The sequence below is a fragment of the Flavobacterium sp. AC105 genome (assembly GCF_979258495.1).
The window spans coordinates 4,959,119-5,016,789 of the sequence record NZ_OZ409860.1; the positions used below are offsets into that span (position 1 = coordinate 4,959,119).

Below are 57,671 nucleotides of genomic sequence, written 5' to 3' on the forward strand. Positions count from 1 at the left end.
AATGCAGTTCATAATGAGGTTGATGCTCGTTTTGATGGCAAAATTACTTCGAATGAATTCGGAGTCTGGCTGAACTACTGGTTTCAGACTTTAGAAGAACATTTTGAAGGCGAAAATGTAGAAACACTAAAAAGGCGCGCCAGAAAAATGGGAACTTTTTTGTTTGTGAGTATGTTTGAGCATCGTAAGAAGATGAGTGAAAGCTCAAAGTAAAACATTAACGTACTGTCTGTCATTTCGACCGAAGAGAGAAATCACACTCGTAACTCGACAAAGATTGACGATTTTCTTTGCGGAATTTCTAGTGTGATTTCTCCCTTCGGTCGAAATGACAAGATTGTGGAATTTGGAATTTACTGTATTGGAATTTTATAAAACTTTATTTCTCAAAAGCATAAACCAAAGTAAAATTGCCATCAAAATTATCTGATTTCATTTCTTTATAATGCACATCAAAATCTTTTATTAGATTATCAAAATGAAGACTTGCTGAGGTTTTACAATCATTTAAAGAAAAATCTTGTACTTTAATATGATCCTTAAAACTGATTCCTTTTTCGTTTCTGATTTTAAAGATCGCTTCTTTTGCTCCCCAAATTACAGTCAGTTTTTTAACGTATTTTTCTAAAATGCTCGGGTTTAAATAATCAAATTCGGTATCAACAAATTTATCGGCAATGCGGGTTATTTTTTCGCGTTGCAATTCCATGTCGATTCCAACAGTTTGATGGCTGATTATTATGGCTGCAAAATGATACGAATGTGTAATGGAGATATAATTATGACAATCGAAATAAGGTTTTCCAAATTCGTCATAATGCAAATCGTGATCTGTAAAACCCATTTCCTGAATCAACATACGAACACTCAAAAAAGCGCGCTGGTGCATTTGGGATTTCATTCCGTCGAGCCTCAACTGCGTTTTTTCCTTTAAAACTACTTTGCTTAATAACTCCTCGAATGATTCGGTTATTTCCCAAATCAAAAGTTTGGTCGTTTCGTTGTATTGGATGGTTTGAAATAAAGGCATTCTTTTTTAATTATGAATTGTGAGTTTTAAGTTATGAATTATTTTCTGATTAAAAAACTGAATTTCTAATTTAATGTCTCGTCTTTTTAGCCCTGATGGTCCCGAACTATCGGGAGGCATCCTTTTGTGGTGGGGTTCACCACAAAAGATATAGTGAACAGCAGGATTAGCTCCTGAAAATTACTATCGAACTAATACTCTATAAATTAAGAAATTAAACATTTCATAAATCTGACAGAAAGTAGTCCAAATTAAAAACCTATTCCGTAAATTTGCAAAAATTTTACAATATACAAATATACTATAAATGAGTACTACAACTACGCCTTTTGTGGCTTTCAAAGTAAAAGACATCTCTCTAGCGGCTTGGGGAAGAAAAGAAATTGAATTAGCTGAAGCTGAAATGCCAGGTTTAATGGCGCTTCGTGCTGAATATAAAGACGAACAGCCTCTTGCAGGTGCTCGTATCGCTGGATGTTTGCACATGACGATCCAGACTGCAGTTTTGATCGAAACTTTAATCGCTCTTGGTGCTGAGGTTACTTGGTCTTCTTGTAACATTTTCTCTACTCAGGATCAGGCTGCTGCTGCTATTGCTGCTGCAGGAATCCAGGTTTATGCCTGGAAAGGTCTTGATGAGCAATCATTTGACTGGTGTATTGAGCAAACTTTATTCTTTGGTGAAGACAGAAAACCATTGAACATGATTCTTGATGATGGTGGAGATTTAACAAACATGGTTATTGACCGTTTCCCGGAGTTGGTTCCTGGAATCAAAGGATTGTCTGAAGAAACTACAACTGGAGTTCACAGACTTTACGAAAGAGTAAAAGCCGGAACTTTACCAATGCCTGCAATCAATATTAACGACTCTGTTACTAAATCTAAATTTGATAACAAATACGGTTGTAAAGAATCTGCTGTAGATGCAGTTCGTCGTGCAACTGACTTAATGTTAGCCGGAAAAAGAGTTATCGTTTGTGGATACGGTGATGTTGGAAAAGGAACTGCTGCTTCTTTCAGAGGTGCAGGATCTATTGTAACTGTTACTGAAATTGATCCAATTTGTGCTTTACAAGCTGCAATGGACGGTTACGAAGTTAAAAAACTAAATACTGTAATTGCAAATGCTGATATCATCATTACAACTACAGGAAATAAAGATATCGTTCTTGGATCTCATTTCGAACAAATGAAAGACAAAACTGTTGTTTGTAACATCGGACACTTTGATAACGAAATTGATATGGCCTGGTTGAACAAAAACCACGGTGCATCAAAAATCGAAATCAAACCTCAGGTTGACAAATATACTATTGCTGGAAAAGATATCATCATTCTTGCTGAAGGTCGTTTAGTAAACCTTGGTTGTGCTACAGGTCACCCAAGTTTTGTAATGAGTAACTCATTTACAAACCAAACTTTGGCACAAATCGAATTATGGAAAAACAGCGCTGCTTACAACAATGACGTTTATATGTTACCAAAACATTTAGATGAAAAAGTTGCTGCTTTGCACTTAGCTAAATTAGGCGTTGAATTGGAAACTTTACGTGACGATCAGGCTGCTTATATTGGTGTTCCTGTTGAAGGTCCATTCAAACCAGAATACTACAGATACTAATAATTTTAGATTTCTGTCCCGAGACTTCGGGATAGATCTTAGATTTTAATACATATTCAAACCCGACAGATTTTAAAAACCTGTCGGGTTTTTCTATTTTTAGTGTTTTTGTTTCAAGTGTCAAGTTCGTCTGTAACCTGGAAACCTGAAACTTGAAACAAAATAAATATCTGGGCGTGCCACCATCCCTCACGCAACTGAACACCAATAAACCCGACAGGTTTTAAAACCTGTCGGGTTTGCTATTTAGTAACCTAAAAATTAATCCCAGATTTTACATCCTTTCTAAAATATAACTCTATTTTTGAAGACCAAAACCAAATTATGAGAAACCTACTTTTTGCATTGATAATAACAATTATACCACTCTTTGTAAACGCCCAGGTCGATTATAGTATGCAGTCACCGTTGCGAGATCCAATTACTGGTGGGCTAATAAGTCCAGCTACTGGCCGACCAACGCAACGTCCAAATACACCAAAATTAGAAACCGTGAAACCTATTGCTACTCTAAGCAGCGTAGAAAAAGCGCAAGCAAAATTAAAGAGAGAAGAACAAAAATTAATAAAACTCGCTAACAAGGCTTGGGACAAAGAAGCGGACTTAAAAACCAAACAAAAAGAATTACAAAATCTTGAAAATACTCCGGAAGATAAAAGAAATCCTGATCATCAAAAAAATATTGAAAACCTTAAAAAAGAAATAGCTAAATCTCAAGAAGAAGTAAATAAAGCAAAAGCCGAAGTAGAATTAAATTCAAAAAAAGTAGAAGACCTTGAAAAAGCTCTTGAAGAAGCTCAATACACAAGACACGGGGATTAAATAATTAAAATATAATGGAAATTAATTTCAGAAAAGCTACAATTTCAGATTTACAGGAAATGCAGGAATTATATACTCAAACAGTTAAATCAGTTTGCAAGAACAATTATAATCCGCATCAGATTAACGCTTGGATTTCTGGAGTTTCAAATACAGATCGTTGGGTTGAGGTTATTAATACGCAATTTGTTTTACTGGCAATTATTGAGAATAAAATGGTAGGTTTCGGAACTTTAAAAGATGGAAATTATATTGACTTTTTCTACATTCACAAAGATTTTCAACGACAAGGAATTGCTGATAAAATCTTATCCCAATTAGAAACAGAAGCTAAAAATCATAATTCAAAAACCATAACTTCAAATATTAGTATTACCGCAAAACTATTTTTTGAAAAGAAAGGTTTTATTGTAAAAACCGAACAAAAAAACATACGATTAGGAGTTGAATTGATCAATTACAAAATGGAAAAGAAAATATAGTTGAACTTTATAATCTTACAGGGGTTCTTAATTTTAAAGTTTATATCAATCTTTGTCGAATTACTTTGTGTCCTTCGACTTCGCTCAGGATGACAATATTGCGAGAAACTTTGCGACTCTGCGACTTTGCGAGCAAAAAAAAAACTGCGTTCTTTGCGTAAAACCTTAGCGTACTTTGCGGTTAAAAAAACACCGCAAGTTTCGGATTTTATGACTGCCAAACCCTGTCGATATTTGCATTATAAAATTGAAGAAAATGAACACACAGGAAAACATCAATTATAACCGAATTGCAGATGCAATCGATTATATCAAAGTTAACTTTAAAGACCAGCCAAATTTAGATGAGGTTGCCGAAAAAGTGCATTTAAGTCCGTTTCACTTTCAGCGCTTGTTTACAGAATGGGCAGGAACAAGTCCGAAGAAGTTTTTGCAATATATCAGTGTTGAACACGCCAAGAAAATCCTCAAAGAAAATGATAAAACTACATTGTTTGATGCAGCTTTTGACACGGGATTGTCCGGAACAAGCCGACTTCATGATTTGTTTGTAAACATCGAAGGAATGACACCGGCAGAATATAAAAACGGAGGTAAAAACTTAGAAATCAATTTCAGTTTTGCCGAAAGTCCGTTTGGGAATATCATTGTTGCTTCTACCCAAAAAGGCGTTTGTTTTATGGCTTTCGCCGAAGATGAAGAAACTGGATTTCAGGATTTAAAACATAAATTCCCAAACGCAGCATTTACCCGAAAACTGGATTTGGTACAACAAAATGCTTTATTCATTTTCCAGAATGACTGGAGTAAATTATCTGAAATAAAACTGCATTTAAAAGGTACCGATTTCCAATTGAAAGTATGGGAAACTCTGCTTAAAATTCCGATGGGACAGCTTTCCACTTACGGCTCTATTGCACAAAAAATCGAGAAACCAAATGCCTCAAGAGCAGTCGGGACAGCAATTGGCAGTAATCCCGTAGCCTTTTTAATTCCGTGTCATCGTGTGATTCAATCTACTGGAACCTTTGGTGGTTATATGTGGGGAAATACGCGTAAAACTGCTATTATTGGCTGGGAAGGCGCACAAATAAATCCATAAATAAATTACCGTATTATTTTTTCCGTCACGACCCGAGCGATAGCGAACAGACGAAGTAATTCACGAATTAAACTAATTCTGTAATGCAGATTATTTTAAAATATAAAAAATAATAATTCGTGAATTCGTAGCGAAAAAACACTCAATCTAAAATTATTATGCAAAATATACAATCAAAAATTGCTTCTCTTAATTGGGAAAGCATAACCGAATCTATGCACGAAAATGGGTTCGCAATTATTCAAAACGTTCTTAATAATGAACAATGCGAAGATTTAAAATTCGATTATGATAATCCAGGTTTATACCGAAAAACAGTTGTAATGGAGCGTTATAGATTTGGTTTGGGCGAGTATAAATATTTCAATTATCCCTTACCGGATTTAATTCAGAACATTCGGTCTTCTATTTATCCTAAACTGGCGCCAATTGCAAATACCTGGATGAAAGCGCTGAATATTAATACTATTTTTCCCGAAACACACGAAAAATTACTTGAACAATGTCATGCTAATAATCAATTAAAAGCAACTGTTTTGATTTTAAAATATGGTAAAAGCGGCTTTAATACTCTGCATCAGGATTTGTATGGAGATATTTATTTTCCTATTCAGATAGTTCTTTTCCTGAACGAACCTGATGAAGATTTTACGGGTGGTGAATTTGTTTTAACGCAACAAACTCCGAGAGCACAATCGAAAGCCATTGTCTTGAAACCTAAAAAGGGAGATATTTTAATTTTTACAACCAATTTCAGACCTGTAAAAGGAACAAAAGGATATTATCGCGTGAATATGAAACATGGCGTGAGTGAAATTCATTCCGGTGAACGACATACGTTAGGGATTATTTTTCATGATGCACTATCGTAATTATTTACCACAAACTATTTTTTCTCGCCACGAATTCACGAATTAAACTAATTCTATCCGCACAGATTTTCAATTTAAAAATATTCGTGAATTCGTGGCAAAAAAAACATACAACATTTATGCTTCAACACAACAAAATTTCTGATCGCAATCTCTTAATTAAAATTAAAAATGCAGAAATTTGCTTTGGTGGAAACCAAAAACTAAAAATCTACGGAACTTTAAAATGTTCATCAGGCAAAAGAATGAAACGCAAAAACCGGGTTTTCTTTTTATCTGAAAATGAAGCCAGACAAAATGGTTTCAGACCTTGTGGACATTGTATGAAAACCGACTATCAAAACTGGAAAAATGGACTTATTTAATCCCGAAACAGACGAAAACACTAACTTACTTCCTAAAGACGGAACTGTGAACTATTACGGAAAATTGTTTTCTCGCGCAGCGTCAAATCATTATTTGGATATACTTTTGAATACCATTGAATGGAAAAATGATGAAACTATAATCTTCGGAAAATTAATTTTGACCAAACGAAAAGTAGCATGGTACGGCGATTCGGGTTTTGAATATACCTATTCGAATACCACGAAAAAAGCACTTCCGTGGACGGCAGCATTACTGGAATTAAAAGCTGTAATTGAAGAAAAAACCGGAGAAACATTCAACTCTTGTTTGCTGAATTTATATCATTCCGGCGATGAAGGAATGGCGTGGCACAGCGATGCCGAAAAAGATTTAAAAAAGAACGGCGCAATTGGCTCGGTAAGTTTTGGTGCGGAACGTAAGTTTGCTTTTAAACATAAAGAAACCAAAGAAACGGTTTCATTAATTTTGGAACACGGCAGTTTATTAGTCATGAAAGACACTACACAAACGCATTGGCTACATCGTTTACCGCCAACAAAAACAACATCAAAACCAAGAGTAAATTTGACTTTTAGAACAATTATTGAGCAACAATAAGTTTAAAATTTTACTTCTTTTTACCTAGAACATTTTCATACGAAAGTATCAAGGCGTCTTCAAACATTTCTGGCCTTACTTTTGAAAGTTCTACAATTGTCCAGCCTTGTTTTCCCCATTTATTGGGTATCGGATAAAAAATCATTTCGCTTGACCCGCAAAAAACCGATTGATCAATTTCGTTTAATTTTAAAACTGCCCTATTATTTTTTTCATCAAAAGTGGCGAATATTTTTTTATTGATTCGGAATGAGGTTTTCTCAAAATGGGATTCTTCAGTTGCACTTGGACAGGACAACGCTAAAGTTCTGAATGTTTCAATTGTTACCATTTTAAGTTTATTTATCAGACCTAACAGGTTTTGAAAACCTGTTAGGTCTCTGTTCTCTATAATATTTACCAGCCTTGATTTAGTCCGTTTTTGAGGACTTCTTCGTATTTATCTTTATCAAACGAATATAAATTTGGTGCTTTGTGTGCTACGTTACTTTTCTTTTCGTCCAGTTTGGTCAGAATTCCGATGTTGGTTATTTTTCTAAGAAAATTTCTTCTGTCCAGCTTTTTATCCAAGATTGTTTCATACAATTTCTGAAGTTCCGGAATTGTAAATTTCTCCGGTAGTAAATTATAGCCAATTGGCATTAAATTCAATTCGATCCTTAAGGTTTGTAATGCTTTATCAAGAATTTCTTTGTGGTCTAAAATAAGCTCAGGAACTTCTTTATGGTCAATCCATTCGATGACTTCTGCTTTATTGGCACATTTTGGAATTATTTTTAAAAAATCGACTAAAGCATAATACCCTATTGTAACAAAACGCTGCGTGAGCCATTTTCCTTTTTCTTCTTCTATTTGCAAATATTCAAGCACTTTTTTCCCAAAATGCTGATCATTTCGTTTTATTTTTCCAAAGGTTGCAAATTGTCTCAAAAAGATTCCATCAACTCCCGTTCTCTCATTTAAAACCGTAACAGCAGCGGTATCTATATCCTGATCAATTGGGATAAATCCGCCAGGTAAAGACCATGTTTCGCGATTAGGAATTTTAATCAATAAAACTTTAAGCTGATTGTCGTGAAAACCAAAAATCACGCAATCTATCGAAAGTCCCGGCTGATAATTATGATTATTTTCTACAATGTCTTTTAACATTTATGCTTAATTAAATACAACTTTCGTTTTGGATTTGTACTGCAATTTAATTCATTTTTATAAAACCGAAACATTTTACTAAATGCAACGTGATGAAAACTTAAAATTTAGGATCAAAAAAGAAGTGTTAAAATCACAATTTTTACTTAAAAACGCAAAACAAATTGAAAAAATAAGTACATTGCGTCATAATAACACATTAAATGCGTAACTTGTTGTTTTTTCAACAAAAAGACACAAAAAGAAATAATTGTAAGGCAATATTATATAATTGATTGTTTTAATGTTACGATTTTGTAACAAAAGTCAAAACAAATAATCTGTTATATAGAAAGTTAAATTGATTAAATATGAGCATTCCAAATCTAGAAAAACTGAACAAGAAGCTTATGAAAAAAATATGCTCTTCTTTTGGATTAGTATCAAAAAACGATCTATTAGAAGCTTCTATAAAATATAGTGAAGAGCAGGAGAAAATTTTCAACCAAATGATAGTTGAAACTGAAGCGAAAGATAAAAAAGCAAAACGAGAAGCTTTTGATAAAGCGTTATATGCATCTTATAAAGGAATTGGCGCTATGGATTTTATAAATACAGTTTTGAAATAATTCAGAACCTTTATAAAATCCATAACGCCAATTTTAATTGACTTCTTTTTTATTGTACTAATTCAAAGTCAGATCTTAATTTAATATCTGCAGATGAAGCTCCAATCATTACTTCGAAATCTCCGGGTTCTGCATTCCATTCTAATTTATCATTATAAAAAGAAAGTTTTTCTTTGTCAATTGTAAATTCAATAGTTTTAGATTCTCCTGCATTCAATTTTACTTTTTGAAAATCTCTTAGTTCTAAAACTGGTCGGACTACTGATCCAAATTTGTCTTTTAAATACAATTGTACTACTTCTTCACCGGCTACTTTTCCGGTATTTGCTAATTGAAAAGAAACTTTAATGATTTCGTTGCTTTTTATTTTAGTCGAAGATAATTTCAAATCGGTATAACCAAATTGTGTATAGCTCAATCCGTATCCGAAAGGAAATTTAGGAGAGTTTTTTAAATCAATATAAGCTGAAACATAGTTTTTTGAATCTTCATTTTTAGCTGGTCTTCCTGTGCTGAAATGATTGTAATAAATTGGCAATTGCCCTACTTCTCTTGGGAAAGTCATTGGTAATTTTCCTGACGGATTGTAATCTCCAAATAAAACATTTGCGATTGCATTTCCTGCCTCAGTTCCTAACCACCAAGTATACACAATTGCAGGAACGTTATCTGCCGTCCAGTTAAAAATAAGCGGTCTTCCTGCATTTACCAAAACCACAACTGGTTTTCCTGTTGCCTGAATTGCTTTTACAAGATCTTCCTGAACGCCTGGTAAACCAAGATTGCTTCGGCTTTTTGCCTCACCGCTCATGTCGCGTCTTTCACCAATACTCAAAATAACAACATCTGCTTGTTGAGCTGTTGCAATTGCTTCAGCAAAACCGTCTTTGTTGTCTCCATCAACTTCACAGCCTTTTGCGTAAAGCAATTTGGTGTTTTTGCCTGCTTTATTTTGTAAACCATCCCATTGCGAAACTACCCATTTATCATAATTAACTTCTGGTAATTCTACAGACCAAAATCCCATGTTGGCTTTGTATTCTTTTACCATTGGTCCAATAAATGCAATTGTTTTTACATTTTTAGAGATTGGTAATGTCTGATTATCATTCTTTAATAAAACGATACTTTTTTGTGCTACTTCAAGAGCTGCTTTTCTGTTTTCAGGATTATTTAAGGCTTTTTCTTCTCTTTTTGCATCTGAATATCGGTATGGATCATCAAATAATCCTAATTCATATTTCTTGCGAAGAATACGTTTTACCGCATCGTCAATCAAATCGATAGAAACTTTTCCTTCTTTAACCAATTCAGCTAAATTATAACGGTATGCATTACTTTCCATATCCATATCACTTCCGGCTATAATCGCAGAAAGTGCGGCAGCTTTAAGGTCTTTTGAATATCCGTGCGCAACCATTTCGCCAATAGAACCCCAATCAGAAACTACGAATCCCTGAAAGTTCCATTTTCCTTTTAAGATATCACGCTGTAAATGTGCATTTCCAGAAGCAGGAATTCCGTTTAAATCATTGAATGAGTTCATAAAAGTTGCTGCACCAGCATCAAGAGCTGCTTTAAATGGCGGTAAATAGGTTTCAAACAACATGCGCTCGCTCATATCTACTGAGTTGTAATCTCTACCGCCAACTCCCGCGCCATAAGCTGCAAAGTGTTTCACACAAGCCATAACTGAGTTCAAATCGCCTAATTTATTTCCCTGAAAACCTTTTACTCTTGCATAAGCAATTTTAGAACCTAAGTAAGTATCTTCTCCGGCACCTTCCATTACGCGTCCCCAACGAGGATCGCGGCTGATATCTACCATTGGAGCAAATGTCCAGTGAATTCCGCTTGCTGCAGCTTCTGTAGCCGCAACTCTTGCTGCTAATTCAATTGCCTGTAAATCCCAGCTCGCGGCTTCTGCCAACGGAATGGGGAATGTTGTTTTGTATCCGTGAATAACATCCTGACCAAATAACAACGGAATTTTTAGACGTGACTGCATCGCTAATTCCTGATATTGTCTGGTATATTTCGTTCCGATAATATTTAGCATCGAACCTATTAAACCTTGTTTGATTTCAGATTGTTTGTTGGGATTTATTGTAATTGGTCCTGTTGCCTGATTATCGCCTGTATATTGATTCAGCTGACCAATTTTTTCTTCAATTGTCATTTTCTTCAATAGTGCGTTTACTTTCTGGTCTATTGTTTCTTGTTGGGCGACCGCAAAAAAGGACACCATCAACAAGGTAAATGTGGTTAATTTTTTCATACGAATTTAATATATGCTTTTTAATGGAATATGGAATCGCCATTCTTCAATCCAGTTTGTTATTGGAATCATGGCGATTTCATGAATTTAATTTTGAATTACCAAACGTAAGTTGCCACTGCACCAGCGTTTAAAGTTGTTGAAATTTGTTTTTGGTTGTATTTGATATTGAATGATTCTGTTGCAGTTCCGTCATTTTCTGCAATTACAACGATTTGTCCTGATGGCGTTTTAAAAGCAACATTATAGATATTACCTGCAATATTACTTCCAATTCTAACAGATCCTTCCGGAACAAATTTAGAAGCGTGACCAATAATATAATAACCAACTTCTCTTTTGATATTCTGAGCCTGATCGATCATTAATGCGCCTTTACATGTCGAACATCCGCCTGGGGTAAAAGGTTTGTAATACTCATCATTTGCTAATCCCCACGAAAGTGCGTTTACGCTCCAGTTACGCATAGAACCAATTACAACATTTTTTACGCTCCATTTTAAATCAGATTCAAAACTGCTTTTTGATCCTGTATATTGTTCTGTAAAATACAAATCTTTCTTTGGATAAGCATCGTGAACTTTTGACAAAGCACTAATATCTCCTTCATATAAATGGAAGGCTGAACCGGCAACAAATGGCAATGCTTTTGGATCGTTTAAAATCGTTAAAGGATATTCTGGTTTGTTGCAATTGTGATCATAAACTATAATTTTAGTTTTGATATTAGCTTTGGCGAAAGCCGGACCTAAATTATTTTTAATAAATTCTGCTTGTTGTTCTGCAAGCATTAACAAACTTGGATTATTTCCAGGATGCAATGGTTCGTTTTGAGGCGTGATAGCATCAATTACAATTCCCTGCGCTTTCATTGCCTGAATATATTTTACAAAATATTCCGCATAAACCTGATAATATTGCGGTAGTAAACTTCCGCCTTTTGAGTTTCCGTTGCTCTTTCATCCAAACTGGAGGTGACCACGGAGAACCCATAATTCTTATTTTTGGATTTATAGCTAAAATTTCTTTTAACAATGGCACCACATCATTAAGATCAGGGCCAAGATTAAATTTCTCTAATTTTAAATCGGTTTGACCTTCTGCTAAATCATCATACGAAAAAACGCTTTCATTTAAATCAGAAGCTCCAATACTGATTCTTAAATAACTCAAACCAATTGCATCATTTTTTCTTGAAAATAATTCCTGAAGCAATGCTTCTTTTTTAGCTTTGTCTAATTTCAGGATTGCCTGAGCACTTCCTCCTGTTAAAGAAAATCCGAAACCTTCGATGGTTTGAAATTTCTGAGAAGGATTTACTTCAATAGTTGGATTTGAATTGGTTTCTGTATTAAAAACCAAATCATTTTGCTTTTGAAGTTTTGAGGTCTCGTCAGTTGTTGTAATCCAGGCTTCTGCTTTATTAGAAGTTGCTGCTGAATTTTTTGAAGTCCCACATTTTATCTGAACTGCAATAAGAGGCAGTAAAAGTAAAATTTGAAGTTTTTTGTTGATGTTTTTCATTTTTTAATCTATTTCTATTAAAACAGGTAAATGATCTGACGGATATTTTAAATCTTTAGAATCACTTAAAACTGCGTGTTTTTGAATTTTTAATCCGCTATTTTTAGAGATAAAAATATAATCAATCAATAATGTTACCGGTTGATCGTGTTTGAAACCATTGAAAGTTCCTGATGGCCCAAAAGGTTTTTCTTTAGAAACGTCTTTGGTATCATCCATTACCTTTTTTATCTCTGCAATTTGTTTTGTATCCGGTTCTGAATTAAAATCTCCCATTAAAAAAGCTGGATATTTTTTTGTATTCAATTCGCTTATTCTTTTCAAAACAAGCTGCACACCTTTTACTCTTGCTTCTTCTCCCATGTGATCCAGATGAAGATTAAAAACCCAAAACGTTTTTTTAGTTTTTAAATCTTTAAAAAGCCCATAGGTGCATACTCGGTTACAGGCCGCATCCCAGCCTCTTGAAACTACATTTGGTGTTTCTGACAACCAGAATGTACTGGATTGCTGTACCTGAAAGCGGTCTTTTTTGTAATAAATCGTACAAGCTTCTCCTGTTCCTCCTTCTTCTCTCCCAATTCCAAACTTGTTGTAATCAGGTAAAGCCGAAGCTATATCTGTAACCTGATTTGGAGTCGCTTCCTGAACTCCAAAAATATCCGGACTATAAAATTGTATTTGAGAAGTAAAATAATCTTTTCGGTTTGGCCATGCATTTTCTCCATCAGATGCAACATTTAAACGAATGTTATAGGTCATGATTTTCAAATTCTGACCATAAAACGAAACCGTTACAAAAAGTAACATTACTACTAAAACAATTGATTTTATCTTTTTCATGTTAAAAAATTTTAATCCGTAAAGCTAGTGTTTCAGAAGCTTTACGGAAAAATTTTAACTTAAAACTTATGTTAATTATATACTCTTACGTAATCAATTTCGAATGTTGCGCTAGTAAAATTCGGATCTACTGTTCCTCCAAAATTTCCTCCCATAGCCAAATTCAGAATTAGGAAAAACTTTTCATTAAATGGGGTTGAAGCGCTATTTGAATACGTATAAAACAAATTATCATCTACATAAAACTTAATACTTTCAGCACTCCATTCGGCAGCATAAATATGAAATTCTGTTGCTGAGTTTGGAACTGTTGTTGTTTTTGTATCCGGTGTATTCCCTGAACGTCCAGGTGAATGCAATGATGAATGATTTACGTTAGGATTGTTTCCTACTGATTCTAAAATGTCAACTTCTCCGCAAGCTGGCCAAGGCACTGTATCGATATTATCGCCTAACATCCAGAATGCCGGCCATGTTCCGCCTCCAACTGGCAATTTTGCACGAACTTCTGCTCTTCCGTATTTAAAAGCGAATTTTCCTTTTGTAAGCATTCTTGCAGATGTATAATGGCTTCCCATATATTCTTCTTTGATTGCTTTAATTTTCAGTGTTCCGTTTGAAATAGATACATTCTCAGGACGAGTGGTATAATATTCTAATTCGTTATTTCCCCAACCGTCGCCAGTTCCTGTATTATATCCCCATTTTGCTGCGTCTGGTGCTCCGTCTGTGTTAAACTCATCTGACCAAAGTAATTTTCTGGCCACATTCACATTTACCGAAGTGGTAGAACTTACAAACTGTCCTGCAGCATTATAAGCTGATACAATTATTGAATATGTTTTAGTACCTGAACCCGTAAATTCATAGGTTAAACTACCTGTTGTTAATTCCTTCAATTGATTATCGATAAGCACTTTATACGATGTAGCATTTGTAGCTTTGATCGTTATATTTACTTTTCCGCTTCCGTCTCCATCGGGTTTATCCGCTGTTTTACCTACTACTTCAACCTGAACAGAAAGGCCTGTTGGTGCAGGATTTACAGGTGTTCCATCTGATGAATCATCCCCACTGCCGCAAGACTGAAAACCTAGCATTAACACAAGTGCTAAAACACTTATTTTATTTATGATTTTATTTATTTTCATTGTTGGTTAATTTGGGTTAGTTATTAAAAATTAATTTGCAACCAATATTTTTTTCGAACAGGTGTAGTCCCTACGGGCGTTAAGCTTTTTAGAAAATAAAATTAATCTCGCAAAGACTCTAAGACGCAAAGTTTAAACACAATCTTGTCATTTCGACGAAGGAGAAATCTTCGCAAGAAGCTCGACAAAGATTGGATTCACGTTGCGGAGTTACTTGTTAAGATTTCTCCTTCGTCGAAATGACAAAAAACTTGCGACTTCGCGCCTTTGCGAGAAATTTATTCGCCATAACATTATTGGTTTTCTCTTAACTTAATGAGATTGCCCTTAGGGACTACACTATACATTCATATAATATTATCTATTTTTTACCACCTTTTTTCGGTTCTGAAAAATCTAAATAATTCAAATTAAATCCTCCTTTTTCAAAAACTACTTTGATTTTATTTGTTCCTGCGTTTAATGCTACTCCAGATAAAACAACGGTTTTCCATTTTTCATTTCCACCAGTTACCGGAAGTGTGATCGTTTCTGATTTTTTTCCGTTTTCGGTTTCTAAATGTAATTTTCCTTCCAGGTTTTCGCTTGAATAACGAATGGCAACTTTGTACGTTTTTTGTTTTGCAACTTCGCTTGTAAATTGCAGCCATTCTCCATCTTCAATAAACGAAACCTGATATCCGTTTGATCCGGCGTCTTTGCAAGGTAAAATATCAACACCATCATTTCTCATGGTATTTCCTTTGTTCCACTCGTCAAAAGTTCCAGTTTCTACTCTGTAGTTTATAAAATCTTTGTCTGAATAAGCGTATCCATTTGTTCCTAAATCATATTGTGTTGCCGCAATTTTTCCGGGAATTATATGCTTTTTATAAGGCTTAGTATCATTGGTTTGTACTTGTCTGAACATGGCATCAATTACGTCTGGCTTAACGCTTACGTTTTCCATTTTGTAATTATCTGCCATTTTTAATAATACTTTTTTAGCAAAATCAGCACTTGGCTTTTGACCGCCATCTTTCCAGTATTTTAATAAAACATCGTATTCCGGAATTTTGGTTACCGAAGTTACTCCGGCAATATTCTCGATTTTTTTCATTGGCCAGAAAGCCCAACCAATATTGTTTCCTTCTACCAGAGAAAGTGCATCTTTAAACCAAACATTCGAGTTTTCTCCGCTTTCTCCCATCCAGATCGGAACATTGTATTGTTGTCTGTAATCCAACATTTTCTGGATAGAACCTGTAGTAGTATAATTCCAATATTTATGAAAACTCAACGCCATATTTTCATCCCATAAAGGGAAAATTCCGTTGTAATTATTTCCCCAGCAATTTCCTTCAATTATAACCAGATGGTTGGTATCTACTTCACGAATTGCTTTTGTAACGGCAACCATTAAATCTCTTAAAGGACCATTTGAATTTTCGTCGCAGCCATTTTTGTTGGTTCCGGTAAAATTCCAGTTTGGTTCATTGATAATGTCATAACCTCCAATCCATTGATTGTCTCTGTATCTTGACGCTAGTTTTTTCCACAAAGCAATCATTTTTTTCTGATTGGCTTCACTTTGCCATAAAGACGGTTTTGTGGTATCATAATCCGAAATTGCCGCGTCATTACCTTGTCCTCCGGGAGTTGCATGCAAGTCCAGAATAAGATAGATTTTATTTTCGGCACACCATTTCAATAAATTATCGGTCATGGTAAAACCTTCTTCTATCCAGGTAATTTCACCATTTTTCTCGTTTTCGATTGGCGGTGTATAAAGGTTATAATGCATTGGTAAACGAATGGAATTGAATCCCCATTTTGCCAATGAATCGACATCACGTTTTGTGATTCCGTTTGCTTTATAGGCGGCATAAAATTCTTTCGTTCCTTGTTCTCCAACAACGTCCTGAATTTTTTGTTTGATTACATATTGCGGACTTGCAAAAGGCTGAGTCTGCATCATATAACCTTCCTGCACCATCCATCCTCCTAATCCTAAACCTCTTAATATTATGTTTTTTCCGTTTCCATCAACGATCTTTTGTCCGTCTCTATGTAAAAAACCTTGTCCGAAAGTAGTAATCGAAACTAATAGTTGTAGGGCTATAATTATTTTTTTCATATGAAAACTATTTACTTTTTCGTTCTAAAGTGTTCGATTATTTCCAGGTATAAGTCCCTACAGATCCTCCGTCTAAAGAAGTTGTAACCCATTTACCATTGAATTTAATATTGAACATTGCACTTCCTGTACCGTCATTCTCCACAATAAGAACTATTGAACCGGTTGGCGTAATAAAAGCAACGTTTTGTAAACTTCCGCTTGTGTTACTATCAATTCTGATAGAACCTGCCGGAACAAATTTTGATGCATGTGCAATAATATAATACCCAACATTACGCTGGAAATTTTCGCTTGACGTAACTGTCAAAGCTCCTTTACATTCTGAACAGCCACCGTTTGTATGAGGGCCAAAACTACCGTTGTTTGCTAAATTCCACTCTAATGCATTTTTACTCCAGTTACGCATTGAACCGATAACAACATTTTTAAGGTGCCATTTTAAATCTCCGTCAAAACTACCTGTAGAAGATGTCCATTGTTCTGTAAAATATACGTTTTTAGCCGGGTAAGCGTTGTAAACGTTTGAAAGTGCGCTAATATCTCCAGAATATAAGTGAAATGCTGAACCGTCTACAAAAGGATATGCAGCTGCATCAGCCAAAATTGTTTTTGGATATTCAGGAACATCACAATTATGATCGTAAGTAATGATTTTTGTTGTAAGGTTTGCTGCTTTGAATGCAGGTCCTAAATTATTTTTGATGAAATTAGCCTGCTCTAAAGCTGACATTTCCATACTTGGTGTATTATAAGGATTTAAAGGTTCGTTTTGAGGCGTAATAGCATCAATCGTAATTCCTTCAGCTTTCATTTGTTGAATGTATTTTACAAAATATTTTGCATAAACATCATAATATTTAGTATCTAATCTTCCTGCTTTAAAGCTGTTTGCCGTTTTCATCCAAAGTGGCGCTGTCCAAGGTGTTGCCAAAATTAAGATCTTTGGATTTATTGCCAGAATTTCTTTCAACAGCGCAATTACGCCGCTTCTGTCTTTGTCTAAAGTAAATTTAGCCAAATCTAAATCTGTATCTCCGGATGGAATATCATTATATGTAAAGGTATCAGCATGTAAATCTGATGCTCCAATACTGATTCTTAAATAACTAATTCCGATTGAAGTTTCTGATGAACCAAACAATTCCTGTAAAAGAGCTGCTTTTTTTGTTGCATTTAATTGATTGATAACGTCTGCGCTTCCGCCCGTTAATGTATATCCAAAACCATCTACGGTTTGGTATTTTTGAGCCGCATTTACTTCAATATTCTGGTAACCGTTAACGGATGAACCAAAACCTAAAGTACCTGTTTGTTTTGCCAATAATACCGTTTGATCTCCTTTTGTCAACCAAAAATCAACATCATTTTTTACTACAACCGGCGGCGTAACTGGCGGTGTTACCGGAGGTGGATTTTCGACTGCATCATTTGAAGACGAGCATTTTACCTGGGCGAAAATAGCAAGGGCAAAAAATAATATTTTTATCGCTTTTTTAAAATTTGGTTTCATTTTTATAGGTTTTTTAGTTAATAGTGCCACTTTAGTATACAATGGTTTGTATAGCGTGCGCGGGAATAGTTATAGTGGTTTTTAAGTTGTTGCTGGTTAAATTGTATACAATATCTTTATCTGATTGGTTCATTACAATGGTGACAATTTTGCCATCGGTATTTTTAAATGATGTACTTAACAACGTTTTGTCGCTGATTGTGTCGTTTATTCTTTTAGCATTTGGTCGAATAAACTTTGAGAAATGTCCAATATAATAATACATTGGCGTAAAGATTAATTCATCTTTTGTTACATCTGCATGAATTGGTGAAAAACAGAAATTGCCAACGTGGTTTGGTCCGCCGTTTTGATCTAAAAGAATATTCCAGTCTGTCCAGCCTGTGGTTCCGTTATTAAAATCGTTGATCATATTAAGTCCGTATCGTTCTGCATTTCCCCAAAACTGAAATTTTGAAGCATCAAATTTTTCGATACAGCCTTCTGTAAAAAGTAAATTTTTATTTGGAAATGCTTTGTGAACTTCACCAACTGATTCAAATTTAGGAGTTCCGCCGTTCCAGGTTTCATACCAGTGAAATCCAATTCCCCAGGCATATTTTGAAACTTCCGGGTCAGAGAAAACAAGATTGGCTCTTTTTTCTAACTGATCTCCACGATTGTGGTCCCAAATAATAACGTTTTTAGCACTTAATCCTTCTTTTTCTAAAGTTGGACCAAGAAAGTTTTTCAGGAAATCTCTTTCGGCTTCAGGCGTATAAATGCAAGATTCCCATCTTTGCTTTGCCATTGGCTCATTCTGAATGGTTAATCCCCAAACAGGAATTCCTTCTTTTTCGTATGCTTGTATAAATTTAACATAGTAATTTGCCCAAGCCTGTGCAAAATCAGGCAATAAAACGCCGCCGTGCAAAATATCATTATTGTCTTTCATGAAAGCTGGGGGACTCCATGGACTGGCAAATAGTGTTAATTTCCCGCCGGCTGTTTTAATTGCTTGCTTTATTAATGGAATGCGATATTTTCTGTCGTGGTCAATGTTGAAGGTTTTTAAATCTTTATCTCCTTCTGAAATATAAGTGTAACTGTCGCTGCTAAAATCACAGCTATGTATGTTGGTTCTGGCTAAAGTATAACCAATTCCTTTGTTTTTGTCGTAATAGGCAGTAAGAAACTCTTGCTGTTTTTTAGGCGATAATTTAGCAAAAACTTCTGCGGAAGCATCTGTAATTGCGCCACCAATTCCCAGAAAAGTCTGGTCTGTTTTTTCAGGATCTATTGCAATAGAAACTGTTGATTTTGTTTGTTGTGAAGTCGAAATTAAATTATTTGATAATGATAATTTCAATTTTGTGTTTTCGGCAGTAGTATAAACCTCTATTTTTTTATTTGATTTGGATGCAGAATTCGAGGAATTATCCACAACCTTTGATGAAGAACAACTTAATTGTAGAACTAGTATCGGTGCTATTAAAATTCTATTGATAGATTTCATTGTACTTTCAAAAAAATGATTGAATTAAAATTGAGGGTCAAATTGGATGATTCAATTACGACCCTCTTATTTAACTACAAAATATTAATAAACAAGTGTTTGTATTGCATGCGCAGGAATTTTAACTACTGTCTTCTCAGCAGCTATAATTAAATTGTATGTAATCTCTTTATCAGACTGATTCATGACAATTGTTGCCATTGTTCCGTCTGTATTTAAAAATGAAGTGCTTAATAAAGCACTTCTGCTTACTGCAGTGCTCACTCTTACTGCATTTAAGTGAATGAATTTTGAAAAATGTCCGATGTAATAATAGGATGGTGTATAAATTAATTCTCCAGTTGTTGTATCAGCGTGAATTGGCGAAAAACAGAAGTTTCCAACATGATTTGGCCCACCGTTTTGATCTAAAAGAATGTTCCAGTCTGTCCATGCAGCGGTTCCATTATTAAAATCATTAATCATAGAAATACCATATCTTTCTCCGTTACCCCAAAATTGATATTTTGTCGCGTCGAATTTTTCGATACATCCTTCTGTAAACATTAAACCTTTGTCAGGATATGCTTCATGTACTTTGGCAACATTATCAAACATTGATGCACCGCCAGACCAGGTTTCATACCAGTGAAAACCCATTCCCCAAACATACTTTGAAGCTTCCGGATCTGAATAAATTACGTTTGCTCTGTAATTCATCAAATCACGATTGTGATCCCAAACAATAATTTTTACATCTCCTAATTTTTCTTTTTTCAAAGTTGGCCCAAGGAAATTTTTAATAAAATCTCTTTCGTTTTCTGCTGTATAAACACAAGATTCCCAGGTTTGAATTGCCATTGGCTCATTTTGAGTTGAAGTTCCCCAAATTGGTATTCCTTCTTTCTCGTAAGCTTTTATAAATTTGGCATAAAAATTTGCCCATGTTTGATAATATTCCGGTAATAATGTTCCGCCTTTCAGGACGTTTTTATTACTTTTCATAAAAGCATTTGGCGACCACGGGGCAACATAAGTTTTTAATGTTCCGCCAGCAGTTTTTATAGCTTGTTTTATTAATGGAATGCGATATTGTCTATCGTGATCAATAGAAAAAGTTTTTAAATCTTTATCTCCTTCTTCAATATAAGAATAGCTTCCACTGCTAAAATCAGAACTTTGTATCGTGGTTCTTAGCAATGAATAGCCTATACCTTTTTGTTTATCGTAGTAAGCATTTAAAAATTCAGCTTGTTTTTCTTTTGAAAGTTTAGCGAAAATTTCGGCACTCGCATCTGTAATAGCACCTCCAATTCCCATGAAGGTTTGAAACTTTTTTGATGGTTCTACAAAAACAGACGACTCCGTTTCAAGAGGTTGTTTTGATGCTGAGAAAGTTAAATTATCTGTAGATGTTAATCTTAAATTTGAATTTTCAGCTGTAGTATAAACTGTTACTTTTTTCCCATTGGTTGTAAATTCTTTCTTTGTTTTTGACTGTTGTGCAAATGCTGTCAGCGAAAACAAAAAGCATAGAATCTTAAAACTATTTTTTTTCATTCTTCCCTTATTATTTTAATTCTAAATTGAAGTTTTTATAGAAACTCGTTTTCAATAAAACACATTCTAGTGGCTTAAGGATTTAAAAATAGCCCATACTCATAGTGATTATGGGCTATTTACAACCAAACTTAAACTTAACTTAATCTTTTATTTTCCGCGTAATTCAACGCTTTTGATAGTAATACCACCGGCAGCAATTCCGCCACCACATCTAATCATCAAGTAAACTTTACCTGTAATATCAAATTTAACTACATTGCTTACTGCATCTAGTTTTGCATTTTTAGTACATCCGATAGCAGATAATTTACCTGAAATTGCAGTTTTACCGCAACCATCCCAAGTATTTAGTCCCATTACTTTTCCTCCGTCACTATAATCTCCACTAGTTACAGCTGGGTCTGCTTTACCTGCGTAAACTTCAAACCACATATCAGTTGATGCACCTCCTGTAACAGTCATATCAATTGTGTACTCTTTGTTAGCCACAACATCAATTGCCTGATAGATTCCGGCGTGACCTCCGGCAACAGTTGCGCCTTTGTCACTAAATGTCCAGTTTCCACCAGCACCGTAAATTACTTTTTTCCAGTTAGCCTGATCTTCAGCAGTTTTAAAAGAACCGCCTTTAACCAAATTCCCTCTTACAGGATCAGAAGTTGCTACAACAAGCGGAGCTGTTGCTGTTCCTGTTGCACCACCTGCTCCAATAGCTGTGTGTGTAATTGTATAAGTTCCTGCATCCGGTAATACGATAGTCTGAGTCATTTTGCCCATGTCATCGCCTTCACCAGTATTCCATTTTGAAGCAATAACTCCTTTTGGCTGAGCTGTTAAAAGATATGTATTTACTGCTCCTGCAACTGGTTCAACTGTAAATGAAGCATCAACATTAGTGGCTGTTAAGCCATTTCCTGCTCCAACTTCATCGTCGCAGCTTATTAGTGTACCTAATGCTAAAGCTAGCATTAGGAATACACTTTTATTTAAATTTATATTTAGGTTCATTTTGTGGTTATTTTTGTGGTTATTTTTGGTTAGATAGTTAATCTGTTATTCGTAGTTAGGGTTTTGTTTCAATTTAGTTCCAACTAACTCTACGTGAGGAATTGGGAAAACTTCATCTGTACCGGCGTCAAATCCTCTGTCAGATAATGCTGCAGCTGCATCTCCCCATCTTACTAAGTCAAAGAATCTGTGTCCTTCACCAGCAAGCTCTAATCTTCTTTCATTTTTAATAGCAGCCAATGTTACAGGAACTGGTGTTAAACCAACTCTCGCTCTAACTGCATCTAATAATGCTTGTGCTCTTGGTCCAGAACCTAATGCTTCAGCTTCTAATAAGTAAGTATCTGCAAGTCTGATTACGTATGAATCCTGTTTGTAATTTAACTCTGCAGCTCCACCACCAGTACGAACGTCTGATTGTCTTGGCAAGAATTTGTTCAGGAAGTAACCTGTATCAGCATTTCCAGCAATATAATCTGCAGTTCCAGCAGCTTTTAAAGCTTTCATATCTAAAATTGTAGCATCAAATCTTGGGTCATTTTTAATTGCATCGTATAATTTTTGTGTAGGAACACTAAAACTCCATCCTGAAGGAAGGTCTGGTGCAGGTGAATTAGCAGGTCTTGAATAACCTCTAGGTCCAACCATAACGTTTAATGAGTTTCCTTCGTCTCTTCCTGAACCCCAGAAATCCCAGTTTGAGTTACCAGCACTTGTATGAGAAACCTCAATAAGTGATTCAGCGTTGTATTTGTTAGATGTAACCCATAAATCGCTGAATTTAGCCAACAATTTATTTCCATATTGGTTTGTTCCACCAGGTGTACCGTTTACTTCAGCAAGAACTGCAGCAGCTTCTGGTTTTTTTCCATCATATAAATAAACTTTTCCTAATAATGCCTGAGCAGAAACTCTGGTAAGACGTCCAGACTCTGATGCTGCATTAACACTTGTTGGTAAACCAGGAATCGCTTCCAGCAAATCTTTTTCAATTTGTGCATATACTGCTTCCGGAGCTGCTTGTTCAACATTTAACATTGTAGATGTTGTTAATGGCTCAAGAATAAGCGGAATGTTTTTAAACATTCTAACCAAGTTGAAATAGTATAAAGCTCTTAATGTTTTTGTTTCTGCTGTAAATCTAACTTTTAAAGCAGCAGACATATCAACACCATCCATTTTAGATAATAAAACGTTAGCTCTGTAAACTCCTTGATAATGGTCATTCCAGAAACTTCCAGGAATAATTAATGATGTTAAAGAGTGGCTTGAGAAATTTTGAATTCCGTTACCATCTGAAGCACTACCACCACCAGCATAGAAATCATCTGATCCGGCATTTAACATAGCTACCATGTTTTCAAATCCACCAGTATTTTTTCTTAACGGATCATAAACTCCAACAAGCGCAGCTGTTGCTTGTTGCTCATTTTGGTAGTAATTACTTGAAAGGAAAGATCCTTTAGGCTGAAGAGTAACAAAATCTTCAGAACAAGACCCTAAAACAGCCATTGCAACTGCAACGTATATGTATTTGTATTTAAAATTTTTCATGATTCTTTATGTATTAAAATGATAAGTTAGCTCCAAGCATGAAAGATCTTGCTTGTGGATAAACACCTCTATCTATACCAAATACTTGACCTCCAATTTCAGGATCATATCCAGTATATTTAGTAAACGTAACTAAGTTTTCTCCAGTAAGGTAGAAACGAATTTTATCAGCTCCAATTTTTGATGACAAACTAACAGGAAGTGTATATCCTACTTGTACAATTTTCAAACGAATGTAATCTCCGCTTTCAAGATAGAAATCAGACATTTTACTAAAGTTACCGTTTGTATCATTGTTTGTAAGTCTTGGATAATCATTTGATGTTCCTTCTCCTGTCCAACGGTCTAAAGCTGAAGTTTGGTAGTTAGCATTCAAGATATCTAATCTGCGTAGTCCTTGGAAAATTTTGCTTCCAGAAGTTCCTTGAGCAAACGCCATTAAGTCAAAGTTTTTGTAATCTAAGTTCAAAGTCAAACCGAAAGTTAATTTTGGTAAACTTGTTCCTAAATATTGTTTATCCTGATCTGAGATAGATCCGTCACCATTATTATCTACCCAACGGAAATCCCCTGGTTTAGCACCTGGCTGAATTAAACCTCCGGCAGCATTTTTATAATTATCAATCTCTGCTTGATTTTGGAAAATACCAGCTGATTTGTATCCGTAAAATTCATTGTATGAATGACCTACTTCAGTTCTTGTAACAGCACCCATAGATTGGAAAGAAGCATTACCTTCAATATAATCAGCAGTAGCTCCAATGTAAGTAATTTCATTTTTCAATGTAGAAAGGTTTCCATTAACACCTAAGTTAAAATCACCCAATTTTTTCTTGTAACCTAATTCAAACTCAAGACCTGTATTGTTCATATCAGCAACGTTAGCCCATGGTTGCTCAGCAACTCCAACATATCCAGGAATAACCACTGGTTGTAAGATACCAGTTGTTCTTTTCTTGTAATAATCAATAGTAAGGTTGAAATCATTTAATATTCTTGCATCAAAACCAATACTTGTCTGAGAAGTTTCTTCCCATTTCAAATCAGGGTTATCAAGAGTTACGTTAGCATAACCTGTTGTGATGTTACCTGTATTTCCAAAAGCGTAGTTATATCCACCGTTTACTAATGAGATATATCTAAAATCAGCAACCTGGTCATTACCTACAACTCCATAACCTCCACGGAATTTTAATGTATTAACGATGTTGTTTTCTTTCCAGAATTCTTCTTTAGAAACTACCCATCCTAAAGAGAATGAAGGGAAATTACCCCATTTATGATTTTCTCCAAAACGAGTTGATCCATCACGACGAATTACTCCTGTTAAAAGATATTTTTCTTTATAGTCATAGTTCAAACGAGCAAATAACGAAGTTACTTTATGCTCTACAAGATCACTTGTTCCGCTTGTTCTGTCAGATTGAGGAATATCAAAGTTGAAAGAAGCATCTTTGTAGCTTGTAATAGGCAAACCGTACATTGCTGCTCCAACATAACCACCAATATTATCAACGTAAGTTCCCTGACCTGCTAAGATATTAATGTTATGATCTCCAAATCTATTAGAGTAAGTAGCAACATTTTCTATATTCCAGGCAAAAGATTTGTTGTTGTTCTGGTGATAGTTATTTTTAAGAACGTTTACGTTAGCACCTAGGTAATAAACTGGTGTAAATCCTGTATCTCCATAGTAAGATAATTTACCTCCTAAAGTAGTTCTAAATTTTAAATGGCTTGTAATGTTAGTCTCAAGATAAGCATTTCCAACAAAATCATCAGACCAGTTGTAAGCGCCTAATCTTGTTTGAATGTATCCTAATGGATTTGACATCTCTTGTCCAACAACACTAGAAATTCCGTAAGGATTTCCGTTTGCATCACGAACAACAGGATTAGTAGAATATGGAGCTGCATTAGCAACAGCTGGATCAGTTACTACTAAAGGAGTAGTTGGATCAAGGTTGATTGCAGAACTTAAAGGTCCACCAAATTCACTGTTTGTATTTCCAATACCAACACTTTTTTGTCTTGCATAAGCAAACGTTTGTCCAAACGTAAAATATTTAGATATTTTATGAGTAGAGTTTAAACGGAAAGTCTTTTTAGTATAATTAGAAATATCAGTTGCTACGATACCTTGTTGATCCTGAAGACCAAAAGAAGCATAGAAAGTAGAAAATTCTCCACCACCACTAAAGCTTAATTCATGAGAATATCTGTAAGCGTTGTTATTAAAAATTGCATCTTGCCAATCCGTACCTTTTCCTAATGCTGAAGGATTTGGATATACAAGTGAACCACCATTTGCTACTGATTTCTCATTCATGATAGTAGCATATTGAGTTGCATCTAATAGGTCTAACTTTTTTGCTGGTTGAGAAACTCCTGAAAATCCAGTATAATTAACTGATATTTTTCCTGATTTCCCTTTTTTAGTCGTAACTAAAATTACCCCAGTTGCAGCACGAGTACCATAGATTGCAGCCGAAGCAGCATCTTTAAGAACCTCAATAGACTCAATGTCTGATTGATTTAAGAAGTTAATACCACCTGCATCAACAACGTTACCGTCTACAACCCAAAGAGGATTATTACCTCCGTCTCCAAAAGTTGTAATACCACGTACACGAATAGTTGATCCAGAACCTGGCTGTCCCGAGCTTGCCGCTACAGTAACACCAGAAACCCTACCTTGTAATGCTTGTTCAACACGACCGTTTGGTACTTTCTCAAGATCTGCCGCTTTTACACTAGAAATTGCTCCTGTAACTACTGCTTTCTTTTGAGTTCCGTATCCTACAACTACAACCTCATTCAATGATTGCGATTCAGGTTTTAGTTGAATTGTAATTTTTGTTCTACCGTTCACAGCTTCACTAACTGGAGCGTATCCAATAAAAGTAACTGTCAAAACACCGTTTGAAGGCACTTGAATTTGGAATTTCCCATCAAAATCTGATGCCGTAGACTTAGTTGTACCTTTTAATACAATCGAAGCACCTGGAACTGGCATTCCACTTTCATCGTTTATCATCCCGTTTACCGTGACATCCTGAGCCACAGCTATAACCGAGAATAACAAAGACGAAACACAAAAAATAAGTAATTTTGTTAATTTCATTTTTCTAAAAATTTTGGTTAATTAATTAGTAATTTGATGCAATAATAATGTTATTTTTTTACTATCAACAATTAAATTTCCTTACAAAAACACATCAAATCAAATTTTATAACATTACAAAAACACATCATTTTTTTTATATATATTTAATTTTCAATATATTAAAATTAAAATTAAAGATGTTATCAAAATGTTAATTGCAAAAATAAACACTACAGTTGTATAAGATTGCTTATTTTTATAAAGTAAAACACATTCTACATCGAAATAGTTCGTTAAAAAACTATACAAAACACTACAAACCAAATACTTAAGTCTAAAAATTTAAAACAAATAAAAAAAATTATGAAATTGATAAAATCATATTTTTATATTACTTTTTTTACATTATTCACAATTACATTTTTTGGACAGGTTAAAAACATTGGTCTTCCTGATGTAAGAAATTACAAGCGAAACGAATACAAAGGAGGCACACAAAACTGGAATATAGATCAGGATAAGAACGGAAACTTATACTTTGCCAACAATAATGGCCTTTTACAATTTGATGGCTCATCATGGCGGAAATATCCACTGCCAAATTTAACTTCAGTAAGATGTTTAAAAATTGATGATTCGGGAAAAATATATGTAGGTGGATATAATGAATTTGGATATTTTCAACCAGATGCAAAAGGAAAACTTAAATATACTTCTATAGCTAAAAAAGTAGATAAAAATAAAATCAAAATTATTGACTTCATATGGAAGATACACAACTTTAACAATCAGACAATTTTTCAATCCTTTGCGAGAGCTTATATTTATAAAAACGGAAAACTATCCATACTTAAAGCACCAAAACGTTTTCAGTTCTCCTTTATAGTAAATAATAAACTTTATTTTCAGGATACTGAAAAAGGTGTTCTCGAATATAAAGACGGGAAGTTATATACCGTACCTAATACAACCGGCCTGAACAACACAGAGATTTGGGGAATGTATGCTTTAGCTAAAAACAAGACCTTAATAATAACACTCGAAAAAGGATTGTTTATATATGAAAATAATGTTTTGAAACCGTGGGATACAGAAGCTAATAATTTTGTAAAAAGAAACAACTCTTTAGGTGGTGTGGCCATAAAAAATAACTTCATCGTTTTAAATTCAGTTCTTGATGGGATTGCGATTTGTGATTTTAACGGGAAAATAATCCAGCATATCAACAGAAAAAAAGGTCTGCAAAACAATACTGTATTAACCTCATTTATAGACAATAAAAATAATCTCTGGCTAGGTCTTGACAACGGTATTGCATTTGTAAACGAAAGTTCTCCTTTTACTTATTTCGGATTTAGTTATGATATTAGTACTGTATATGCGTCTGTAATTCATCAGGGAAATTTATATGTCGCTACAAATCAAGGTGTTTTTTATCATGCCTGGAATAATAGTTTTAAAGAGGATGTTTTTAAATTGGTAGAAGGCACAACAGCACAATCCTGGAATGTTCAGGTTGTTGACGATGAACTTATTTGCGCCAACAATAGAGGAGCATTGGTAATAAAAGGCGGAACAGTATCGCGTATTATAGATTCTAACGGATATTTTGGTTTTAAAGCAATACCAAATCATCCGGGATTTTTTATAGGATCAAATTATGATGGTTTTGCAATTTTTGAAAAAAAATCCAGCGGACTAGCATTCAAAAATCAACTTATTGGATTTGATAAATCTTCAAACAGTTTTGAACTTGATGATTCTTATTTATGGCTTAAAAAGGATGAATCTATATATAGAATGTCTCTTAGTAATGATTTAACGAGATTTTCATCAATTAAAAAAATTGACAGATTATCTTCTGGCTATAAAAATATAGGAAGTCTTCAAAAAATTGATAATAAAATTTACTTTCAGACTAATAATCATTTTTTTAGATATTCAAAAGAGCAGGATTTATTTTATGAAGACAAAAACTTATCCAAATTATTCAGAAACATTCCTGTAATAAATGCATTAAGCGAAGATTCGCAATCTAATTTATGGTATGCTTTTGACGAATCTTTAGGCGTTTTAATGAAGCAAAATAATGAGTATAAAAATATTGTAGCGCCATTTTCAAATTTAACAGGTAATTTGGTAAGTAATTATCTATCTGTAAATACAATTGACTCCAAAAATATTTTTATTGGTTTAACCGATGGTTTAGCGCATTATGATTCTGAATTATTAAACAATTTTGTAACCAAGCCAAAAGCTTTTATTCGCAGTTTCTCTTTTCCCGGCGACACTATAATTTTAGGAAATAATCAAACTAAAACAGAAAATATCCGCATTCCGTATTCGTCAAATCATGTTCGGTTTACATTTTCATCACCCACTTACGAAAATCTGGAAAATGTTGAATTCTCCTATCAATTAGAACCTTTTGATGACAAATGGAGCAATTGGTCTACAATATCCATTAAAGAATACACCAATCTTCGTGAGGGAGAATACACGATGAATGTAAAAGTTCGAAATAGTTACGGAATTCAATCTGAACCGTCAAAGCTTTCGTTTTCAGTTTCTCCTCCGTGGTACAGACACTTTTTAGCATTTATGATCTATTTCATTTTTATAATAATAGGAATATATCTTATTTCTACACGAGTAAAAATGAAAATCAGAAAAAACAAGTATTATGAAACGATTGAGCAAAGAAGGCTTTATCTTGAGAAGGAATCAAGAATTAGACAGGAACAATATGATCTTGAAAAAGAAATTGAAAAGCTGAAGAATGATAAACTTCAGATAAAAATCCTTGCGAAAGACAAGGAATTAGTAAATAACTCACTTCAGGTTGTAAAGAAAAATAAAATCCTAAACGGAATTATTCATAAACTAAAAGAAATTGACATTGAAGCGCTTGATGATTCTACCAAATTTCAGGTCAGCAAACTAAACAAAAGCATTGTAAAAGAGGTGAATACAGATAAAAGCTGGAAAGATCTGGAGAAACACATTAAAAACGTGCATTTTGAATTCTTAAAACGATTAAAAGAAAAATACCCAACGATTTCTCCACGAGAACTGGATTTGTCAACTTATTTATTAATGAATATGTCTACCAAAGAAATAGCCGAAATTATGAATATTTCTACCGGAGGAGTTGAATTAGCCAGATACAGATTAAGAAAAAAACTTGGATTAAATAAAAAAGAAAACTTAATTGGATTCTTGATGAGTATTTAACTAAAACAAGAAAGCCATCTGATGAATAATCGGATGGCTTTCTTGTTTTAGTTGTTGTTTTTTATGATATATATTCTAAAGTTCGTTCGAGTGCCATTCCTCTGGAACCTTTTATTAAAATGGTATTATCATTAAACTGAATGGTTTTGAGATAATTCGAAAAAGATTCAAAGGTTTCAAAAAACGTAATATTTTCACTTGAAATTTTATTATCAAAAAATGTTTTTCCAATCAAATAGCAAACAGATTTATTTTGATTGATTAAAGAATCAACAATGATTTTATGCTCTTGCTGGCTTTCATTTCCTAACTCAAACATATCTCCCAAAATCATTACTTTATTTTTATTTTCTAATTGCAAAAAATTAGCAATCGCCACTGCCATACTACTCGGATTAGCATTATAAGCATCCAAAATAATTTGGTTTGATCCTTTTTTTAATAATTGAGATCTGTTATTCTCCGGAATATAATTCTCAATTGCCTGTTTTATTTCATCATCCTCTACTTTAAAGTATTTTCCAATAGCAACTGCTGCATTAATATTATTGGCGTTATAAAGACCTATTAAATGCGATTCTACCGTAAAATCTTCATACGCTATTACAACAAAAGGATTTGCTGTAATATTTTTTATTTTAAGATCTGCTTTATCATTATTTAATCCAAAAGTAATTGATTTTATCGCATTGGATTTTTCTACCTGAATAGGATCTTCAAGATTTACAAATACGGTTTTATCGTTTTTGGCAAGATATTGATACATTTCGCTTTTGCCTTGTATTACGCCTTCAACGCCGCCAAAACCTTCTAAATGTGCTTTTCCAAAATTGGTAATATAACCATAATCAGGTTGGGCAATTTCACATAAAAACTCAATTTCTTTTTTATGATTTGCACCCATTTCGACAATTCCTATTTCTGTTTCTTTATTAAAAGACAATAAAGTCAAAGGAACACCAATGTGATTATTTAAATTTCCAACAGTGGCTTTTGTTTTGTATTTTTTAGACAAAACTACATTGATAAGCTCTTTTGTTGTTGTTTTTCCGTTACTTCCTGTTAGTGCGACAATAGGTAATTTCAAATAAGAACGATGAAATTTAGCCAGTTCCTGCAACGTTTCTAAACTATTTTGAACAAGAATTGTTCTTTCATCTATAAAATAAGAGGCATTGTCTATAATAACAAACAACGCTCCTAGTTCTAGTGCAGCTGCAGCAAAAGTATTTGCATCAAAATTTTCGCCTTTTATAGCAAAAAACATAGAATCCTTTTCAATTTTCCTTGTATCAATTGAAACTGATTTACATTGTAAAAACAGGTTATGAATGTCTTGAATATTCATGTATAAGATTTTTATTGATGATAAAAATAGAAAAAAAACAATAAAAAAATTCCAAATCCCATACTGAAATAATCAGCTTTGGAATTTGGAATTTTTTTATTGGAATTTCTGAAACCTAGTTTCTAGGCGATTTTCTTCTTTCAGATTTTGCACCTACTCTTGACATTGCACATCTAAATCCGATGTAATCAGTTGCCATATCCTGTGGGAAATATCTTCTTTGAGCCGGATCTAACCAGTAAGCTCTGTCTCTCCAGGAACCACCTTTGTATACTCTTACGTTATCATCAATTAACGTTGTACGTTTGCTTGAGTTATCGTATTTTCTAACCATTTGGCCTAAACTGTCTGTTGTAACATTATGTTTAGGAGAGTTATACATAGCCTGATCAGCCTTTGCTCCTGATTCAGAATCTCCAAAGTCAAAATATTTAGATGATTGTTTATCACCATCTCTATAATTTATATTATCACTTTTATCGAAGTTTGTTCTCAAATAAGTTTCATTTTCATCAACTGGAACCTGAGCAATTTCTCCTGGTAAGTTTGTAGCAACTTTTTTACCGTTGCTTAAAGTTTTATATTGAATATTATCTTTAGTGATAATTTCAACTTTACCATCTTTACCAATTTTGTTTTTAGCATATTGATTTCCTCTAAAATAGTTAAAATCATTTGCTTCATTATCAATAATAGGTCTGTAAACATCGGCAACCCATTCGGCTACGTTTCCAGCCATATCGTATAATCCAAAATCATTGGCAGCATAGCTTTTTACAGCATTTGTAATATCTGCACCATCATCAGACCAACCTGCAATTCCACCGTAATCACCGTTTCCTTGTTTAAAGTTAGCCAATTGATCTCCTTTGTTTTTACGTTTTGATGAACGGGTATAATCACCAGACCAAGGATATTTCTTTTGTCCTTTGTAGATATTATATTCTCTTTGTCCAACATCTGCAGCAGCTGCATATTCCCATTCTGCTTCAGTAGGAAGTCTGTATTCAGGTAAGATTACCCCGGAAGAACGTTGTGCGTACACATTTTGCGCTTCAGGAACCACACCATCTTTACCAGCTTTTGGCTTTCTTCCGTTTGGATTTTTCTTTAGAACAATCTCTTCGCTTCCACCACGTGAAGTACTAGGAGACATTAAATAAGCTTCAGTATTAAAGGCATTATCACCAGTAACATCGGTGGTTTTAGCACCTTTTTGAAGATATCCGTTTTTTTCTAAAACTGCTTCGTTCACACGATCCGTTCTCCATTTACTAAATTCAACTGCCTGAATCCAGTTTACACCAACTACAGGATAGTTAGCATATGAAGGGTGTCTTAAGTAATTATTGGTCATCGTTTCGTTATATCCTAAACGATTTCTCCATACTAATGTATCCGGAGATGCTCCTTCGTAAATATTCTTGTAATTTTCTTCTGTTGGAGGAAAAACTTTTTTCAGCCACTCCAGGTATTCTAAATACATACCGTTTGTAACTTCGGTTTCATCCATATAGAATGATTGAACGTGCTGTTGAGTGGGTGTGTTATTCCAATCGTGCATAACATCATCCTGTACTTTACCCATAGTAAACGTACCTCCTTCAACAAAAACTAAACCAGGACCAGCCTGTTGTTTTTTCCCTGCATTTCTAGCAGCAGTTCCATTCTGACTATCTACATCCCAACCTGTTGCTCTGGAAGCGTGGCTTGAACTCGATTTTTTGCTACAACTAGCCGTGCCTAACATCAATACCATTGACATCATTAATTGCAAGGCTACAATTTTGTTTACTTTCATACTCATTCTTAGGTGATAAATTTAGGTGCTGCAATATAATAATTAACATTTAATTAGCAACATCTGTTCTAATAATTTTATTTAGCTGTTTTTTTACCAGAAAATAACCTATAGTTACGAACGCAAAAATATACTTTTTATTATTTACTATAACATGAAATACTATATTTTTACTTACTAAAATATTTTTAAATTAATTACCTTATCCACACCAATGAAACAAGCCCTAATCTTATATATTTTTTTGGTTCCAATTATCTCTTTTTCCCAGATAAATGGGAACTTCACAATAGATTGGCAAAACAAAAAAGAGATGAGTTACGGTGATTTTAAAACCACCATTCCTTACTTTACAGGAAACGGTTTCAGGTATGACATTACAAAAAAAACCATAACACTCATGCTCAATTTGAATCAATCTGGCTATTCAGCAGGTAATTCTATTCAAATTACAAATGTTATATACGAATCAATTTCAACTTCGGATTTAGGCGATTTATCTCTCAATAGCATTCCTGAAAGACCAAATGAAACACTTAAAATCAGCAATGCAAGAGATCAAAAGCAAGTTTTTCTAATTTTATCTCCTATAATAAAGGACGGAAATGGCTATAAAAAAATTAGATCTTTTTCTTATTCCACAAACAATTCAACATCAAAAAGCGCTAATGCATCTTCTTTTCAAAAATCGGCCGCTGTTTACAATTCCGTTTTAGCTTCTGGAGACTGGTATCGCTTTTACATCGAAAAATCAGGCGTTTATAAAATTTCAAAGTCCTTTTTGCAAAGTTTAGGATTTGATCCGGGTAAAGTAGATCCAAGAAGAATTAAAATTTACGGAAACGGAGGAAGAATGCTTCCTTTAGCCAATAACATTTATTATCCCGAAGATTTAATAGAAAATACGATTCAAATTACTGGAGAAAGCGATGGCGTTTTCAATAATGAAGATTATATTCTTTTTTATGCTGAGGGAGTTGATAACTGGAACGCTGAAAGTCAAACCAATATAAATTTATACGACACAAAATCTTATTATTATGTAACAGTTGCAGGCAGTGAAGGAAAACGAATTTCAACCCTGAATCAACCAATAGGCAGCAGTACACTTGACCTAAACACGTTTGATGACTATCAATATCATGAAATCGACCAGACAAACATTGTTCATTTAGGACGTCAATGGGTTGGAGAATCGTTTGATATTAATCAGGAACAGGAATTCGATTTTAATTTTCCTAATCTTGAGACTTCAATTCCTGTAAAAATTCAGATTAATGCAGTTGCGGCAGCCTACACTCCTACTTCATTTGCGGTTTCTGCGAACGGACAAAGTATCGGAACTTTTAATTTTAAAGCTTTGTCTACAAGTTCTGATATAAAATACGACACATTGCTTTCACCCTATAAAAGTACATTTACTGGTGCTGATAATGTAAAAATCAAACTCAGCTATAACAATAATGGCGTTCCGGGATCAAAAGGATATCTGGATTACATTAATATAATTGCCAAAAGAAAACTTCTTGGAACAGGAAAACAATTTAAATTTCAATACGATTTGGCAGGTTCAACTGCCGGAATTGTAAATTATACTATCGGAAACGCTCAGGGAATTCCTCAAATTTGGGATGTTACTGACTTATATAATGTATCAAAAATTGAAAATCCAAATCAGGCTTCATTTAGTTTTAAAGCTAATTTGGGAGAAATCAGAAAATATATTGCAATTGATGCCTCAGATTATTTTACTCCTTTAAAAGAAAGCCAGTCCAAAATTGCAAATCAAAACTTAAAAGGAACGCTTTTAAAAAATACCCAAAATGTTTTTCAGGATATCGATTATGTAATTGTTGCTCCAAAATTTTTAGTTTCTCAAGCCGAAAAATTAGCCAGCTTTCACAGAACATATTCTAATTTAAATGTAAAAGTAATTGCTCTCGAAAACATCTATCAGGAATTTTCTTCGGGCAAACAAGATATTGCAGCTATTCGAAACTGTATTAAATATATTTACGAAAATGCTTCTTCTTCGGATAAAAAAATAAAATATTTAAATTTATTTGGAGATACTTCATTTGATTATAAGGACAGAATTGCAAACAACAATAATATTGTACCTATATATCAATCGCCAATTAGCAATACTACCGGAGAAGCTTCGTTTGCTTCTGATGATTTTTTTGGTCTAATGGATGCTGATGAAGGAATTGTTCAATCGCCTTTTGGAGGAATTGATATTACTGTTGGCCGAATGTTAGTTTCTGATAATGCACAAGCTCAGGAAATGGTAAATAAGGTTTTGGAGTATCATGATACCAAATCTTATGGCAATTGGAGGAATAATATAGTCCTGGTAAGTGACGACTCTGACGACAGTTCTGACGCAACTATACAAGCCCATCAAAATAACCTCGCAGACGTTATTGCGACTGAAAAACCTTTCTTAAATGTCGGCAAAATTATTATGGATTCTTATACGCAGGAAGCTTCTGCCGGAGGATCAAGATATCCAAAAGCAAGAACCGACTTTTTTGATGCTTTCGAAAAAGGCGCATTAGTATTTAATTATCTGGGGCACGGTGGCGAAGATGGCTTGGCAAGTGAACGAATTTGGGAAAAAGCCGACAGTCAAAACCTAAACAATCAATATAAATATCCATTATTTATTACAATCACTTGCGAATTTTCACGATTTGATGACCCTACACGACCAACAGCAGGAGAATATACATATTGGAACCCAAAAGGAGGCGCCATTTCTATGTTGACCACAATTCGTGCTATCGGGCAATTTAATGGTGAAAATTTCAATGACAGTCTAAGTAAAAATTTATTTTCATACGGTTCAAATCAATATACAAGTATTGCTGAAGCCCTAAGAATATCGAAGAATGAAAACCCAAGTTCGTCCAGTAATGTGATTTTTTATATTGGAGATCCGGCTTTGATGTTAGCGATTCCAAAACCAAGAATTAATTTAACAAAAGTAAATGATATTGTGATTTCTCAGCCAATTCCCGACCTTAAATCACTGGCAAAAATTAAAATTTCGGGAGAAATTACAGATGAAAACAACATTCTTTTAAGCAATTATAATGGCGAATTATCGACTGCGATTTTTGATAAATTAATAACAACTTCAACTTTAAACAATGACGGATTTAGTCCTCCAATATCTTTCAAAAAGCTCGGAGAGACCATTTTTAGAGGGAATGCTTCTGTAAAAAATGGCCAATTTGAATTTAGTTTTGTTGTTCCGAGAGATATCAGAATTCCCGTTGACAATGGCAGAATTAGTTTTTATTCGAAGAAAAACGAACAATTAGAAAATCAAACCGGTTATAATAGTGTAATAAAAATAGGAGGAATAAATGAAAATGCACCTCAGGACAATATAAATCCAAAAGTGAAGTTATATATGAACGACGAAACTTTTGTGTCTGGTGGAATCACCAATGAATCGCCGTTTTTACTGGCATTTCTTGAAGATGAGAATGGGATTAATACAGCAAGCGGAATCGGACATGATATTGTAGCAATTTTAGACGGAGACGTTAGTAATCCTTATATTCTGAACGATTATTATCAGACAAAATTAGACGATTATACTAATGGAAATTTACGTTTTCCGTTAAGAAATTTAGCTCCGGGAATACACACTATAAGTTTTACGGCCTGGGATGTTTACAACAATCCTGTAACAAGCGAAATACAATTTACAGTTGTTGGAGACGATTCCCTGACATTAACACACGTTCTTAATTATCCAAATCCGTTTTCAACCTACACCCAATTTTGGTTTTCGCATAACAGACCTTACGAACCCTTAGAAGTTCAGGTTCAGGTCATGACGATAACAGGAAAAGTTGTGTGGACAAAAAATCAAATTATTACAACAGAAGGATTCTTATCGAGAGATATAACATGGGATGGGAGAGATGATTTTGGGGATAGAATCGGGAAAGGAGTTTATATTTATAAACTTACGGTTAAATCTAATTTAACAAATAAAAAAGCAGAAAAATACGAAAAACTTGTCATTCTATAATATTATATATATTTGCATAACAAACACATTAGTCCCATAAATGAAAAAAATATCACTCTTATTAATTTGTTTCTTAATTATCTCCTACGCAAAAGCCCAGGATCTTGAACGACCTATCACAACCGGTGTTCCATTTTTATTAGTCGCAGCAGATGCCAGAGCAGCTGGTCTTGGAGATCAGGGTGTAGCTACGTCATCTGACGTTTTCTCACAGCAATGGAATCCTGCTAAATATGCTTTTTCAGTTGATAAACAAGGATTTTCTATCAGTTACACGCCGTACTTAACGGATTTAGCCAATGACATTTCTCTTGGTCAGGTAACGTATTACAACAAAATTAATGAGCGAAGTGCCTTTGCAGGTAGTTTTCGTTATTTTGGTTTTGGAGATATTGAGTTAAGAAGAACAGGTGATCCATCTGAAATTCCGAATATTGTATCGCCTAATGAATTTGCCTTAGACGGATCTTACTCATTAAAATTGAGTGAAACATTCTCGATGGCAATTGGAGCACGCTTTATCAATTCAAATCTAAAAATAGCCTCAGAAGATGTTGATGCATCAGCCGCAAGTTCATTTGCAGTAGATGTTGCAGGATTTTATCAATCTGAAGAAATTGCCTATACCAATTTTAACGGAAGATGGAGAGGTGGTTTTAACCTTCAAAATCTGGGTCCGAAAATTAGTTATGATAATGATGATTTAAGTTCAAACTTTTTGCCTGCCAATTTAAGAGTTGGTGGTGGTTTTGATTTTATACTGGATGATTACAATAAAGTTGGTGTAAGCGTTGAATTCACAAAACTTTTAGTTCCAACTCCTCCGGGACCAGGAACTCCTATAGATTTAAACGGAGACGGAGACTATGATGATCCGGGAGAAATTTCTCAGGAACAAGCAAACGATATCAATTATAAAAACTATAATGATATTGGCTGGGTTTCGGGAATTTTTAAATCATTTGGAGATGCTCCGGGCGGTTTTAGCGAAGAATTAAAAGAAGTTACTTATAGTCTTGCAGGAGAATATACGTATCAGGATGCTTTTTCGATGCGAGCAGGATATTACCACCAAAGTCCTGAAAAAGGAGGCGTTCAGTTCTTCTCTTTAGGAGCCGGTTTCAAGTATAATGTAGTAAAAGTTGATGTTTCATACTTATTTTCTGCATCAAAAGTTAAAAATCCGTTAGAAAACACACTTCGTTTTTCTTTAACGTTTAACTTTGGAGACAAATACGAAGTTTATTAAAACGAAAAATATATAAAATAATAACAATCCAAATTTCTTCATTTAAGGAATTTGGATTTTTTTTCCCATAAAAAGAATGAAAGAAATAAATGTTACATCATCATTTTTAGTTTATGATTCATTAACAGAATTACCAAATGACGTTCAAAACTTAATGAACGAAGCTATTGAAATTCGCAAAAAAGCATACGCTCCATATTCAAAATTTAGAGTTGGCGCCGCTTTACTTTTAGATAACGGAAAAACAATTTTAGGATCAAATCAGGAAAATGCCGCTTATCCGTCAGGATTGTGCGCAGAACGCGTAGCCATTTTTCATGCAGGAAGCGTTTATCCTGAAGCCAAAATTTTAAAAATAGCAATTACGGCTGCATCAGATACCAATCAGACAAAAGCTCCAATCCCGCCTTGTGGTTCTTGCCGACAATCAATTGCAGAATACGAAATCAAACAAGATACCCCTATAGAAATCTATTTTATGGGAGAAATTGGTGAAGTTTACAAATCATCATCCCTAAAAAACCTGCTTCCTTTTATGTTTGATAAAAAGTTCTTGTAAAAAAAAGCCAAAAAGTACCTTTTAAATTTTACTTCTTAATAGGAATGTCTTATTTTTGCATCCCGACCTTTCGGGCGCAAATTTGTGGGAGGAAACTATTTTGCGTTATAGGCAACAATTGATAACACAAACAAACTTTAGCAAAAGAAAGAATTCAGATGAAAGAAGTTACAAAAGAAGTATATTTAAAGTGGTACGAAGACATGCTACTTTGGAGAAAGTTTGAAGACAAACTTGCAGCATTATACATTCAACAAAAAGTTAGAGGTTTTCTACACTTATATAATGGTCAGGAAGCTGTATTAGCGGGCGCTTTGCACGCTATGGATTTGACCAAAGACAAAATGATTACTGCTTACAGAAACCACGTTCAGCCAATTGGTATGGGAGTTGATCCTAGACGCGTAATGGCTGAGCTTTTAGGAAAAGCTACAGGAACTTCTAAAGGTATGGGAGGTTCTATGCATATTTTCTCTAAAGAACACCGTTTTTACGGAGGTCACGGAATCGTAGGCGGACAAATTCCAGTAGGAGCTGGTTTAGCTTTTGCTGATAAATATTTTGAAACTGGCGGTGTTACCATGACTTATTTTGGTGATGGAGCTGCAAGACAAGGTTCATTACACGAAGCTTTCAACATGGCTATGTTATGGAAATTACCAGTTGTATTTATCGTTGAAAACAACGGTTATGCAATGGGAACTTCTGTAGAAAGAACTGCAAACCACACTGATATCTGGAAACTTGGTTTAGGATATGAAATGCCTTGCGGACCTGTTGACGGAATGAATCCTGTAAAAGTTGCTGAAGCAATGACAGAAGCTATTGACAGAGCGCGTCGTGGCGACGGACCAACTTTTCTTGAAATGAAAACGTACCGTTACAGAGGACACTCAATGTCTGATGCACAATTATACCGTTCTAAAGAAGAGGTGGAAGAATACAAAAAAATTGACCCGATTACTCAGGTTTTGGATGTAATTATGGATCAAAAGTATGCTACAGAAGAAGAAATTGAAGCAATTGACCAAAGAGTTAAAGACTTGGTGGAAGAATGTGTGAAATTCGCCGAAGAATCTCCATATCCTGAATTGCAGCAATTATACGATGTAGTATACGCACAAGAAGACTATCCATTTACACCTCATAAACTATAATATATTATGGCGATAAAAGTAACAATGCCTCGTTTGAGCGATACTATGACGGAAGGAACGGTAGCGACTTGGTTAAAAAAAGTAGGCGACAAAATTAGCGAAGGAGATATTCTTGCTGAAATTGAAACAGATAAAGCAACAATGGAATTTGAGTCTTTCAACGAAGGAACTCTTTTACATATTGGAATTCAGGCTGGAGAAACTGCTCCGGTTGATTCATTATTAGCCATCATTGGTAACGAAGGAGAAGACATTTCTGCTCTTTTAGCCGGTGGCGATGCTCCTGCTGCTAGTTCCGAAGCTTCGGAACCAAAAGCTGACGCCGCTCCTGCTGCTGCAGAAACAAAAACAGAAACTCCTGCCCCTGCTGCAAAAGCTGCAACTGAATTACCAAAAGGTGTTGTAGTTGTAACTATGCCGCGTTTGAGCGATACAATGACTGAAGGAACAGTAGCAACCTGGTTGAAAAAAGTAGGTGATGCTGTTGCAGAAGGTGATATTCTTGCTGAAATTGAAACTGACAAAGCTACAATGGAGTTTGAGTCTTTCAATGAAGGAACATTATTATACATCGGAATTCAGGAAGGAAATACAGCTCCTGTTGATAGTTTATTAGCTATTATTGGACCAGCTGGAACTGACATTTCTGGAATTGCAGATAATTATACTGCAGGAGGAACTGCAACTGCTCCCGAAGCTTCGGGACCAGCAACTGAAGAAAAAGCGGCTCCTGCTGCTGAAAAAGCAACAGAAGCAACTGCTGATACTTCATCAAACGGAGGAAGAATTTTAGCTTCACCATTAGCTAAGAAAATTGCTTCTGATAAAGGAATCCAATTAACCCAGGTTAAAGGTTCAGGAGAAAACGGACGAATCGTAAAAAGCGATATCGAAAACTTTACTCCAGCTGCACAAGCGCAACAGCCTGCTGCAACTACAACGGCTGCCGCACCAAAAGCTGAAACTGCTGCTCCTGCTGCACCAAAAGTATTTGTTCCTGCGGGAGAAGTTTTCACAGAAGAGATCAAAAATTCTCAAATGCGTAAAATTATCGCTAAACGTTTGGCAGAATCTTTATTTACAGCGCCTCACTACAACTTAGTGATCGAAGTAAGCATGGACGACGCAATGGCATCGAGAGCAACAATCAATACGGTTCCTGATACAAAAGTATCTTTTAACGATATGGTAATTAAAGCTTGTGCTTTAGCCTTGAAAAAACATCCAAAAATTAACTCTCAGTGGAAAGAAGATGCTATCATCATCAACCACCACGTTAATATTGGTGTTGCCGTAGCTGTTGAAGACGGATTAGTAGTTCCTGTATTGAAATTTACAGATGCTATGAGTTTATCTCAAATTGGTGCTTCGGTAAGAGATCTTGCCGGAAGAGCTAAAAACAAAAAATTAGGACCACAGGAAATGGAAGGAAGTACTTTTACAGTATCTAACCTTGGAATGTTTGGTATTACTGAATTTAATTCAATTATCAACCAGCCAAATTCTGCTATACTTTCTGTAGGTGCAATTGTTGAGAAACCAGTAGTTAAAAACGGTCAGATTGTAGTTGGAAATACAATGATGTTATCATTAGCGTGTGACCACAGAACAATTGACGGTGCAACCGGAGCTCAATTTTTACAAACATTAAAACAATACATCGAAAGCCCGGTTACAATGTTGGCATAATTTCCATCTCAGCCTGAGAGAAATCGAAGGCAAACTGAAAAATCGAAGGTTAATTTTATATTTAAATCCCGTTTTGTTTATTCAAAACGGGATTTTTTGTTTAATTTTCATCCTCAAATTCAATACTTCGTAAAAATGAAAAAAGTCTATCTCTTGGTTTTATTTTTGACCGCATTAGCGTGTCAGAAAAAAGACAACGCTGAAAAAACAACAACGGTTAAAGACGAACATTCTTTCTCTAAACCAGATCTTGCTGTTGCAAAACATTTAGATCTTGATATTAAAGTCGATTTTGACACTCAGACTATTTCAGGAAAAGCTTCCTGGTTAATTGACAACATCAGCAAAGGAAATGAAATTATCTTCGACGAAAATACGCTAAACATTACTAAAGTAACTTTAGGTGACGACGAAAAAGAAACCAAATTTGAACTTGGCGCTGCAGTTGAATTTCACGGAAAACCACTTAAAATCACCATTGAACCAAACACAACAAAAGTTAATATTTATTACAGCACAACAAAAGATGCTATCGCGATACAATGGTTAACACCGGAACAAACTGCAGATAAAAAGAAACCATTCCTATTTTCTCAGGGCGAAAGTATCTGGTCACGTACCTGGATTCCGTGTCAGGATTCTCCGGGAATTCGTTTTACTTATAATGCAAAAGTTACAGTTCCTAAAGATTTATTAGCCGTAATGAGCGCTGTAAATCCGCAGAAGAAAAATGATACCGGAGTTTATACTTTTAAACAAGACAAAGCAATTCCGTCTTATTTAATGGCAATTGCTGTTGGAGATATTGAATTTCAGGCAATTGACAATAGAACCGGAGTTTATGCAGAACCATCTTTAATTAAAAAAGCTGCTTGGGAATTTGCTGAACTAGGAAAAATGGTTGGCGCTGCCGAAAAACTTTACGGTCCATATCGTTGGGGACGTTATGATGTTTTGGTTTTACCGCCAAGTTTCCCTTATGGCGGAATGGAAAATCCAAACTTGACCTTTTTAACACCCGGAGTTATTGCAGGAGACCGTTCTTTAACGAGTTTATTGGCGCATGAATTAGGCCATAGCTGGAGTGGAAATTTAGTTACAAACGCAACTTGGGATGATATTTGGCTAAACGAAGGTTTTACCACTTATGTGGAACATAGAATTGGGGAAGAAATTTTCGGTAAAAAAGAAGCCGAAATGCAAGATGTTTTAACTCGTAAAGACTTAGACGATAATATAGCTGAATTTGGCGCAACAAGTCCTGATACACGTTTAAAAGTAAGCTTAACAAATAGAAATCCGGATGACGGAATTAGTGAAATTCCATATGTGAAGGGATATAATTTCTTAAAGGTAATTGAGCAAGCTGTTGGTCGTGAAAAATTTGATCCGTTTATTAAAAATTATTTTGATGCACATGCTTTTCAATCGATCACGACAGAGGATTTTGTAAAATATCTAAATGATAATCTTATTAAAGGTGATAAAGTTCTTGAAGAAAAAATAAAATTAAATGATTGGATTTACAAACCTGGAATTCCGTCAAATATTACAGCTGTTTCGTCTGAAGATTTTGCTGCTATAGATAATATTCAGAAAGAGTGGAGAAAAACAGGCATTAAAGGATTAAGCGAAAAGATAAAATCGACTACAGAAAAACAACATTTTATCGATTATCTTCCGGCAGATCTTTCTACCGAAGAAATGGCTGCAATTGACAATGAATTCAGTTTTACTAAAAACGGAAACTTTGTTATTAAACGTCAATGGTTTGTTCAGGCAATAATTCACCAATACAAACCTGCTTATCCTGCAATCGAACAATTTATGATTGCAACCAGCAGAACAGGATCTTTGATGACACTTTATAAAGAACTGGTTAAGACTCCTGAAGGAAAGGCTTGGGCAAAACAAATTTTTGAAAAAGCAAAATCAGGATATCATGCTACAACTGAACAAGCGGTTGAAGGTTTATTGAAATAATTTTCAGTTTTCAGTCACGGTTTTCATTCTCAGTGAAAAGAGACAATAAACAGTTTGCTTTTTTACAGTTACATCCCCGATTATCAGATAGATAATTCGGGGGTTTTTTTATCCGTAGGGATTACATGTTGGTAGAAAAAATAACATTCATTTTGATCATTTGTTCCGTTAGGGACTACATATTATAGCATATTGGTGTAGTCCCTAACGGGACAAATGACTATAATACTTGATAATTTCTACCAACATGTAATCCCTACGGGATAAATCACAATCTGAGTACTCTTTACTCAAAAAAAAACACTCAGGGAAAATTGTCCATCACATAGCGTTAATCCTCCATGTTCTAAAATCTGTAATCGTCGCACCTTTGTAATGTCAAAAGACAACAATTAATAAGTAACATCAAAAATTAAATAAAATGACACGATTAACAGCATTAAACCCGGAAGAAGTAACAGGAAAAACTAAAGATTTATTCAACGCTGTACAAGCTAAATTAGGTGTTGTTCCGAACATGATGAGAACAATGGGAAATTCTCCGGCAGTATTAGAAGGTTATTTAAATTTAAGCGGAGCGCTTAGCCACGGAAAATTAAGCGCAAAAACCGGTGAATTATTAGCATTGATAATTTCAGAAAGCAATTCATGTGAGTATTGTGTTGCCGCTCATACATTTATTGGAGAAAAATTATTAAAAGCTGATGCTCAAGTTTTACACGACGCAAGAACAGGAAATTCTGTAGATGCTAAAACTGATGCTATATTAAAATTTGCTAAAACATTAGTGAGTAAAAATGGTTTAGTAAACAACGAAGATGTAAATGCTGTTAAAAATGCTGGAGCTTCTGAAGCTGAAATTGCAGAAATTGTAGCACACGTAGCATTGAATGTTCTAACAAACTATTTCAATAATACGGCCAATACAGAAATTGATTTTCCAGCAGTTCCAAGCTTGGAGCTACAAAACTAATTCAACAAAAAATAAAGTATAAAGATAGTTGTGAATTTATTCATGACTATCTTTATATTTCCAAAAACCAGCAAATATGAGCAATCACAATGTTTTTACTTTAATTAATCCGCAGAATGGGAATCTGGCTTTTAAACTCCTTCCGTTTGATGACAACAGCCATTTTGATCATTTACAGCGTAATAATTATTTCTCTTTAATTTGGGTTACCAAAGGAAAAGGCAAAGTAAAAGCCGATTTTGCTGAGCATCAATTTAAAGAAAACTCACTCCTCGCCTTTTCACCGTATCAGCCTTTTATGCTTTGCGTAAATGAACCAATTGAAGGAATTGCGATTCATTTTCATCCTGATTTTTACTGCATTCATTACCACCAAAAGGAAGTTTCATGTAATGGTGTTTTATTCAATAATGTGTATCAGCCGCCATTTACTATAATTCCCGAAGAGGCTGCGATAATTTTCAAAATGGTTTTAGATCAAATGAAAACGGAGATTCAAAACGCAGAATTGGCGCAATATGACTTATTGATTTCTTATTTAAAGATATTTTTGATTACAGCTTCGAGATTAAAAAATCAACAGCTAGAAGAAATGAAATCGATTCCGGATTCTAAAGAACCTTTTATTCTTCAAACTTTAAAAGATGCTATCGAAGATAATTTCAAAACCAAACATTCTGCAGGAAATTATGCAGAAATGCTGAACATTTCGGCGAAAGCCTTAGCTAAATTATCCAAGAATTATTTCAATAAAACCTTAACGGATTTAATTGCCGAAAGAATTATAATTGAAGCCAAAAGAGAATTATACATGACCAATAAAACGGTAAAAGAAATCGCTTATGAATTGGGCTATGACGACGAACATTATTTTAGCCGATTTTTTAAAACAAATGCTGATGTTTCGCCGCAATTGTATCGTGAAACGGTAGGTTTTGGAAGAATGAAGCCTTAATTTTTATTTTTAGCCTCAATCCATTTTGCCATGTATTTGGTGCTTTTTAAGGTGTGATGCTGCAATAAACTTCCCATGAAATTATGCAAACGATGGCTTTCGGAATCACTTAAAAGTGAATTAATTTTTGCAACCAAAGCTGTCGAATATTTGCTTAACTGATAACATTCGTTGACAATTGCAACTCCTTTTTTTTGAGATTGTTTCCACAAATTTTCATCCTGATATAAGTCAACTGCTTTTTTTGCAAAGGTTTCAATATCATCGGTAATAAAACCATTCCAAGGCAAATTTGCATGCATTGCTTCAGAACCAATTGTTGAAGTCATACTTGGCGTTCCGCATTGCATGGCTTCTAATAATTTGCCTTTTAAACCTGCTCCAAAACGAATTGGTGCCAAAACAACACGAGAATTCTTCACCACTTCATTCGCATCTGCAGCTCTTCCCATAATAAAAAAACCATTTTTAGGCTGATGCAGCTGCAATACTTTTTGCGACGGATAAGCGCCGTAAACTTCTAAAACAGCTTCTGGAAATTGCTTTTTTATTAACGGCCAAATCGTTTCTTTTAAATATTGAACGGTATTCCAATTGGGTTCATGGAGAAAATTTCCGATGAACACAAAATTTTTCCTTTCTTCAAACAAAGGCAATTTCAACAAATCCAAATCAGACATTTCATAAACCAGAAATGGCAAATAATACAATAAACTGGAATCGATTTTAAATATTTCTTTTAAAAGATTCATTTCAAATTCGGAAATAATAAACGACAAATCACATCTTAAAATGCTTGCAATTTCACGTTTTGCCACTTCTTCAGACAATAAATCATGAAGTTCAAAGTTTCTGTTTTCCCTGAATGCTTTTTGCCTTGCCGTTCTTAAACAATGCAAATCTTCAGTATCTAATAAACGGATCGCTTTTGGGCAATTTTCGGCTACGCGCCATCCAAATTGTTCTTCGATCATGAAACGGTCAAACAAAACTACATCCGGATTAAGCTCCATTATAAAATCATCAAACCTGGAATTATTCAGTTCAATTGATTTTTTTGTAACTCCAAACTGGGATAAATCAACCATAAAATCACTGTCTAAAGCCGGGCTTGCAAATGTAATTTCAAATTCATTTTGTTTAAAAATAGAAATCAATTGCATCATTCTGCCACCCGCCGCAGACGAATTTGGTTCAGGCCAGACAAAACCAATAATTAAAAGTTTTTTAGTTTGATTCATCGCTAATTCTTTGAACATACAAAATAATGGTTTTTTAAGCGTATTTCCTGACTTTCGGTCATAAAAAACACTAATTTTGCACATCACAGTTTTCTGATAAATTATGTTAGGATTAAAATTAGCCACAGACCCTCGTTGGGTAAATATCGTTGAGTCAAATATCGAAGAAATCTTGACAGATCACGCTTGGTGCGAGCAAAAAGCAGCTTCAAACGCCATCAGTTTAGTTACTTACAATTCTGAATTAGAAGAGTTAGTAACTGAAATGCTTGTAATTGCGAGAGAAGAATTAGAGCATTTGCAAATGGTACATGATATTATCAAAAAAAGAGGTTTGACATTGGGCCGTGAACGAAAAGATCATTATGTAAATGAACTTTTTAAATTTATGAAAAAAGACGGAAGCCGTAAAGACGCTCTTTGCGATCGATTATTATTCTCAGCCATGATTGAAGCCCGAAGCTGCGAGCGTTTTAAAGTGCTCTCGGAAAATATAAAAGACGAAGAATTAGCCAAATTTTATCGTGATCTAATGATTTCTGAAGCGGGACATTACACGACTTTTTTAGGATTTGCCAGAAAATATACAGACAATATAGACATCGACAAACGTTGGAAAGAATGGATCGAATACGAAGGTTCTATTATTACCAATTACGGAAAAAAAGAAACAGTTCACGGATAAATATTTTATCCGTTTTTTTATCTATTATAATACCACTTATTCACCATGTCAACAAATAAAACCAAGTCAATTCTATTAAAAACGGCCAAATATACAGGAATTACTTTTGTTGTTATTTTAGCATTATTATTTATTACGCCTATTATTTTTGCTGATAAAATTAAAGAGCAAATTAAGAAAACTGCTAACGAAAAACTTAGTGCAGAACTTAATTATTCTGATGTTTCGATTTCCTTTTTTCATCATTTTCCGTCCTTAACTTTAACCTTAAATGATCTAAGCCTTAACGGATCTGCACCATACAAAAACGAAAAATTCATTACTGCAAAAGAGGTTTCTTTTGGAATAAATGTCGCCAGTTTAGTTTTTAGCAAAGCTGTAAAAATCGATCAGATTTATTTATCTGATTCCTTTATTAATGTAAAAGTGAATGCCAAAGGCGAAGCAAATTACAACGTTTACAAATCGTCATCGCAGGCTGAGAATCCAAAAGACAGTACTGATACCGCTTTAAAACTGGAACGAATTGAAATTTTAAACAGCAAAATAATTTACGACGATCAATCGACAAAAGTTCATTTTGATGCTTTGGGTTTTGATTATTTAGGGAAAGGAGATTTAAATAAAGCTGTTTTTGATTTATACTCAAAAGCTAAAATCGAAAAACTAAATATTGTTTACGAAGGCGAACCGTATTTAATGAATAAAAAAGTGGATGCCGATTTGATTACCAAAGTAAATATAAACTCGTTATCGTTCTTTTTTCAACAGAATAACCTTAAAATCAATCAGCTTTTAGTCGATTTTAAAGGGAAATTTGACTTTTTGAAAGATGGTTATAATATGGATTTTGTCATAAAATCTACGAATAGTAATTTATATGATGTTTTTACCGCTTTCCCTCCAAAATATATTACATGGCTTTCTAAAACCGAATTAAAAGGAAATACCAACTTGCTTTTAACTTTAAAAGGAAATTATATCGCTGCTCAAAAAATAGCGCCAGATCTTAATTTGGATATAAAAATTGACAGCGGATTTGTCAATTATAATAAAAGTTCTTTTCCGGTTTCTAATTTAAATTTAGACATTAAAACAAAAGTTCCGTCCTTAAATCCGGATCTATTGATTGTTGATGCTCAAAATTTATCACTGAACATTAAACAGGATTATCTAAAATCGAAATTCTATATCAAAGGAGCCAATACGCCTGATATTAATGGTGATTTTAAAGCTAAAATTGATCTTGGAAAGTTAACTAAAGCATTAGGAATTCCTGATCTGGAATTAAAAGGAAGTTTAGTTGGAGATGTAAAAGCAAACGGAAAATTTGATCAGAAAAACAAACTTTTCCCGGTTACAAACGGAATCATTGATTTGGAAAACGGCTATTTGAAAACCAAATATTATCCAAATCCAATCACAAATATTAGAATAAAATCGAAAATTGAGGATCAAAAAGGAACTTTTGATGATTTGAAAGTGAGTCTGAAACCAACTCAGTTTACTTTTGAAGGAAAACCTGTTTTTGTTGAAGCTGATTTAAGCAATTTTAATGATTTGACTTATGATATTAAAGCAAAAGGCGAACTTGATGTTAATAAAATCTATAAAGTTTTTTCTCAAAAAGGACTTGATTTGGATGGTTTTGTAAAAGCTGATCTGGTTTTGAAAGGAAAACAAAGCGATGCCGAAAAAGGAAATTACAGCAAACTTTACAATAAAGGAACGCTTGAACTTAGAAATATTGGAATTGCATCTGAATATCTGCCAAAGAAATTCATCATTAAAGAAGGTATTTTTAAAATCAATCAGGATAAAATGTCATTCAATAACTTTTTGGCTGCTTACGGACAATCTGATTTTAAAATGAATGGTTATTTGCAAAATGTTTTCAATTATGTAACAACAAATACAGGAGTTTTAAAAGGTTCATTTAGCGTAACGGCGAAATACATTAATGTTGATGAATTTATGTCGAGTACTCCGGCAAATACAACTGTGACCAAAACCGAAACTCCGGCTCCTAAAACGGAAGCTGTACAAACAGGCGTGATTATAATTCCGACCAATTTGAATTTGCAATTAATGGCAAATGCCCAAAAAGTGTATTTTGATAAATTAACTCTTCAAAATGCAACCGGAAATCTAAAAATGAATCAAGGTAAATTGACCATGCAAAATACCGGTTTTAATTTAATTGGATGCAATGTTGCCATGAATGCCAATTATCAGGCTGTAACAACTCAAAAAGCAAATTTTGACTACACCATTAAAGCTTCGGATTTTGATATTAAAAGAGCTTATAATGAGATTGAAGTATTCAGAAAAATGGCAAGCGCTGCTGAAAAAGCCCAAGGAATCGTATCGCTGGATTATCAGTTAAAAGGACGTTTAAATGGCAATATGGAACCTGTTTATCCTTCGTTAATTGGCGGCGGAATACTTTCTGTAAAAGATGTAAAAATAAGAGGACTGAAAATGTTTACTGCCGTGAGTAAACAAACAAATTCTAAATCGATAAAAAATCCCGATGTTTCTAAAGTTGATATCAAAACTACGATCAAAAATAATATCATGACGGTAGAACGCTTTAAATTTAAGTTTGCAGGCTTTAGACCAAGAATTGAAGGCACAACAAGTCTAGACGGAAAATTGAACTTAAAAATGCGTTTAGGACTTCCTCCTTTAGGTATATTCGGAATTCCGTTAACCGTTACCGGAACACAGGATAATCCGAAAATAAAAGTGGGAAGAAAAACAGAGAATTTGGAAGAAACTAAGGATACGGAATAATTAAATTCAAATTTTATCCCGAAGCATTGGGACCAAATTCCAATTTTACTGACATCGACCTTTGTCAAAGTTTTAGACTTTGACAAAGGTTTTTTCTTTTAAAATTAAACTATAATCTACGTACTTAAAATCCTCAATCATTGTCGAATTACTTGAAATGACAAAAAACGAACACAATTGCGATATATAAGTCAAACAACAAAATCTAGTAAACTTATATTCTCTTTATATAACTTATATGGTTTAAAAACAAAAAACCCGTTCGCCTTGCGAACGGGTTTTGTAATAAGTAGTCTAATGATTATGCTTCGAATGGAAGGATAGATACATAAGATTTGTTATCTTTTTTCTTTTGGAACTTAACAACTCCAGCTACTCTTGCGTGTAATGTGTGATCTTTACTGATGTAAACGTTTTCACCTGGATTATGTTTTGAACCTCTTTGTCTAACGATGATGTTCCCAGCAATAGCAGCTTGACCTCCAAAAATCTTAACGCCTAAACGTTTTGATTCTGATTCTCTACCATTCTTCGAACTACCGACACCTTTCTTGTGAGCCATGACGTATGAGTTTAAATATTGTTATTATTCTTTAGTAGCTTCTTTTTTTGCTTTTGGAGCTGCTGCTTTTTTTGCTTTTGGAGCTGCTTCAACTTCAGTTGCCGGAGCATCTTCTGCTACAACTGCTTTTTTAGCTGCTGCTTTTTTAGTTCCACCTGCTGCAGTAATACCTTCAATTACAATTTGAGTAAGATATTGTCTGTGACCATTTCTCTTTTTGTAACCTTTTCTTCTTTTCTTTTTGAAAACGATTACTTTATCTCCTTTTAAGTGTTGTAACACTTTAGCTTCTACTGAAGCACCTTCTATAGCTGGGGCGCCTAAAGTTACGTTTCCGTTATCGTCTAATAAAAGAACTTTGTCAAATGAAATACTTGAACCTTCTTCGTTAGCCAAACGGTTAACATAAACCTTTAAGTCTTTGCTTACTTTAAATTGTTGCCCTGCTATCTCTACGATTGCATACATACCAAATTGATTTATTGATTTTTAAGGTTGCAAATATACAATTAATAATTTACTGTGCAATCTCTTATTCTAAAAATATTTATTTCGCTTTAATGTCTGTTTTTCAAGGCATTTTAACCTCTTCAAAACAACATTTAGCCGTAAAAGTTTGTTAAAGTATCACGAAAATAGACCCCGACCCTTAATTGATGATTAAAAAAAGTTATTTTTGATGTAACTATAATCAACTCTTTGCTACCTATTTATTTAGGTAAATAAAAATTATTAATCTTTATGAAAAATTCGATAATGATGTTAAGTGCAGCACTAATGCTTGGCGGAGTAGCTCATGCTCAAAAGGTAGTTTTTGAAGAATACAATTTAGACAATGGCATGCACGTGATTTTACATAATGATCCTTCGGCTCCGGTTGTTATCTCATCAGTAATGTATCACGTAGGTTCAAAAGACGAACGCCCTGACAGAACTGGATTTGCACATTTCTTTGAACATTTATTATTTGAAGGAACCCAAAATATAAAACGCGGTGAATGGATGAAAATCGTTACTGCAAATGGCGGCGTAAACAACGCAAACACGTCTGATGACAGAACGTATTATTATGAAGTTTTCCCGTCTAACAGTTTAGAACTAGGTTTATGGATGGAATCTGAAAGATTAATGCATCCTATTATCAATAAAATTGGCGTTGACACACAAAACGAAGTCGTAAAAGAAGAAAAGAGAATGCGTTACGACAATCAGCCTTACGGAAATATTTTGCCGGAGGTTAAAAAAAACATGTTCAAAAATCATCCGTATCGCTGGACAACTATCGGATCTATGAAAGATCTGGATGCTGCAACGCTGGAAGAATTTCAGGCTTTTAATAAAAAATTCTATACGCCAAACAATGCCGTTTTAGTAGTTGCAGGTGATTTTGACAAAACCAAAACTAAAGAATGGATTCAGAAATATTTTGCACCAATTCCGAGAGGAGAAGATGTCAAAAAACAAACTTTTGTTGAAGAACCAATCACTCAGACGATAAAAGCAACTTACGAAGATCCTAATATTCAGATTCCGATGGTTGTTGCTTCGTACAGAACGCCATCAATGAAAACAAGAGATGCGAGGGTTTTAGATTTAATTTCTTCTTATTTAAGTGACGGAAAAAGCTCGAAATTGTACAAAAAAATAGTCGATGACAAAAAAATGGCACTTCAAATTGGCGCTGTAGGTTTTAGTCAGGAAGATTACGGCATGTACATTTTGTACGGTTTGCCAATGGCGCCATACACGACTGCAGATATCCTGAAGGAAATGGATGAAGAAATTGTAAAAATCCAAACGGATCTGATTTCTGAAAAAGATTACGAAAAACTACAAAATAAATTCGATAATAATTTTGTGAATGCCAATGCAAGCGTTGAAGGAATTGCAGAAAACCTGGCTTCTTATTACTTACTTTACGGAGATGTAAACCTGATTAATACTGAAATTGATCTTTACCATTCGATTACAAGAGAAGAGATTAGAGAAGTTGCCAAAAAGTACCTGAACCCTAATCAACGTTTAATTTTAGACTACATTCCATCAACAAAAGTTCAAAACTAAGCTATCGAATCATGAAAAAATTACATACATTTTTAATCCTTTTATTCCTGACTGGAATTATGCAAGCACAAGATCGTCCACAACCAAAACCAGGCAATTCGCCAGTAGTCAACATCAAAAAACCGCAGACTTTTGTTTTGGCAAATGGCATGAAAGTTTTGGTAGTTGAAAACCATAAATTACCAAGAGTAAGCTTTAATCTTACGCTTGACAACGCTCCTTTTACCGAAGGAAACAAAAAAGGCGTTGATGAATTAACAAGCAGTTTAATTGGAAACGGAACCAAAAAAACAACCAAAGAAGCTTTTAACGAAGAGATTGATTTTTACGGCGCAAGCATTAATTTTACATCTTCCGGAGCTTATGCAAGTTCACTTTCTAAATATTCAGGACGTGTTCTCGAGCTTTTAGCCGAAGGAGCTTTACAGCCAAATTTTACACAAACAGAATTTGATAAAGAAAAAGCAAAATTGATTGAAGGGCTTAAAGCCGATGAAAAAAGCGTTCCTGCAATTGCCAATCGTGTAGTTGATGTTTTGGCTTTTGGAAAAAATCATCCTGCCGGAGAATATATCTCTGAAGAAACCGTAAAAAATGTAACCCTTGCAGATGTTCAGGCAAATTACGCAACGTATTTTGTTCCGGAAAACGCTTATTTGGTAGTAATTGGTGATGTTAAGTTTAAAGAAACAAAAGCAGCTGTAGAAAAACTTTTTGGTGGATGGAAAAAACAAACTGCTCCAAAAAACACGTATCCAAATCCGGAGAATGTTTCTAAACTTCAAATTGATTTTGTTGATGTTCCAAATGCCGTTCAATCTGAAATTTCATTGGTAAATACCGTGAATTTAAAAATGAGCGATCCTGATTTTTTCCCTGCAGTAATTGCAAATCAAATTTTAGGCGGCGATTTTAATAGTTATCTGAACATGAATTTACGTGAACAGCATGCGTGGACATATGGCGCAAATTCAAGCATTGGAAGCGGAAAATATGTAACCAAATTCAAAGCTTCGTCTGCAGTTCGAAATACGGTTACTGATAGCGCTGTGGTTCAGTTTATCAAAGAAATTAAAAGAATCAGAACTGAAAAAGTTTCTCAGGATGTATTAAAAAACGTAAAAGCAGGTTATATTGGACGATTTGTTATGCAGGTCGAAAAACCGCAGGCTGTGGCACGATATGCACTGAATATCGAAATAGAAAATCTTCCGGCTGATTTCTACGAAAAATACATTCAGGCCATAAGCAATGTTACGCCTGATGATATTTATCGTGTAGCCAACAAATATTTTCTTTTAGACAATATGCGAATTGTAATTGCAGGAAAAGGTTCTGATGTAATTCCGGGTTTAGAAAAACTTCAAATTCCGATTTACTATTTTGATAAATACGGAAATTCTATTGAAAAACCTGTTACCAAAAAAGAAGCTCCAACAGGAATTACAGCAAAAACGGTTTTCGAAAATTATATTAAAGCAATTGGTGGCGAAAAAGCAGTTTCTGCAGTAAAAACGCTTGCCATGAACGGAACAACTTCTATTCCGCAAGCTCCTTCTCCGTTAACTTTTACATCTAAATTAGATTCAAAAGGAAAAATGATGGTTTCGCTTGCTATGGGAACAATGAATTTAATGAAACAAGTGGTGAACGAAAAAGGTGCTTATATCGAACAACAAGGACAACGCAAAAACCTTGAAGGCGATGACCTGAAAGAAATGAAAGCAAATGCAGCTCCGTTTGAAGAATTACAATTACAAAAAAGAACAGATTTAAAAGTAGATGCAATCGAACCAATCAACGGAAGCGATGCTTATGCTATAAAAGATGGTAAAACAACTTATTTCTACGACGTTAAATCAGGCTTAAAAGTAGCCGAATCTAAAGTTCGTGAACAAGGAGGAAAATCATCTACTCAAATAACAAACTTCAACGATTATAAAGAAGTAAAAGGCGTAAAAGTTCCTTTTAATTTAGTTCAGAATGTAGGTTTTGAATTGGATATTAAAATGTCTGACATTAAAATTAACGAAGGAGTTTCTGAAGCAGATTTTCTTTAGGAAGGTTCTGAGGTTTTCTACAGGCTTTGTCAAAGTTTAAAACTTTGACAAAGCTTTTTTTATGAGCATTTTTGTCAGGCTGAGCGAAGTCGAAGCCCGTTGCGCCCTTCGACTTCGCTCAGGGTGACATGTCTTAAAACATAAAGTTTGGAAAACTATTTCATATACCGTTTGTCAGGCTGAGCGAAGTCGAAGCCCCGTTTCAATTGGTGCGCAATTCGACTTCGCTTAGTTTGACAAATTTTTGAAAACAAAAAAGGCTGTCCATTACGACAGCCTTTTTATTGAATTATTCCGCATTTAAATAAGGGTTTAGAATTTCTGCTAATTCATTTAACCAATAAAAACCGTTTTCAAGATTTATTTTATCAGTTTCCAAGGTTTGACATTCTCGCATTAAACTCAAAGCAAGCATATAATTTACTTGTCGGATTGTTTTTGCCATAAACTTAGCATCGACAGAATTGTTGAAAAAATCTGCTAATTTTAATTCTGTTTCTTTTGAAAGGGTGTTTGTGCTCATAATCTTAAATTATAGGAAATATAAAACCCGCATAGCTTAGCTGTCCTACGCTTTTAAGAGAGCGTTACGGTTGTTTCCAATACCGCCAGCATACCACACGGGCAAAGTTTTATCGAGTTCATAATCTTAAATTTTAGGATTCCAAAGATACCTAAAAAGAACGAAAATAACTACAAAAATATTTCCTGCCTACATTATGATGGATTAAAATCCATCCCTATAATATGTTTCGTTCCTATGGAACTCTTTTATAAAATTCCATTAGAATGATTTAATTTTTTTTAGCAATGTTAAAAAGCTTCGACATTAATTCGTTCAAAAAGAGACAAAATGGTTTTATTATAGAATCAAATAACAAACTTAACGAATATATCTATATGAAAATGATTGCTCTAGCCCCGATAGAAGTGGAAATTCTTTTGTGGCGGGGTTCGCCACAAAAGATTGGAACGTCCCGAGGCTTCGGGAGCGGGATTAGCTCCTAAAAAAAATATATGTATTTTAGTTTTACCAAAGTTTAAAAAAAGTTGACTAAACTTTACACACTTTTTGTCAGGCTGAGCGGAGTCGAAGCCCCGTTTTAATTGGCGCGCCCTTCGACTTCGCTCAGGGTGACATATTTTAAATCATTTGACTTTAAAAAAAAAACTATTCTACATAATGTTTGTCAGGCTGAGCGGAGTCGAAGCCCGTTTCAATTGGAGCGCCCTTCGACTTCGCTCAGGGTGACATGTGGTTAACCAGTTTTTTTTATTTTTTAGCCGATAAATAAACGCCAATCAAAATAATAAATGCTCCAAAAAACTGAACTGGCGTAAGCATTTCATTGTCTAATAATCCCCAGAAAAAAGCAACTATCGGAATTAAATACGTTACCGATGTTGCAAAAACAGGCGAAGACATTTGAATCAATTTAAAGAACAGAACATTTGCAATTCCGGTTCCTAAAACGCCCAAAATCATTACAAAAAAGATAGAATGTTGAGTTGCTTCAAAACTTATTCTTTGCGGAATATCTGTTGTACTTAAAATAATTAATGCCGGCAAAAGCAGCACTGCAAAATTTCCGGTTGTGATGCTTACCGAATTTAAATCGGATAAATATTTTTTGATTAAATTGACATTTATAGCATAACAAAGTGTGGCAATTACCACTAAACCTACATAATAATAATTTTGTCCGGGATGTGCCGATGCGCCGCTTAAAACCAATAATAAACAACCTACTAAACCAACAAAAACACCTAAAACCTGTCTTTTTTGAAATTGGATTCCGAAGATTAAAATTCCTAAAACCAAAGTATTTAAAGGCGTAAGCGAATTTAAAATAGCAACTATCGAACTATCAACTTCGGTTTCTGCAATGGCAAAAAGATAAGCCGGAGTAAAAGTCCCAAAAAGAGAGGTTATGGCAACAAACTTCCATTGGCGGCGCGAAATTTTCTTTAAACTCTTAAAACCTACAATCAATAAAAATAAGGCTGCAAAAATAATTCGGAATGATCCAACTTGTATCGCCGTTAATCCGACCAATCCTCTTTTTATCAAAATAAAAGAACTTCCCCAAATAAGCGATAGTACGAGTAAATAAGCCCACTTTAATTGTTTTGCATCCATACAGAGTATTTTACTGCAAATTTGTAATAAATTTATGAACTGACCTCTTCCTTTTTATTAATTTTGCAATAAAGTCAACTCTCAATTTAAAATTATATATAATGAAATTCACAAAAATTATAGCTACTGCAGCCATCGCAGGTTTAGTATTTGTAAGCTGCAAAAAAGAAGAAGACAAAAGTTTAGCTTTGATTAAAGCCCAAGCCGAAAAAGAAGCGCCAAAAGAACATAAAGCAATCGCCACTGAAAATTTACAAACTGCAAGTTTTACTGTAGAAGGAATGACTTGCGCGGTTGGATGCGCAAAAACAATCGAAAAAGAATTATCTAATCTTG

45 protein-coding genes (2 of these 45 running past the window's edge) are annotated in these 57,671 nt (G+C 34.4%); 23 read left to right on the forward strand and 22 right to left on the reverse strand.

The genetic code is table 11. The features are described from left to right. On the forward strand, positions 1 to 213 hold the 3' portion of the coding sequence (locus ACZ0AH_RS20475) for a group III truncated hemoglobin (protein WP_463477607.1). 192 nt of this gene lie to the left of the window's left edge; only the last 213 of its 405 coding nucleotides appear in the window; its start codon lies off the left edge, out of view; its stop codon occupies positions 211 to 213. A gap of 166 nt (positions 214 to 379) precedes the next feature. Here the strand turns inward: ACZ0AH_RS20475 and ACZ0AH_RS20480 are convergent, their stop codons facing one another. Then, positions 380 to 1,030 (reverse strand): 4'-phosphopantetheinyl transferase family protein, encoded by a 651-nt coding sequence (locus ACZ0AH_RS20480; protein ID WP_463477608.1) that lies wholly within the window; start codon positions 1,028 to 1,030, stop codon positions 380 to 382. A gap of 307 nt (positions 1,031 to 1,337) precedes the next feature. On the opposite strand from ACZ0AH_RS20480, the gene ahcY reads away from it, so the two are divergent. From ahcY to ACZ0AH_RS20515, 7 genes are all read left to right on the forward strand, one after another. Continuing rightward, entirely contained in the window at positions 1,338 to 2,654 is a 1,317-nt protein-coding gene (gene ahcY, locus ACZ0AH_RS20485) for an adenosylhomocysteinase (RefSeq protein WP_041516432.1), read from the forward strand. A 324-nt stretch (positions 2,655 to 2,978) separates the two neighbouring features. Next, positions 2,979 to 3,476, forward strand: a complete 498-nt coding sequence (locus ACZ0AH_RS20490) for a hypothetical protein (RefSeq protein WP_463477609.1) — start codon at positions 2,979 to 2,981, stop codon at positions 3,474 to 3,476. A 14-nt stretch (positions 3,477 to 3,490) separates the two neighbouring features. Beyond that, positions 3,491 to 3,958 (forward strand): GNAT family N-acetyltransferase, encoded by a 468-nt coding sequence (locus tag ACZ0AH_RS20495; protein ID WP_463477610.1) that lies wholly within the window; start codon positions 3,491 to 3,493, stop codon positions 3,956 to 3,958. 256 nt (positions 3,959 to 4,214) lie between these two features. Further along, complete coding sequence (locus tag ACZ0AH_RS20500; RefSeq protein ID WP_463477611.1) at positions 4,215 to 5,060, forward strand: bifunctional helix-turn-helix domain-containing protein/methylated-DNA--[protein]-cysteine S-methyltransferase; 846 nt, start codon at positions 4,215 to 4,217, stop codon at positions 5,058 to 5,060. A 158-nt stretch (positions 5,061 to 5,218) separates the two neighbouring features. Further along, positions 5,219 to 5,932: a 2OG-Fe(II) oxygenase gene (locus tag ACZ0AH_RS20505; protein WP_463477612.1), complete on the forward strand. Its 714-nt coding sequence runs from the start codon at positions 5,219 to 5,221 to the stop codon at positions 5,930 to 5,932. Between the two features lie 119 nt (positions 5,933 to 6,051). Continuing rightward, positions 6,052 to 6,297 (forward strand): Ada metal-binding domain-containing protein, encoded by a 246-nt coding sequence (locus ACZ0AH_RS20510; protein WP_463477613.1) that lies wholly within the window; start codon positions 6,052 to 6,054, stop codon positions 6,295 to 6,297. Beyond that, positions 6,284 to 6,898 carry an alpha-ketoglutarate-dependent dioxygenase AlkB family protein gene (locus ACZ0AH_RS20515; RefSeq protein ID WP_463477614.1) on the forward strand — a complete coding sequence of 205 codons (615 nt, stop codon included), beginning with the start codon at positions 6,284 to 6,286 and terminating at the stop codon, positions 6,896 to 6,898. Before ACZ0AH_RS20510 ends, ACZ0AH_RS20515 begins: the two co-directional genes overlap by 14 nt. A gap of 10 nt (positions 6,899 to 6,908) precedes the next feature. On the opposite strand, the gene ACZ0AH_RS20520 is transcribed toward ACZ0AH_RS20515, so the two are convergent. Both ACZ0AH_RS20520 and ACZ0AH_RS20525 read right to left on the reverse strand, forming a co-directional pair. Next, a complete protein-coding gene (locus tag ACZ0AH_RS20520; protein WP_463477615.1) occupies positions 6,909 to 7,229 on the reverse strand; it encodes an MmcQ/YjbR family DNA-binding protein in 321 nt (106 codons plus the stop codon). Between the two features lie 65 nt (positions 7,230 to 7,294). After that, entirely contained in the window at positions 7,295 to 8,050 is a 756-nt protein-coding gene (locus ACZ0AH_RS20525; RefSeq protein WP_463477616.1) for an NUDIX hydrolase, read from the reverse strand. A 389-nt stretch (positions 8,051 to 8,439) separates the two neighbouring features. Here ACZ0AH_RS20525 and ACZ0AH_RS20530 point away from each other — a divergent pair, with 389 nt between their 5' ends. Further along, positions 8,440 to 8,658 carry a hypothetical protein gene (locus ACZ0AH_RS20530; RefSeq protein ID WP_463477617.1) on the forward strand — a complete coding sequence of 73 codons (219 nt, stop codon included), beginning with the start codon at positions 8,440 to 8,442 and terminating at the stop codon, positions 8,656 to 8,658. Positions 8,659 to 8,707: 49 nt separating this feature from the next. Here ACZ0AH_RS20530 and ACZ0AH_RS20535 read toward each other — a convergent pair whose 3' ends face one another. The 12 genes from ACZ0AH_RS20535 to ACZ0AH_RS20590 all read right to left on the reverse strand — a co-directional run bounded on the left by ACZ0AH_RS20535 (position 8,708) and on the right by ACZ0AH_RS20590 (position 26,806). Further along, entirely contained in the window at positions 8,708 to 10,936 is a 2,229-nt protein-coding gene (locus ACZ0AH_RS20535) for a glycoside hydrolase family 3 N-terminal domain-containing protein (protein ID WP_463477618.1), read from the reverse strand. Positions 10,937 to 11,034: 98 nt separating this feature from the next. After that, positions 11,035 to 11,808 (reverse strand): glycoside hydrolase family 30 protein, encoded by a 774-nt coding sequence (locus ACZ0AH_RS20540; protein ID WP_463477619.1) that lies wholly within the window; start codon positions 11,806 to 11,808, stop codon positions 11,035 to 11,037. Beyond that, positions 11,783 to 12,460, reverse strand: a complete 678-nt coding sequence (locus tag ACZ0AH_RS20545; RefSeq protein WP_463477620.1) for a glycoside hydrolase — start codon at positions 12,458 to 12,460, stop codon at positions 11,783 to 11,785. The genes ACZ0AH_RS20540 and ACZ0AH_RS20545 overlap by 26 nt, the downstream gene beginning before the upstream one ends. Before the next feature lie 3 nt (positions 12,461 to 12,463). Beyond that, the gene (locus ACZ0AH_RS20550) at positions 12,464 to 13,303 is read right to left on the reverse strand and encodes an endonuclease/exonuclease/phosphatase family protein (protein ID WP_463477621.1); all 840 of its coding nucleotides are present in this window, start codon (positions 13,301 to 13,303) and stop codon (positions 12,464 to 12,466) included. Between the two features lie 71 nt (positions 13,304 to 13,374). Next, positions 13,375 to 14,454, reverse strand: a complete 1,080-nt coding sequence (locus tag ACZ0AH_RS20555; RefSeq protein ID WP_463477622.1) for a family 16 glycosylhydrolase — start codon at positions 14,452 to 14,454, stop codon at positions 13,375 to 13,377. 361 nt (positions 14,455 to 14,815) lie between these two features. Then, positions 14,816 to 16,570: a cellulase family glycosylhydrolase gene (locus ACZ0AH_RS20560; RefSeq protein ID WP_463477623.1), complete on the reverse strand. Its 1,755-nt coding sequence runs from the start codon at positions 16,568 to 16,570 to the stop codon at positions 14,816 to 14,818. A gap of 37 nt (positions 16,571 to 16,607) precedes the next feature. Then, positions 16,608 to 18,083 (reverse strand): glycoside hydrolase family 30 protein, encoded by a 1,476-nt coding sequence (locus ACZ0AH_RS20565; RefSeq protein WP_463477624.1) that lies wholly within the window; start codon positions 18,081 to 18,083, stop codon positions 16,608 to 16,610. A 31-nt stretch (positions 18,084 to 18,114) separates the two neighbouring features. Further along, positions 18,115 to 19,578 carry a glycoside hydrolase family 30 protein gene (locus ACZ0AH_RS20570; protein ID WP_463477625.1) on the reverse strand — a complete coding sequence of 488 codons (1,464 nt, stop codon included), beginning with the start codon at positions 19,576 to 19,578 and terminating at the stop codon, positions 18,115 to 18,117. Positions 19,579 to 19,662: 84 nt separating this feature from the next. Continuing rightward, positions 19,663 to 21,117, reverse strand: a complete 1,455-nt coding sequence (locus ACZ0AH_RS20575; RefSeq protein WP_463477626.1) for a glycoside hydrolase family 30 protein — start codon at positions 21,115 to 21,117, stop codon at positions 19,663 to 19,665. Between the two features lie 150 nt (positions 21,118 to 21,267). Next, the gene (locus tag ACZ0AH_RS20580; protein ID WP_463477627.1) at positions 21,268 to 22,128 is read right to left on the reverse strand and encodes a hypothetical protein; all 861 of its coding nucleotides are present in this window, start codon (positions 22,126 to 22,128) and stop codon (positions 21,268 to 21,270) included. Positions 22,129 to 22,173: 45 nt separating this feature from the next. Continuing rightward, entirely contained in the window at positions 22,174 to 23,682 is a 1,509-nt protein-coding gene (locus tag ACZ0AH_RS20585) for a RagB/SusD family nutrient uptake outer membrane protein (RefSeq protein WP_463477628.1), read from the reverse strand. Positions 23,683 to 23,695: 13 nt separating this feature from the next. Further along, positions 23,696 to 26,806 (reverse strand): SusC/RagA family TonB-linked outer membrane protein, encoded by a 3,111-nt coding sequence (locus ACZ0AH_RS20590; protein ID WP_463477629.1) that lies wholly within the window; start codon positions 26,804 to 26,806, stop codon positions 23,696 to 23,698. Positions 26,807 to 27,151: 345 nt separating this feature from the next. Between ACZ0AH_RS20590 and ACZ0AH_RS20595 the strand changes: the two genes are divergently transcribed. Further along, positions 27,152 to 30,022 (forward strand): triple tyrosine motif-containing protein, encoded by a 2,871-nt coding sequence (locus tag ACZ0AH_RS20595; protein ID WP_463477630.1) that lies wholly within the window; start codon positions 27,152 to 27,154, stop codon positions 30,020 to 30,022. A gap of 61 nt (positions 30,023 to 30,083) precedes the next feature. Here the strand turns inward: ACZ0AH_RS20595 and ACZ0AH_RS20600 are convergent, their stop codons facing one another. Both ACZ0AH_RS20600 and gldJ read right to left on the reverse strand, forming a co-directional pair. Beyond that, complete coding sequence (locus tag ACZ0AH_RS20600; RefSeq protein ID WP_463477631.1) at positions 30,084 to 31,370, reverse strand: UDP-N-acetylmuramoyl-tripeptide--D-alanyl-D-alanine ligase; 1,287 nt, start codon at positions 31,368 to 31,370, stop codon at positions 30,084 to 30,086. A 115-nt stretch (positions 31,371 to 31,485) separates the two neighbouring features. Further along, positions 31,486 to 33,171, reverse strand: a complete 1,686-nt coding sequence (gldJ, locus tag ACZ0AH_RS20605) for a gliding motility lipoprotein GldJ (protein ID WP_463477632.1) — start codon at positions 33,169 to 33,171, stop codon at positions 31,486 to 31,488. Between the two features lie 214 nt (positions 33,172 to 33,385). Here gldJ and porU point away from each other — a divergent pair, with 214 nt between their 5' ends. From porU to ACZ0AH_RS20645, 8 genes are all read left to right on the forward strand, one after another. Then, positions 33,386 to 37,222: a type IX secretion system sortase PorU gene (gene porU, locus ACZ0AH_RS20610; protein ID WP_463477633.1), complete on the forward strand. Its 3,837-nt coding sequence runs from the start codon at positions 33,386 to 33,388 to the stop codon at positions 37,220 to 37,222. Between the two features lie 40 nt (positions 37,223 to 37,262). After that, positions 37,263 to 38,471 (forward strand): type IX secretion system outer membrane channel protein PorV, encoded by a 1,209-nt coding sequence (porV, locus tag ACZ0AH_RS20615; protein WP_463477634.1) that lies wholly within the window; start codon positions 37,263 to 37,265, stop codon positions 38,469 to 38,471. Positions 38,472 to 38,547: 76 nt separating this feature from the next. Next, positions 38,548 to 39,030: a cytidine deaminase gene (gene cdd, locus ACZ0AH_RS20620; protein ID WP_463477635.1), complete on the forward strand. Its 483-nt coding sequence runs from the start codon at positions 38,548 to 38,550 to the stop codon at positions 39,028 to 39,030. 158 nt (positions 39,031 to 39,188) lie between these two features. Beyond that, positions 39,189 to 40,187 carry a pyruvate dehydrogenase (acetyl-transferring) E1 component subunit alpha gene (pdhA, locus tag ACZ0AH_RS20625; protein WP_026983801.1) on the forward strand — a complete coding sequence of 333 codons (999 nt, stop codon included), beginning with the start codon at positions 39,189 to 39,191 and terminating at the stop codon, positions 40,185 to 40,187. A 6-nt stretch (positions 40,188 to 40,193) separates the two neighbouring features. Next, entirely contained in the window at positions 40,194 to 41,876 is a 1,683-nt protein-coding gene (locus ACZ0AH_RS20630; RefSeq protein WP_463477636.1) for a dihydrolipoamide acetyltransferase family protein, read from the forward strand. A gap of 135 nt (positions 41,877 to 42,011) precedes the next feature. Beyond that, positions 42,012 to 43,859, forward strand: coding sequence for a hydrolase/aminopeptidase (locus ACZ0AH_RS20635; RefSeq protein WP_463477637.1), 1,848 nt, complete (start codon positions 42,012 to 42,014; stop codon positions 43,857 to 43,859). 421 nt (positions 43,860 to 44,280) lie between these two features. Further along, positions 44,281 to 44,832, forward strand: coding sequence for a carboxymuconolactone decarboxylase family protein (locus ACZ0AH_RS20640; RefSeq protein ID WP_463477638.1), 552 nt, complete (start codon positions 44,281 to 44,283; stop codon positions 44,830 to 44,832). Positions 44,833 to 44,908: 76 nt separating this feature from the next. Then, positions 44,909 to 45,787 carry a helix-turn-helix domain-containing protein gene (locus ACZ0AH_RS20645; RefSeq protein ID WP_463477639.1) on the forward strand — a complete coding sequence of 293 codons (879 nt, stop codon included), beginning with the start codon at positions 44,909 to 44,911 and terminating at the stop codon, positions 45,785 to 45,787. Here ACZ0AH_RS20645 and ACZ0AH_RS20650 read toward each other — a convergent pair. Beyond that, positions 45,784 to 47,028: a glycosyltransferase gene (locus tag ACZ0AH_RS20650; protein WP_463478124.1), complete on the reverse strand. Its 1,245-nt coding sequence runs from the start codon at positions 47,026 to 47,028 to the stop codon at positions 45,784 to 45,786. The genes ACZ0AH_RS20645 and ACZ0AH_RS20650 overlap by 4 nt on opposite strands. A gap of 103 nt (positions 47,029 to 47,131) precedes the next feature. Here ACZ0AH_RS20650 and ACZ0AH_RS20655 point away from each other — a divergent pair, with 103 nt between their 5' ends. Together ACZ0AH_RS20655 and ACZ0AH_RS20660 are read left to right on the forward strand one after the other, a co-directional pair. Then, complete coding sequence (locus ACZ0AH_RS20655) at positions 47,132 to 47,713, forward strand: MiaE family protein (protein WP_065448101.1); 582 nt, start codon at positions 47,132 to 47,134, stop codon at positions 47,711 to 47,713. Between the two features lie 45 nt (positions 47,714 to 47,758). Beyond that, positions 47,759 to 50,509 (forward strand): AsmA family protein, encoded by a 2,751-nt coding sequence (locus ACZ0AH_RS20660; RefSeq protein ID WP_463477640.1) that lies wholly within the window; start codon positions 47,759 to 47,761, stop codon positions 50,507 to 50,509. A 301-nt stretch (positions 50,510 to 50,810) separates the two neighbouring features. Here ACZ0AH_RS20660 and rpmA read toward each other — a convergent pair whose 3' ends face one another. Then, entirely contained in the window at positions 50,811 to 51,071 is a 261-nt protein-coding gene (gene rpmA, locus ACZ0AH_RS20665; RefSeq protein ID WP_017497241.1) for a 50S ribosomal protein L27, read from the reverse strand. 24 nt (positions 51,072 to 51,095) lie between these two features. Continuing rightward, on the reverse strand, positions 51,096 to 51,539 hold the full coding sequence (rplU, locus tag ACZ0AH_RS20670; protein ID WP_056190314.1) for a 50S ribosomal protein L21: 444 nt from the start codon (positions 51,537 to 51,539) through the stop codon (positions 51,096 to 51,098). Between the two features lie 273 nt (positions 51,540 to 51,812). Here rplU and ACZ0AH_RS20675 point away from each other — a divergent pair, with 273 nt between their 5' ends. Together ACZ0AH_RS20675 and ACZ0AH_RS20680 are read left to right on the forward strand one after the other, a co-directional pair. Beyond that, a complete protein-coding gene (locus tag ACZ0AH_RS20675) occupies positions 51,813 to 53,135 on the forward strand; it encodes a M16 family metallopeptidase (protein WP_463477641.1) in 1,323 nt (440 codons plus the stop codon). Positions 53,136 to 53,146: 11 nt separating this feature from the next. Then, a complete protein-coding gene (locus tag ACZ0AH_RS20680; protein WP_463477642.1) occupies positions 53,147 to 55,195 on the forward strand; it encodes a M16 family metallopeptidase in 2,049 nt (682 codons plus the stop codon). Between the two features lie 289 nt (positions 55,196 to 55,484). Here ACZ0AH_RS20680 and ACZ0AH_RS20685 read toward each other — a convergent pair whose 3' ends face one another. Together ACZ0AH_RS20685 and ACZ0AH_RS20690 are read right to left on the reverse strand one after the other, a co-directional pair. Next, positions 55,485 to 55,718 (reverse strand): hypothetical protein, encoded by a 234-nt coding sequence (locus tag ACZ0AH_RS20685; RefSeq protein WP_463477643.1) that lies wholly within the window; start codon positions 55,716 to 55,718, stop codon positions 55,485 to 55,487. 750 nt (positions 55,719 to 56,468) lie between these two features. Continuing rightward, entirely contained in the window at positions 56,469 to 57,335 is an 867-nt protein-coding gene (locus tag ACZ0AH_RS20690; protein WP_463477644.1) for a DMT family transporter, read from the reverse strand. Between the two features lie 101 nt (positions 57,336 to 57,436). Here ACZ0AH_RS20690 and ACZ0AH_RS20695 point away from each other — a divergent pair, with 101 nt between their 5' ends. After that, a protein-coding gene (locus tag ACZ0AH_RS20695) for a heavy-metal-associated domain-containing protein (protein WP_463477645.1) crosses the window boundary here: on the forward strand, positions 57,437 to 57,671 show its 5' portion. It continues 149 nt past the right edge of the window; 235 of the gene's 384 nt are visible here — the first part of the coding sequence; the start codon lies at positions 57,437 to 57,439; its stop codon lies beyond the right edge, outside the window.

Excerpts from the sequence above, each read along its gene's own strand:
- ACZ0AH_RS20480 (WP_463477608.1), bottom strand. The coding sequence starts at position 1,030 with ATGCCTTTATTTCAAACCATCCAATACAACGAAACGACCAAACTTTTG.
- ahcY (WP_041516432.1), top strand. The coding sequence starts at position 1,338 with ATGAGTACTACAACTACGCCTTTTGTGGCTTTCAAAGTAAAAGACATC.
- ACZ0AH_RS20490 (WP_463477609.1), top strand. The coding sequence starts at position 2,979 with ATGAGAAACCTACTTTTTGCATTGATAATAACAATTATACCACTCTTT.
- ACZ0AH_RS20495 (WP_463477610.1), top strand. The coding sequence starts at position 3,491 with ATGGAAATTAATTTCAGAAAAGCTACAATTTCAGATTTACAGGAAATG.
- ACZ0AH_RS20500 (WP_463477611.1), top strand. The coding sequence starts at position 4,215 with ATGAACACACAGGAAAACATCAATTATAACCGAATTGCAGATGCAATC.
- ACZ0AH_RS20505 (WP_463477612.1), top strand. The coding sequence starts at position 5,219 with ATGCAAAATATACAATCAAAAATTGCTTCTCTTAATTGGGAAAGCATA.
- ACZ0AH_RS20510 (WP_463477613.1), top strand. The coding sequence starts at position 6,052 with ATGCTTCAACACAACAAAATTTCTGATCGCAATCTCTTAATTAAAATT.
- ACZ0AH_RS20515 (WP_463477614.1), top strand. The coding sequence starts at position 6,284 with ATGGACTTATTTAATCCCGAAACAGACGAAAACACTAACTTACTTCCT.
- ACZ0AH_RS20520 (WP_463477615.1), bottom strand. The coding sequence starts at position 7,229 with ATGGTAACAATTGAAACATTCAGAACTTTAGCGTTGTCCTGTCCAAGT.
- ACZ0AH_RS20525 (WP_463477616.1), bottom strand. The coding sequence starts at position 8,050 with ATGTTAAAAGACATTGTAGAAAATAATCATAATTATCAGCCGGGACTT.
- ACZ0AH_RS20530 (WP_463477617.1), top strand. The coding sequence starts at position 8,440 with ATGAAAAAAATATGCTCTTCTTTTGGATTAGTATCAAAAAACGATCTA.
- ACZ0AH_RS20535 (WP_463477618.1), bottom strand. The coding sequence starts at position 10,936 with ATGAAAAAATTAACCACATTTACCTTGTTGATGGTGTCCTTTTTTGCG.
- ACZ0AH_RS20540 (WP_463477619.1), bottom strand. The coding sequence starts at position 11,808 with ATGAAAGCGCAGGGAATTGTAATTGATGCTATCACGCCTCAAAACGAA.
- ACZ0AH_RS20545 (WP_463477620.1), bottom strand. The coding sequence starts at position 12,460 with ATGAAAAACATCAACAAAAAACTTCAAATTTTACTTTTACTGCCTCTT.
- ACZ0AH_RS20550 (WP_463477621.1), bottom strand. The coding sequence starts at position 13,303 with ATGAAAAAGATAAAATCAATTGTTTTAGTAGTAATGTTACTTTTTGTA.
- ACZ0AH_RS20555 (WP_463477622.1), bottom strand. The coding sequence starts at position 14,454 with ATGAAAATAAATAAAATCATAAATAAAATAAGTGTTTTAGCACTTGTG.
- ACZ0AH_RS20560 (WP_463477623.1), bottom strand. The coding sequence starts at position 16,570 with ATGAAAAAAATAATTATAGCCCTACAACTATTAGTTTCGATTACTACT.
- ACZ0AH_RS20565 (WP_463477624.1), bottom strand. The coding sequence starts at position 18,083 with ATGAAACCAAATTTTAAAAAAGCGATAAAAATATTATTTTTTGCCCTT.
- ACZ0AH_RS20570 (WP_463477625.1), bottom strand. The coding sequence starts at position 19,578 with ATGAAATCTATCAATAGAATTTTAATAGCACCGATACTAGTTCTACAA.
- ACZ0AH_RS20575 (WP_463477626.1), bottom strand. The coding sequence starts at position 21,117 with ATGAAAAAAAATAGTTTTAAGATTCTATGCTTTTTGTTTTCGCTGACA.
- ACZ0AH_RS20580 (WP_463477627.1), bottom strand. The coding sequence starts at position 22,128 with ATGAACCTAAATATAAATTTAAATAAAAGTGTATTCCTAATGCTAGCT.
- ACZ0AH_RS20585 (WP_463477628.1), bottom strand. The coding sequence starts at position 23,682 with ATGAAAAATTTTAAATACAAATACATATACGTTGCAGTTGCAATGGCT.
- ACZ0AH_RS20590 (WP_463477629.1), bottom strand. The coding sequence starts at position 26,806 with ATGAAATTAACAAAATTACTTATTTTTTGTGTTTCGTCTTTGTTATTC.
- ACZ0AH_RS20595 (WP_463477630.1), top strand. The coding sequence starts at position 27,152 with ATGAAATTGATAAAATCATATTTTTATATTACTTTTTTTACATTATTC.
- ACZ0AH_RS20600 (WP_463477631.1), bottom strand. The coding sequence starts at position 31,370 with ATGAATATTCAAGACATTCATAACCTGTTTTTACAATGTAAATCAGTT.
- gldJ (WP_463477632.1), bottom strand. The coding sequence starts at position 33,171 with ATGAAAGTAAACAAAATTGTAGCCTTGCAATTAATGATGTCAATGGTA.
- porU (WP_463477633.1), top strand. The coding sequence starts at position 33,386 with ATGAAACAAGCCCTAATCTTATATATTTTTTTGGTTCCAATTATCTCT.
- porV (WP_463477634.1), top strand. The coding sequence starts at position 37,263 with ATGAAAAAAATATCACTCTTATTAATTTGTTTCTTAATTATCTCCTAC.
- cdd (WP_463477635.1), top strand. The coding sequence starts at position 38,548 with ATGAAAGAAATAAATGTTACATCATCATTTTTAGTTTATGATTCATTA.
- pdhA (WP_026983801.1), top strand. The coding sequence starts at position 39,189 with ATGAAAGAAGTTACAAAAGAAGTATATTTAAAGTGGTACGAAGACATG.
- ACZ0AH_RS20630 (WP_463477636.1), top strand. The coding sequence starts at position 40,194 with ATGGCGATAAAAGTAACAATGCCTCGTTTGAGCGATACTATGACGGAA.
- ACZ0AH_RS20635 (WP_463477637.1), top strand. The coding sequence starts at position 42,012 with ATGAAAAAAGTCTATCTCTTGGTTTTATTTTTGACCGCATTAGCGTGT.
- ACZ0AH_RS20640 (WP_463477638.1), top strand. The coding sequence starts at position 44,281 with ATGACACGATTAACAGCATTAAACCCGGAAGAAGTAACAGGAAAAACT.
- ACZ0AH_RS20645 (WP_463477639.1), top strand. The coding sequence starts at position 44,909 with ATGAGCAATCACAATGTTTTTACTTTAATTAATCCGCAGAATGGGAAT.
- ACZ0AH_RS20650 (WP_463478124.1), bottom strand. The coding sequence starts at position 47,028 with ATGAATCAAACTAAAAAACTTTTAATTATTGGTTTTGTCTGGCCTGAA.
- ACZ0AH_RS20655 (WP_065448101.1), top strand. The coding sequence starts at position 47,132 with ATGTTAGGATTAAAATTAGCCACAGACCCTCGTTGGGTAAATATCGTT.
- ACZ0AH_RS20660 (WP_463477640.1), top strand. The coding sequence starts at position 47,759 with ATGTCAACAAATAAAACCAAGTCAATTCTATTAAAAACGGCCAAATAT.
- rpmA (WP_017497241.1), bottom strand. The coding sequence starts at position 51,071 with ATGGCTCACAAGAAAGGTGTCGGTAGTTCGAAGAATGGTAGAGAATCA.
- rplU (WP_056190314.1), bottom strand. The coding sequence starts at position 51,539 with ATGTATGCAATCGTAGAGATAGCAGGGCAACAATTTAAAGTAAGCAAA.
- ACZ0AH_RS20675 (WP_463477641.1), top strand. The coding sequence starts at position 51,813 with ATGAAAAATTCGATAATGATGTTAAGTGCAGCACTAATGCTTGGCGGA.
- ACZ0AH_RS20680 (WP_463477642.1), top strand. The coding sequence starts at position 53,147 with ATGAAAAAATTACATACATTTTTAATCCTTTTATTCCTGACTGGAATT.
- ACZ0AH_RS20685 (WP_463477643.1), bottom strand. The coding sequence starts at position 55,718 with ATGAGCACAAACACCCTTTCAAAAGAAACAGAATTAAAATTAGCAGAT.
- ACZ0AH_RS20690 (WP_463477644.1), bottom strand. The coding sequence starts at position 57,335 with ATGGATGCAAAACAATTAAAGTGGGCTTATTTACTCGTACTATCGCTT.